A 57,671-nucleotide genomic window follows, 5' to 3' on the forward strand; every position below is an offset into this window, starting at 1 on the left:
GCATTAGACGTTGAAGGTAATTTAGCCACAAACGAAACCACCTTTACTAAAGACACCACCATTAATATTGATATTGATACTGGTGAAAACGGCATTAACAGTAGAGCCTTTAAAGCGGGTGAAGTAACCACGCTAAACGGTACAACCGATGCTGAACCAGGTTCTACCGTTACACTTACAATTTTTGATGGCACTACTAGTGAAGTAGTGACTGCAGCAGTCGCAAATGGTGGAACTTGGAACGTTAACGGTATAGATATATCTGAGCTTGATGATACACAGCAGTGGACTATTACGGCAACTGTTACTGATTCTGCAGGAAACGCAGCGCAAGATGTCGCACCAACACTCGATGCGCTTGATAGCCAAACATTAAATGAAAGTAATACAGCAAATGGCGGCACAAGCTCAGCGACTAGTTCAATAGAAATAGATAACGCTGACCTTACATTAAGTACAAACCAATCTGGTCTTGAAGGCTTAACGGTAGACGGCAGCCCTGTTTCGGTTACCTTAGCAAATGATGGTTTATCTTTAGAGGTAAAAGACTCGCAAGGTAACTTAGTGCTAAGTGTGTCGCTTGTAGGTGGAGAACTTACTACTACGCTACATGCACCTATTGATCACGAAAGTGAAAGCTTACTTACTGATATTTTTGTTGATGCACTACAAACAGATGCCGATGGCACAACCGAACTAGTCGTTGTACCAACAGCCGTTACTATTACCGACTCTGCCCCACAAAGTAGTGACGACAGCTTTACAGTTACAGAAGCCGACACCGATGCGGGTAGAGTATCAACAGGTAGCTTAGTCACAAACGACAGTGTAGTAGAGGGCGCACCAACTGTTACAAGTGTAACATTTAATGGCACTGATTATGATGTAACAACAAGTACACCAGCCACGATAGTAACCGATGAAGGTACATTAACGGTTAACAGCGATGGCACATGGAGCTTTAACGCGCTTGATAATCGAGACTCAACTCCTTCACCACAGTTTACGATTGAATACACAATAGAAGATCGCGACGGTGTTGGTAGTTCATCAAGTACAGCCACATTTACAGTACAAGATGGCAGTGCGGGCAGCTTTACAGATCAAGCTGCTACTTATACAGAAAGTGATTATGGCGTTACAACAACAAATAATAAATCCTTTGCTGTTGTGGCAGGCTCTGATGCACTAGTTGCTGATTCAATCACCTTTGATGACACTATCGCAAACTTAAATGCGTTAAACTTAACAAGTGCTGGTGTAGCTATTACCTTTGCATTAAGCGAAGACGGAAAAACAATTACGGGTTCTGCAAATGGTAACGAAGTTATCCGCTTTAGCGTAAGTGCAACGCAAGATGCCAATGGTAAAGATTTAGATGCTAGGGTTCAAACAACAGTAAGCTTACCGCTTGATAACCCTGATGGAGAAAATATAGACTTTGCGCTTTCTGTTAATGGTGAGGATAGTGATGGTACAGCAATCAGCGGTGCGGGTAATGTAACCATAACCGTTAAAGATGGCACAGGACCACAGCTTGCCAATATAGACTCTGCAAACCTTGATGAGTCAGGTTTAGCGTCCGGCTCAGATACATTTAACGGTACATTAGATACTGTTATTGGCAGTGATAGCTTTTCGTCGTTAACCTTTGCTGTAACTGGCTCGCAACCTGCACTAACCTCTGGTGGTGAGGATATTCAATATACTTTAAGTGAAGATGGCTTAACGCTTACAGCACATACAGGTGATATAAATAACCCTGTATTTATTGCAACTTTACCTGAGATCACAAACAGCACAAGCAGCCAAGAAAACTTACAATATACCATTGAGCTTATTCGCCCTATTGATAATAACGGCAATAGTAGCTTTAACCTGGCAATTGAATTGCAAGATCAAGATGGCGATATTGATGAGGAAAATATTACTGTAAACGTTACAGATAGTGCTAATGCAACGCAAACCTCACCTACGTTCAATGTCGCAGAAAGCCCAGAAACAGGCAGTACTGGTCAATCAGATACACAGAGCATTACTATTACGGCTGGCGGTGAGGCTGTTAAATCACTTAGTATGAATGTAGCTTCAGGTGACGCCGTACTTGATAGCAATGGCAATGCTCTTACCCAAAACGGTGAGCCGATTACATGGCGAGTTAATGAGGATGGTACCGCAAACGGTGTAGTTAATGGCGTTACTGTATTTACGGTAACTCTTCCAACTGATGTGGATGTAGCAGCAGGCACCTCTGAAAGTTACAACATTGCCTTTGAAATCGCAGGGGCTATTGATCATTTAGATTCACAAGAAGCAACGCTTGCTATTAACGTACCTCTTGTTTCAACCGATGCCGATGGCACTAGAGAACAAAGTGCATTAGCAGTAAACGTAGAAGATGGTCAGTCACCTAGTGTCACAACTTCAGGCGATAGCGCTCCAGCGGTTGACGAAGAAGGCTTACGTAATAACGACTCAATTAAAACTGAGGGCAATATTAGTGTTACATCAGGCTCAGATGAAGTTGTTGAAGTGAAGCTAGCTGACGGCTTTAGCTTTTCTGGTTACACCTCTTCAGGTGAAGACGTTACGCTGTCAAATACAGCTGACGATGATGGCTGGTATTTAGCAACAGCACCAACAGGCGAAAACGGGGCAGCTGAAACAATTTTCCGCGTTAAGTTTAATGCTGATGGAACCTTTGAATACGAGCAGTTCAAAGCCTTAGACCACGAAGCGGGTAATGGAGAAAACACACTTGATGTAACAATCGATTTAGTCGCGGTAGATGCAGATGGGGATATATCAAATTCACAAAGTGTTGTTATTGCCACAGTAACCGATGATATCCCTAGCTTGCCTGGTGCAAGTAAAGCATTGATTGAAGGTGAAACCGTTACAATCGATTTATTAGCTAACCTTGAAGGGGGAGCTGACGGAGCGACGGTAACAAGCATCACTTATAACAATGTGGTTAGAAATGTGGGCGATACATTCGCTTTAAATGATGGTGATGAAGATTACGGTACAGCCACAATTAATTCAGATGGTAGCGTAACAATTACTACCACTACATTTGGTTCATCAGCAAATGATTTTGTCGACACAATTACTTATGTTGTAACAGATGCTGACGGTGATACAGCGACAGCAGATTTATCATTGACTACAAGTGATGACATTGGTGAGATGACTACGACTGCAACAGATGCCAATGAAGACGGCTCTTCTACAATTACTGTTACCGTAAACCCAGGCGATATTGACCAAAATGAAACGGTTACTCAAATACGTATTGAAGAAAGCTCTTTACAAGGTGGAAAGTTATTATTAAATGGCAGTGAGCTAACAGCTACTGATGGTTATTATGTACTAAGTGGCAGCCAGTTAAGTATTGATGCTAATGGCGTAGCAACTATAAACGGCGCTTTAACATTTGAACCGCTTGGCGATAGCTCAAACCAAACTCAAACGGTAAACCTGACTATTGATGCAACAGTAACGACTGATAATGGCAATCGTGAATACAACGCCACTCAAGCAGTAAGTGTTATATCAGAGGCCGACACCCCTGATTGGGATAACACAAACGATTACAGTTACACAACTGCAGAAGATACCGAAGCTGCTATTAACATTGGCGCTACACTGCAAGATACAGATGGCTCAGAAACACTCACTTATATAATCAATAATATACAAGAGGGCTTAATCGTTACAGCCAATGGCCGTACGCTATCAAACGGTGATGAAATAACCGCAGCAGAGGCACAAAGCTTAACTGTAGTTGGCGAAGAGCATGTAGCGGGCACGTTTACTTTTGATATTACTGCTGTAGCAACAGAAGCTGAAAACAACGATAGTGCATCATCAAGTACGCAAACGGTAACGGTTGAAATAACCCCTGTTGCTGATGAGCCTCGCTTATTTGTGCGTAACCAAACCGTAGATGAAGATGCGCTCACCCCTGCTATAGACTTATTCAGTGGTTTACTGGTTGACCAAGACGGCTCCGAAACGCTTAGTTTTGAAGTTATATTGCCAGAAGGTTTTGAGCTGGTAGATGAAAATGGAGATGTGTTAACTCAAGATGCAGATGGCAATTGGCTTGTAAGTGATGTAGAGCTGCAAGCAGGGAACATATTCTTAAAACAAAAAGAAGATGCCAGCCGTGCAACCGACGCTACATTTGACATTACGGTTACAGCCATAGCAACAGAAACCAGCACCGGTGAAGAAGCACGTACAGAGCCAGATACTTTACAACTTACTGTTATAGGTAAAATAGATCCACCAGAGCTTGATGAAGAAAACAGCAATGATAACTGGACATTTACGACAGTAGATGAAAACAACTTTACGCTTAAAAATACCCAAGGTACGGAAGATACTAACCTACGTTTAGACTTTTTAATTGTGACCTCTGATGTGGATCAGTCAGAAGCAATTAGTTTAGTTATTTCTGACTTACCAGACTCGGTAATGCTAGTAGATGTAAACGGCGACCCTGCTAATTTATCAATTGTTGGTACTGATGCTAATGGCAAGCCAATGTACAGCTTAACGGCCGCAGAGATGGAAAATTACTATTTAGCGCCTGTTGATGACTTTAGTGGTGAAGTTAACTTTAATATTAAAGTAGTCCCGACAGAGGCTGATGGTGATACTGCTGATTACAACATTGCTGTAACTACAAACTTTAACCCAACAATTGACAATAATACGCAAAGCCTATCAACAACGTCTGAGGGCAATGAAGATACACGTATAGCACTTAATTTTAACCCAGATTTAATCGACAGTGATGGGTCAGAAACAATAACAGGTGCTGTAATTACAGCCATACCAGCAAACACTACTCTGTATGTTGATGGTGAGGTAGTGAACGTAGGTAGTGGGTATGATTTAGCTGATTTAATTAATGCCGAGTACCCAACGCTTGAGGATGTTTTAGCCAGTGATAGAGTGCGCTTGCTGCCTGATGAGGATTTCTCTGGCACGCTTACTGTTGATGTACTTTATACCGTAACCGATACGTCAAATGTAGGCAGTGTGAGCGAAGATATTAGTAGTCAAGTTACAGTCACTGTTAATGGACAGGTTGATACCCAAAGTAGTGCCGAGCGCGATAATAGTGGTGCTGTTACCCGCCTTGAAGCAACAGATGACACAATAACGAGCTCAAGCAGAACATTGAGCCTATCGGGGGCTGTTAGCTTTACAGAAGAAGATGTTGATGGTTCTGAGGTTATTACTCACATAGAAATAATACTCCCTGATGGCGTAAATATAGAGGTGCTTCATCCAAATGGTGCGTACCCAGATGGCTCTGGCCGGTGGATAATACCTATTGATGCAGGCACAAGTGACTCAGTAACAGACGTAATTAATGACTTACTTGCTGATGTGACCTTAGAAGCACAAAATTCTACAGGTGATATAGATGTTACTGTTAAAGCCCGTGTAGCTGATGGCAGCCATGCGGTATTACTAAGTGACAATTTTACCGTTAACTTTACTGTTGAAGGAGACGGAAGTACGTCAGAGGCTTCTGAAGTAGGGCAGTTACAAATTTCGGTGGTAGATGCAATAGAAGATGAAGCAGTTGATTTTACAGGGCATATTAATACCAGTTTAACTGACGATGAGAACGATACCGTTACTGTTTACATAAACGCTGATAGCCTACCTGAAGGCCTTATTATTGAGGGTGATGGGGTTATCGCAATTCCAGGTGATGACGGCGAAGTTGCTGAATATATTATTCCTGAAGAATCACTTGGCAATTTAAGCTTTACCAGTGCAGGTGATGACTATTCAGGGCAATTAATTATTCCGGTAACGATCATTGCGGTAGATGATGATAGTGGCGATGAATATATTGATGACACGCAATCTTTAGAAATAGATATAACTCCAGTCGCTGACGGTGGTGAGTTTAGCGCAGCTATTAACAAAATTAAGGAAGACAACCGCACCACAGCACTAGGCTTAACATTAGCTTTAACCGATTTAAACCAAGTAGATGATGAGGCTAACCCTGAGCAAAATGGCGGGGTTGAAGAAGTTGATTTTTCTCAGCCAATTATTATTACCTTACCGGATGGCGTTGGATTGTATGACCCTAATAATATGTTTACCGACAACGGTGATAACACATATACATATAACGGTACAGAGGCAGAGTTTGCTACTGCACTAGCAAGTATTGGGGTTGAGCCAATTGAAGACCAATCAGGTACTGACATAGATATTCAGATAACAGCAACCATTGTTGATACCGCACAATTAAGTACAGGTACTGCCACTGATACAACACAAGTTACTAATACAATTAGTATTGCTGTAGAGGCGGTAACTGACGAAGCAGTATTAACAGTAGCAGATGCACAAGGTAGCGAAGATGCCGATATAGCATTAACAGGCTTAAGTGCGCTGCTAAAAGATGATGACGGCTCTGAAACTATTTCAATTACTATCTCGGGCGTGCCAAAAGATGCCGTACTAAAAGATGCTGATGGTAATTTGCTTGTTAATAATGGTAAAGATGGTGGCACCTTTAATGGTGAAGACACCACAAGCTGGACTGTTACTGCAGAGCAATTAGCTGGTTTGATTATTGTACCGCCGCTTGATTTTAGTGGTGAGTTTGAATTAACCCTAAATGCGCTAACTCAGGATGAATCACCAGGTGAAATAGTACAGACCTCAGCCTCGTTTATGGTTGTTGTAAACCCAGAAGCCGATGCACTGGATTTTTCTAAAAAGCCATTTGAAAGCTACGATGGGCAAGAAGATGACACCTTGACTATTGACTTAGAGGCCTTTAGTGAAGAGGCGGATGGCACGGAGACAATTCAATTAACGGTTAATATAGCCGCCGACTCGGACAGTAGTGCACTTGAGTATATTGACGGCAAAGCGTCTATTACTGTCGGTACTGAAACTGTATTCTTTACTAGCGATGGTAATGGCGGCTTTAGTGCGACAATTACCAGTGACAGTAACTCAATTGAAAACTTTGACTTTAATGCCGGTGGCCTTGCGTTTGGCACATTAAACATGAGTGTTGATGTTGCAACTGTTGATAGCGCACAAATTAATGGTGAAACGGTAACAAGTGTGGGTGAGACACAATCATCAGAATTTATTATTGAGTTAGAACCTCAAGCTGATGCGCCTGTGTGGACTGCTGCAAATGATGTTACAAGTAATTCAACTAACAATATCGCCCTAAACCTTGATGTTGATTTACAAAATCCAGCAGCAGATGAAACGGGCTATATTGAAATTACAGGCTTACCAGATGGATACAACTTTAACGTTGGTGAAAAGGTCGGTGATACATGGACTGTTGATATTACTGATATTGAAGCCTTAGAAATTGTTGATGCCGACGCAGGTGATAGTTTCACGCTAACACTTAATGCGTTTTCTACACTTAACGGTGAGACTCAACAAGCACCTACCGAAGAGGTAGATGTGACTATTTCAGCTTCAGCAAGTAACACTTCAAGCTCAAGCGGCGCACAAGCTCAATCATTTAGTGAGGACTCAAGTGGTGGTGACACTGCTTTCGCTCAAAGTATGAATGAAAGCTTAGACGGCGATCAAAACGTATGAAGTTAAGTTTAAAACGAGAACAAATGCAGGCACTTGGCAAGCACATTGCTGATGCCCTGCATTTGCGCCATCAAAGCGATAACTTGTTACTTGGTTTGCCAAGTAATGAGTTTTCGGCTCATCATTTAGAACAAGCATTGAGTAATATTAATGTGAGTGCTCAGCAACAAACTGCGCCTAAACATTATGCTTACCCAGCCTTGGTACTCGATAAAGATGGCTATTTTTGGTTTTTTGAGAGTAAGGGAGAAAGTACATTTAGCTCGCAAGATGGAGCAGAACCAAAGCAGTTAACTGATATTGATAAAGAGTTGATTTGGTATTTGTCGCACGAAAATGTCACCGATGATCGCTCCGAAAAACTCCATACCCGTATTCCCAGTTGGTTAAGGCCTGCTTGGGAGCAGGTAAAACCCTTTTATAATTCACTATTATTGGCGTCACTAACGGTAAATTTACTCGCTTTAGTCGTTCCGCTATTTACTATGAATGTCTATGACCGTGTAGTGCCCAATGCAGCACTAGATACCTTATGGGTGTTGGCAACAGGTGCAACAATAGCCATTGTATTCGATTGGTTGTTAAAGCAATCTCGTGGGCATTTAACTGATGCCGCAGGCAGACAAATAGATTTACGTATAAGTAGTATGTTATACGCTAAAGTATTAGGTATGAGGCTTGAGCAGCGCCCAGCCTCTGCGGGGGCTTATGCAAAACAAGTTCAAGATTTTGATAGTGTTAGGGAATTTATTACCTCTGCAACACTGGTTTCAGTTATTGACTTGCCCTTTACCTTATTGTTTTTAGCGTTAATATTTTGGCTTGGGGGATTAATTGTACTTATTCCTGTTGCTGTGCTGAGTATTGTTATTATTACAAGTATTGTATTACAAGCTAAATTAAATGAAAGCGTAGAGCAGGCATCTAAGTTATCTACTCAACGTCAAGCGTACTTAATTGAAAACTTAAATCAGCTTGTTGAGTTAAAGCAGATGAATGGTCAAGCAAGTGCGCAGCAAAAGCTTGAGCAAACTCTCGCACAAATGGTTGACTGGCAAAATAAGTCACGCCACAGTGCAACAACACTTACACATACTGTGGCTAGCCTCAGTCAATTTACCAGTATTGGGTTAATCGTATTTGGCGTGTATTTAATAAGCAATGGTGACATTAGTATGGGCGCACTGATTGCTATTGTTATGTTAAGTGGTCGAGCATCGGGGTCTATATCTTCGTTGGCTGGGCTTGTTTTAAAGTACAAACAAACGCAAACAGCTATTGAGTCAGTTAAAAATATAATGGCATTAGAGCAAGAACAGCAAAGCGGCGAAAGTACAATTGATGCTTCTTTAAATGGCAATATTACGGCTCGTTATTTAAGCTTTCAGTACCATGAGCAAGAACTAGAAGCTATTCATAACATTAACTTTGATATCAAAAAAGGTGAAAAAATAGGGTTGTACGGCCGCGCAGGGTCGGGTAAATCAACACTACTAGCTATAATTGCAGGTCAATACAGAGCAACCTCTGGGCAGCTTTTAATAGACGACATAGATATAAAACATTGGTCTTTAAGTGCATTGCGCAGGCAAAGTGGCTGGGTCGCACAAAGCCCTAGCTTGTTTTATGGCTCAGTACTTGAAAATATCACCTTAGGTGCACAAAACATCAACCCTACCGATCTCACTAATGCGCTTGTGCAATCAGGCGTGAGCCGATTTATTGACCGTTTAGAGTCCGGGCTTGAAACACAAGTAGGCGAATTTGGCCGATTTTTATCGGGTGGCCAACGACAAGCTGTATGCATTGCACGCGCGCTATTGCAAAGTAATAATGCTTTACTTTTGTTAGATGAGCCTTCGTCAGCAATGGACGAAGGGCATGAAAAACTATTAATAAAATCCCTTAAAGAGCGTACCGAAACGGTAGTTATTTCTAGCCACCGCAAAGAAATGCTCTCAATTTGCGATAGAATATTTGTTATAGATCATGGCCGATTAAAAAGTATTGAAACCCCTAAATCATTATTTAGTGAAAAAGTATCGGGCGGTGTAAAACTGGTGAGTAAAAAAGTGACTCGAGTAAGTAATACCAATAGTGGGAGCGGGTCTAAATAATGGCTGATTTATATATGGGGCAGCTGCAAGCTGCAAAGCAAGCTAAGCGGTTGGTTATTATTGTTTTTATTTTGCTTTTTTCAGTCGTTTTATGGGCAAAATTTGCTAAGCTAGAAGAGGTAATTATAGGGCAAGGTACTGTTATTCCTGTTCAGCGTGTGCAAACTATTGAGAATCTTGACGGTGGCATATTAAAAGAGGTGCTCGTGCAAGAAGGTCAGTTAGTTGAAGTAGGCGATCCATTACTTTTAATCGATGAAACCCGCTTTGCAGCCGCTTTTGCTGAATCAAGCCAAGAGCGAGAGTCTTTACTTGCTAGACATAACCGCCTGTTAACAGAGCTTAAAAGTGTAAAACTTGACGAGCAAAGCAGTTTTGGTGCGACAATTCAGCGCTTAGAGATTCCACGTAAGGGCGTATCGCCAGAAGTATACAGGCAAGCATATAACACTTACACATCGCGTTTAACTCAGCTTGAGTCGCAATTACAACAACGAACCCAAAGTTTGTTGCAACAAGAGCAGGCAAGTAACGAGCAACTAGCAAATATTTCAGCGTTAAAGCAAAGCTTAAAACTAACCAGCAGAGAGGTCGAGTTAACACAAAGTGCGGTAGATGCTGGAGCTGTAGCTGAAATGGAGCTTGTTAAATTACAGCGCGATGAAATTGCAATGAAAGGTGAGCTAAACCAAGCCAGCGCATTACTACAGCAGCTTATTGCTGCCAAAAGCCAAGTGCTTGAAGAGCGTAAAGCGATTGTATTTGATTATTTAGCTGATACACAAAACCAGCTAGATGAAGTAAGTAATGAGCTCGCTAAAATCTCACAAAGTAGTAAAGCGCTTGAAGACAGATTATTAAAAGCACAGGTAAGAGCGCCAGTACGAGGGACTGTAAAAAATATTGTGTCTCGCTCAATTGGAAGCGTAATCGATCCTGGCGAAGTGATGATGGAAATAGTCCCGCAAAATGATCAGCTTTTAATAGATACTAAAGTACAACCAAAAGATATAGGTTTTATTAGAGTTGGTATGCCAGCCAAAGTAAAATTTACTGCATATGACTTTGTTATATATGGAGGATTGGAAGGGGAAGTAACTTACATTAGTGCAGATGCTCAATATTTAGAAGACGGCACTGCGTATTATCAAGCTTTTATAAAAACCACTGTAAGTCAGATTGCTCAGCAACCTATCATACCGGGTATGCAAACTCAGGTAGATATAATTACTGGAAAAAAAACTGTTTTAGATTACTGGTTAAAACCTTTGTTAAGAGCAAAGGCCAATGCCATGCGTGAACCATAATAGGAATATTAAATGCGAATTATAGGATTACTCTCTGTTTTAGCTTTAACACCGGGGTATGTAAGTGCTCTGACGTTGGAGCAGTCGGTAGCAGAAACATTAAATACAAACCCTCGCTTAATGCAAAAATATGCGAGCTTTGAAGCTAAGTATCGTGATAAGCGCAGTGCATTTAGTGAATATTTACCGCAAATACGTTTATATGCGGCCTATGGCTATGAGCATGTTAATTATAAATCGGGTAGTGAATTTGACACAGAATTAGATCGCCGTGAATTAGGTCTAAAAATAACGCAAATGCTGTTTGATGGTTTTAGTACTTCTTCAGAGGTGGCTCGATTAGATAATGAAGCGCGCGCCGATCAGCTTGGTTTAATCTCTGAGGCAGAAAATATCAGCCTTGAAGTCGTGCAAGTGTATTTAGATCTATTAAAAGCAATAGAACTGATTGAACTATCTGAAAAAAATATAGAAATACATAAAAATATTTTAAACGATATTGAGCAACGTCATCAACGAGGCTTGTCAAGTGATGCTGATGTAGCTCAAGTGCAATCGCGCTTAGCAACATCGCAGTCTGGCTATTTAGCGGCTAAAAATAATCTGCTAGACATACAAGCAAATTACTATGATTTAGTTGGTAAGTATCCTGAGGATCTTGTTATCCCTAAAGCAGATTCACATTTTTTGCCTGATTCGTTAGAAGAGGCAATGAGAATTGCAAAAAGTTCACATCCTGAAATAGCTGCTGCCATTTATGATATTCAAGCAGCAGATAAACAAATACAACGAGAAAAAAGTGGCTATTGGCCTAAAGTGAGCTTAGAACTCGATGTTGCAGATAATCGAGATATATCAGGATCACCAGGGCGAGATGATAATGGCCGTATAATGCTAACAATGAGTTACGATTTATACAGTGGGGGTAAAACAAATGCTGACACTGACGCTGCTAAATGGCGCTATCAAGAAGCTGTAGCGGTAAAAGATTCAACTCATAGGCAAGTTAAAGAGGCAACAAGCTTTGCTTGGAATGCTTATGTATTTTTAGATGAGCAGAAGAAGTTTTACCAAGAAAATGTAGGGTACGCAGAAGTTGCGCAAAAAGGCTACGAAAGACAGTTTGGGTTAGGGCGTCGCTCGTTATTAGATGTACTTGATTCACAAATTGAATTATTCACGGCAAGAAGAAACTATATTGAATCCGCATATGATCAACGCATTGCTAGTTACAGATTGATCAATGCAACGGGTCGTTTAGTGAGCGCCTTAAAAGTAGATAAGCCAGATGCTTGGCAGCTTGGAGATAGATAATAATGAAAAATATAGCTTTATTAAGTGCCGCTTTACTTTTAACCGCCTGTGCGACAGAGCCAGGCCCGTACGAGCAAAAGTTACAGTCTAATGATTTGCTTGATCAAGACCAAGATGGGGTTATTAACGAGCGCGATAAGTGTGCAGATACGCCCCTTAAAGCGGTAACAGATAACGATGGTTGCCCGTTTGAAAAAAACATAAGCACAACACGTGGTGTGGTGATTAACTTTGAATTTGATAAGCATGTACTTACTACTGATGCAAAGCAAAAAGTAGCTGAGTTTGCTCGCTCTATTGAAAACTCACCATTATTGAGTGTTATTTTGATTGGTGATACTAGTAAAAAGGGATCACTTGAATACAACCGAAAGTTAGCGTTAAAACGTATTGAAACAGTCAAGTCAGCACTGCTTGCGCTTAATGTGAGCGAAGATCAAATTTCACAACAAACGTTTATTGAAACTAAAAAAATCCCGACTGAGCTTCAAGGGCGAGAAACCCGTGTTATAGCATTAGTTGAGGGTGAACAGTCTAGTGTTATGCAAATGCAGTTTGACGTATACAACTCAACCATTTAAATAGCTTACTGCAATTTATAATAGCCCGTTATAAAACGGGCTTTTTTATGCTTAAGCGTACCTTAATACTTTTACTATACAATGATGCATACAATGGCAAATTATTAAGGGATTAACATGGCTATTCAAAAAAAACTAAAAGAAAAAACACGGCACTTTATTGACTCAAAACATATGTTAACGGGTATTACCGTGGCGTCGTTTTTAGAGTCTACGATTGTCCCCATTCCGCTTGAAGCCGTGCTTGTACCGCTTATGCAAGCACGCCGTGAAAAGCTTTGGCTAATCGCTCTAATGGCCACGGTAGGGTGTATAATTGGCGCTTTATTTGGCTATGCGCTGGGTTTTTACCTATTTGATGCGATTGGTGACTGGGTTATTGACATGTTCTCAAGCCAAGAGCAATTTGAAAATGTTAAGCAGCAAATGCAAAATCAAGGGTTTTGGTTTGTAATGACATTAGGAATAGTGCCTATTCCGTTTCAAATTGCGATGCTCGCAGCAGGCGCTACAAAGTACTCTATTGCTTTGTTTTTATTAGCCTCTGGTATTGCTCGTTCAATTCGCTACTTTGGTTTAGCTATTGTTGTGTATTACGCAGGTAATAAAGCTGAGCAAATAATCAGTAAACATAAAACTAAAGCAATGATTGCTATTACTATTTTAGTATTGGCATTGTGGGGTATAAGCACCCTAATATAGCGTTTAAATTCTAAAGTTAACTACGCCACGCCATAACAGCAGCTTGATACCAAAGCTGCATTTCTATAGTTGAGTTTTGTATTTTGTTTACATTGCTTGGCTTTAATCTCAGGTAATTTTTATGCTAAATGCACTAAAGCAAGCACTTTGTAAGGTATCGCTTTATAGCGTTTTTTTTCGTGTGCTATAGTTTGTTAATAACGCACTAAAAAGCGCCATCTTATGATTGAAACTGTAAAACTTACCGTTCGGCTGTCTAACTTTTATAAAATGAGTTGGGTAAATAAAACGGTAAGTATAGCGTTACTGCTCTACATAATTGTTTTCTCACTTTATGCTTTAAATGCTTTCCCACCTTTAAAGGTACAAAATAACGTATATGGTTTTACGACCGATTTTTGCAATCTTATTGTACTTGTATTCCTATTTTGGATAGTGCAATGCTCTGAGCTTTCAAAACAAGCATATGTGTACTCTACATTGGGTTTATTGCTATGGAGTATGGGCACAACGGCCGATGTAATAGATGAATTAGTTGTACAGCCCTATTGGATGAGTGTTTATTTTGAAGACTTATGCAGAACCATAGGGATGCTTTTTACCGCCTATGGTTTATTTAAAACTATGCGTTTTGTACAAAGCATCCATAACCGTTTAGCGCGTGAGTTAATTATTGATGACTTAACACAAGTACATAATAGGCGTTATTTTTATCGGCATATTAGAACAGCGCCAACCTCGCCTTATGTTATTTTAATTATCGATATTGATCATTTTAAGGCAATTAATGATGAATTTGGACATGATGAAGGAGACTCAATACTCAAGCAGTTAGCGACTAAGTATAATCAGGTGTTTATCAATGACGCTAAATTTGCTCGTCTTGGTGGTGAGGAGTTTGGCGGTTATTTGCCTAGTCGTAATATAAGCCAAGCAGCTGAATTTTGTCAGCAATTAATAAATATTGCGCACAGTATTCATGTTAAGCAGGCTAAGCACCTCACAGTAAGTATTGGCATGGCGCTGCAAACCCCCAACGAGCCCCTAGATAAAGTAATGAAGCGTGCCGATATGGCTTTATATCTTGCTAAAAATAATGGCCGAGACAGATTAGAAATTGCCCCACCTCCTACATCGTCTTTTTGAAAAACATCCTTATTATTTGCACATTTAAAACAGTTTTTAACGTTTTCGTAAAGAACTGTCAGCGAGGGTAATACTTTGTAAACTATGAAATTAAAATGCAGCAAAAGCGTCATAATAGTGATTTTAATAATAAGGAAACTTTAATGACCAACTCTCTGTTGAAAGCTGCTTTACCTCTAAGTTTAATGTCTATTTTAGTTGGTTGTGGCGGCAGCGACGGCTCAAGTGATACAGGCTACGTGCAATTATATAATGGCTCTTATAACAGCCCATATACGCGTTTATTTGTAGATGAAACTGAACGCTCAGGCACCGACTTTGCTGATGTAACCACGCGTCATAACTACAGCACCGGTACTTACGATTTAAGTTTTGAATACTTAGATGCAAACGACAGCTACATTACAATTAGCGAACAAGAAGTATCAATTAAAGGTGATAAGACCGAACTTATTGTAATGAGTGGCAACTTTGATGAGCCGACATTCACAGAACTAAGTGTGCCAATTTCAAGCGATACAGATGAGTTTAACTTAGGTTTTTATAATATTACCAGCGAAGAGACCAGCTACGATGTTTACCTAGCAACCGATGATGGTGTATTTGAAAGTGCTGAGCTATTTACATCAACACAGTACTTAAGTGAGCTAGATTTACAAACCCTTGATGAGGGCTACTACACAATTTATATCACTGAGGCAGGTAGTACAGATGTGATATATGAATCTGAGTCAGTTTATTTTTACGATGAAGAAAGCTATGTAGCAATGATCCGCCCAAGCTATGCAACAGAAGAAAACGGTATAACCCTTGATATAGTGACCGATAATAACTACGTTACAGCGCTAAAGCACCAATCAGCGTTAGGTCAATTGCGCTTCATAAATACCGTTGACGATTACTCGCCAGTTAGCTTTAGCGCTACGCGCGGTACTACCGTTAATGAAACAAATACAGTAGCAAGTGACACCTACACCGATTACGTAGAGCTTTCGCCAAATAGTTACAGCGTTGCAATGTACGACGAAGAGGGCACCAAGCTTGCCGATAACTTTTTAATGACCCTTGAACGTGAGCAAAGTGCCGTAGGTGTTTTTTACAACGATGTAGATAATGGTTTACGCATGATGAGTGTTGAGGAAAACCTAACACCGAGCAGCTACAGCCATACTATTTCGGTTGTTAACCTAATAGAAAGCTACGCCGGGCAAACAGTAAGCGAAGTTGACGTGTACTTTACCTTAAATGGTGAAACTGTTGATGACGCCACTAATGTAATCGATGGCTTAGATAGATACGATCAAGAAGAAATTGATGTAGATAATGAAGCTTACACTGTGTATGCCGTATTTGAGGATAACGGCCAACAAATAGTGCTAATTCAACAAAGCGATATAGATTTTACCGAAGAAGGTAATTACATCTTGATTTTAGAGCATGATGAAACAACTAGCTCCGGCTTTAAAATGAGTGTAACGCGCACAATTACAGACAGTGTAGACTAATTGATATATAACACGTTCTAGAAAGTAAAAGCCCTAAGCATTATTGTTTAGGGCTTTTTTTGCACAAAACTTACATAAACTTAATAAATTTTAGGTACACTCATTACAAAATAAATAAAAAGAGCGTGCCATGGATGAGTTTTTAGGAATAGTAGGTTTATTTGCATTTGCAATAATGGCTGGTGCACTTTGCGGTATTATAGCAATCGCACAACTTAGTAATTTAAAGCAAGAAATTGCTCAATTAAAAGCAAAAGTACTCAGTTTAGAATTAGCTAACAACGCACAAAGCCACAATGAAGGGGCCGATAAAAGCACCGATTGCTCTACAGCTCAACATTCGGACACGGCTCAAGCAAATAGCAATAAGGCGACTTTTAATCAAGTTAGTCTTAATCAGCCTAATCAACCTCATGGGCAGGAAAAAACGGCAACTTCAGCAATAAAGTCTTCCGCTAGTGTTTCTGTTAGTAAACATAAGCAAAGCAGTAAAAATCTCAAACCCACACTTGTTACTTCCCTTTTTAAAAAGCTGCGCAGTGACTTTGAACAAAACTGGATGACCTGGATAGGCGCAGTCGCATTGGCATTAGGCGGCATATTTTTAGCAAAGTACAGTTTAGAGGCGGGCTTGCTCTCTGTTGCGATGCGCTTAACCCTAGGCGGATTATTTGGTGGCGGCTTAATTGCAACCGCGGCTTACATGCATTACAAAAATAGTGTATTCGAAGGGTTTAATAACTATATACCTGCAGCGCTTGCCAGTGGCGGTTTTATTACGTGCTTTGCACTGACCTTATTAGCGTATAGCAGCTATAGCATGATCAGCCCCTTAACAGCCTTTGTTGTACTTGGCATTATTGCCATAAGTGCGAGCGCTATGGCAATAATGCTTGGCCCGGTATTAGCTGTACTAGGCATTATTGGTGCTTATTGTGTCCCCGTGTTGGTTAATACTGGCAGCAATAATTTATTTGCACTTTATATGTACATTGGTTTTATTAGCTTATCAGCTGCGTTGGTGGCGCATAAAGTACAGCGTGCATGGTTGTGGTATCTACTGTGGGCGGGGCATTTAGGCTGGTATATCGTTGGCTTTACCATAGCTAACAGCAGCACCATTTGGCTTATGGGCACATATGGGTTATTAAGTGTTATTGGTTTAATTGCCGTGCCACGCTTAGGGTTAAAGCTTGCGATGGTTGAAACGCGCCCACATAGTTTAAAGCGTTTGATAAACGTACTCCCCAGTCACCCTTTAATGCTTGCCTGTATTACCCCTTTGTTACTGGCTATGCTTTTTGATAGTGATAACTATCTACAATGGAAAATAATAAATGCATTAAGCATATTAACCTTACTGTTTTTAGTGCTTAAAAATAGCCGTTGGGATTTATGGCAGGGGGCAGCGTTAATTACTGCTGCACTAATACTACTAAGCACGCCGTCCTATTACATTGATTTTTCAGACTCACTATTTATATTTAAACACCCATATGGTGGCGCTCTATTCTTAGGTTTAGCGCTCAGTGCTTATGGGCTTTATTTTGGTATTAAGTGGGCACCTAAACGCTTGGCTTTTCATATTACGGCCTCGTTTAGCATATTTATAATCATTGCTACTTTGTACGCTATCATCCCAAACCATGCTTTGACCACGGCCTATCCATTGTGGGCAGTAATATTACTTATAAGTAGCGCCATTTTAATTAAGTGCGCAATGAGCGGTGTCACTCTTTTTCAACGCTTTACTTATTGGGTGGGGGCAAATGCTAACATTACGCTTGCTATCACTATGCTATTGAATGACAGCGGGCTGACCATTGCATTGGCTATACAAGTTTTACTTATTAGTGTGTTAATAAAGCGCTATCGAGTGCCAATGCCACATTGGCCAATTAAAGCGTTAGTGGCTGCTTTATTACTGCGCTTAACACTTGCACCATGGACACCAAGTTACGACGCCCTAACTATATTTAATCTTCATTGGAGTATTATTGTTTATCCATTGTGTACTGCATTGTTTTTAGCTGCTGCTAAATGCTTTCAAACATCACAATTAAAAATATGGTTAGAAGGTGCCGCACTGCATTGCTTGGCGCTATTTATTACCACCGAAACCAGTTATCAACTGGTAGGGCATTATCCAAAATTTGGCTCATTGAGCTTTTACGAACAAGCTTTACTAACGTGTAATTGGCTTGCGCTTGGCTGTGTATATTTACACCGTGCTCGTATTGCCGGTAGCTTAGCCAAGTTATACCAAGTTGCGGGCATAGCATTAGCTAGTGCTGCGGGTATTACTACACTGAGCACCTTACTCAATGCCAACCCATTTTTAAACTCTATTTATATTGGTGAATATAGCGTCTTTAATTGGCTATTCTTGCTTTGGTTAGTCCCTGCAGGTCTAGTACTTTGGCTTTATACTTTAATTAAACCGCTGTATACAAAAGCAGCGCCATTTATACTCACCGTAGCGGGTGTGTTGAGTGTGTTTGCAATTAATGGCTTTATTCGTCAATTTTGGCTGGGGCCTTATATTTACTTATCAAAAGGGGTAAGTAATGCAGAGCTTTATAGTTATTCAATTATTTGGCTTCTACTCGGTGCAGGGACAGTTATATTGGGGCACCTTAAAAAGCAGTTACTCATTCAAAAAATAGGTTTAGGGATACTCGCAGCTGTTATTGTTAAAGTATTTTTAGTGGATATGGCAAATTTAACAGGGCTTTTAAAAGCGCTCTCGTTTATTGGTTTAGGGCTTTCGTTAGTGGGGCTGAGCTGGTTATTTCAAAAGCTCAGAAGCCACGCAAACCAAGCTTAAAGTAGCGTTTAGTTATAAACAAAAGCCCAGTAATTTACTGGGCTTTGTTTTAGCTAAACTTAAGTACTGTGATTAAGCAGTGCTTTTAATTTACCAGGCTTAATAGGTTTACTTAAGTAATGAATATTAGCGGCTTTGGTTTCTTGTTTTAGCTCTGTGTCGCGCACAGCAGTAATTAATATGGCAGGTACTTCGCATTGCCATGTATCACGCAGTGTTTTTATCAGCGTAATACCATCGTAATCATTGCCTAATTGGTAATCCATTAAAATAACATCGGGTGCTGCATGCTGCTTGGCATGCTCAAGTACGTTATCAACATTGTCAAACAAGGTGTAATTTGCTTGCCATTTTTTAAGTAAACTGGCCATTGCGGCTAAGTTTTCAGGGTCATCATCTACCGCTACTATATTAATTGTAGCGCGGTTTTCTACTAAGCTGTTGGCTTTTACTTTTTGTTGTACAAACTGCGTATCACCATAAGGTACTTCAATACTAAAGCGGCTCCCTTTCCCAGGCTCTGAGTGCACATCAAGCTCTAAGCTTAGTAAATCAGCCATGCGCTTTACAACGCCAAGTCCTAAACCTACGCCTTTGTTATCGCCGGCCTCAATTCGGTAAAAATCGTTAAATATTTTAGCTTGTTCTATTTCGCTAATACCTGGGCCTGTGTCCCATACTTCTATGCGTAAATTATGTTTACGGTTTCTGCACGCTATTAATACTCGTCCTGTTTCGGTGTATTTAACCGCATTAGACACCAAGTTTTGTATAATTCGGCGCAAATAGGTAATGTCGCTATGAACAATTTGCGCCTTTGAGCGAACCGTGAGTTTTAAACCTTTATCGCTTGATAAAATAGCGTACTCGCTTTGCAGCGGCATAAGTATATCGTTTATGCAAAAATGCCGCGGGGTTGGGGTCATTGCGCCTTGCTCTAACTTAGCAATTTCTAGTAAAGCTGACATTAAATGTACGGTTGAATCTAAACTGTGACCAAGCTTATTAAAGCTATTTTGGTTAGTTGTATCGAGCTGCTTTTCATCTATGGCTGCAAGGTACAAACGCGCTGCGTTAAGGGGTTGTAAAATATCGTGGCTTGCCAGTGCTAAAAATCGCGTTTTACTATCGTTGGCTTGTTCTGCTTCGCGTTTGGCTAAAGTAAGTGCTTGCTCTGTTTTTACTCGGCTATCTATTTGTGCTTGTAAGTCTTTATTAATAGTTTGTACTTCTTGGGTGCGCGCTTCAATGCGGTTTTCAAGATCCATATTGATCTCTTCAAGCGCATTTTGTGTGCTTATATGGTTTGTAATATCTGAAAAACTCGTTACAAAGCCGCCATCGGGTAGGGGGTTACCTATCATTTCGTACACTTGGCCATTACGACGGTGGCGAATAAAGTGATGCGAGCTGCCATTTTTTAAATGCTGAACGCGCTTTTCTACTTGGCGCTCTATTTCGCCGGGGCCACATTCACCGCGTACGGCGTTGTACCTTATAATATCTTCTATTGGTTGGCCCACTTCTAAAAAGCCGTCAGGGTAGCCAAACATTTGGCTGTAGCGCTTATTCCATGCCACTAACTTTAAATCTTTATCGACCACCGAAATACCATGGCTTAAATTTTCGAGCGAGGTATACAACAGGTTTTGGTTAAACTGCAGCGCTTGTGTGGTTTCGTCAAAAAAGTTAACTACCTCCTCAAACGCCATACGCTTACCCGATGAAACCGTACGTATTAGCGCCTGCGCCGACGACGCCCCTAACACCCCAGTTAACGCACGTTCGCAATAGGCTATAAATTCGGGTTCGGGGTGGGCATTATTGTCACTTAGCTGATGCGAAAGTGAAAAGTGCGCCAGTACTTGTTGGCTGCGCTGAATACCTAAAAAGGTTTGCAGTAAAATTTTAAAGTCGTAAACCGTGGCTTTAACATTTTTGTTTAAGCGGCGCGATAAAATAGCCTGGTCTTTAGGGTTAACAAATGCAGCGGCCTGAATTTTATCTATCAAGCGCTCTTCTGCCCCTAACGAAAAGCTAATATAACAACCAATGTTAGCAAATAAGGCAATGAGCGTGCCGCGTGTAATAAGTGTTTGCTGAAGCTCGCTATCAAGTGCGCTGCCAGCATCTAAAATTGGCATCATTAAAAATAATACCCAACAAATAAAACCCGCCAATAGCCCTGCATATACACCATAAGCATGGCCTTTACGCCAGTAAAGTCCGCCTACAATAGCGGGGAGCAACTGCGTTACTAACGAAAAAGCCACCAGCCCCATACTGGCCAGCGCACTACCATGGCCAAACCATTGCTGATAAAAATAAGCCAATATAAGTATGCCAGCAATGGTAAAGCGCCTGACTAATAATATTTGCGACTTATAACTGCTGGTAATTAAGTTGCGCTTAAATTTACGGCGTAGCATAAGCGGCAGTACTACATCGTTAGAGATCATGGTGCTCAGCGTAAGTGTAGCCACCACTATCATGGCGGTTGCAGCAGAAAGCCCACCAATAAATACAAAGGTACTTAAAAAAGCTTGGTCATGAATAAGCGGTAGCGCTAGTACAAAGCTGTCGGGTGAAAAACTGCTACCTATACTTGGGTGAATGGCGGCAGTCGCAATAGGGATTATCATTGCGGCGGTGAGTAATAAATACAGCGGAAAAGCCCAGCGAGCAGTAAATAAATGGCGTTTGTCTTGGTTATCTACCACGGTGACATGAAATTGTCGTGGTAGACAAATTATTGCAGCGGCAGCCATAAGTGACTGACCAATAAAATTAAAACTAAAAAAGTTAAAGTTGCCCCAGTGTTGCCAAATCGACTCTGTGATTTTATTGCCGCTAAGGGTGGGTAAATTAAATAAGGTGTATAACGCTAGGCCAGCTACGGCAATAAGCGCAATAAGCTTAATCATAGACTCAAAGGCAACTGCTAGCATAAGCCCTGAGCGATATTCAGTAACATCTACCTTACGGGTACCAAAAAATATAGCAAATAGCGCCATTATTAATGTGGCGGTTAGAGTGAGCATTTCGCCAGATATTTGATTGCTGTTTTGCAAAAGCAAAAAGCTGGTACTCAGTGCTTTTAACTGCAGTGCAATGTAGGGAATTGTCGCAAGCAGTGCAATAACGGTGACTAATATGGCACTGGTTTGGCGCTTACCGTAACGGGCAGAAATAAAATCGGCAATGGTGGTAATGTTTTGTTTTTTGCTGACCAATACCAGTTTGCGTAAAAAGCCTTGGCCAAACAAAAATAACAATGAAGGCCCGAGCAAAATGGGTAAATAGCTCCAACTACTGGTGGCTGCGGTACCAACCGACCCATAGTACGTCCACGAGGTACAATAAATCCCTAACGATAGCGAATACACAAAAGGATGATGGCTAATCCGTTTAGCAAGAGGTGTTGTTTTATCGCCCCAATTAGCAAGCCAAAACAGCACCCCAATATAGCCCAGTGCTACAAAAATCAGTACAGCAGTCATGTTGTTATTAAACCTTATTATTTACACCCACACACAATACCAGAGATAACTTTAAGTGTGCGTGCACAATTTTATGCAAACTTTTAACGTTATTTTTAAAGTGCTGATTTTAATAGGTTATTTTTATTATTGGTGGTTTGTTAGACTAATGTCGCATTTTTGCACAAATATACTTAAGCTTTGTCGTTATTGGCCTTTGTTAAAATCTAAGTAATTGAAAAGAAAGTGTTATTTGTGTTTTCGGTGGTGCTGCATCTGCAGTTTACGTAAACGTTAACAGGCTGTTACGACTATGGTCTCACTTCACTCTTCCCGCCGCGTTGCTAAATTAATAACCGACTATAAAAAAACCACTCATTGCAATTATGCAATGCTTAAAGGGGAAAATAAAAATGGCTTTTAAAGATGAAGAACAAGCAAAAGCTTATTGGGCAGAAAACATTTCACTACTGTTTAAGTTACTAGCAGTGTGGTTTGTGGTCTCGTTTGGCTTTGGCATATTACTGGTAGATGTACTGAATGAAGTACGTTTTTTTGGGTTTAAACTTGGCTTCTGGTTTTCACAACAGGGCGCTATTTACACCTTTGTAGCTTTGATTTTTGTTTACGTTTTCAAAATGAACACGTTAGATAAAAAATACGGCGTAGACGAATAGGAGCTAGGTAATGGATGTTCAAACACTCACATTTATAATTGTTGGTTTAAGTTTTGCGCTTTATATCGGCATTGCAATTTGGGCACGTGCAGGCTCAACAAATGAGTTTTACGTGGCAGGTGGCGGCGTACCTCCGCTGGCCAATGGTATGGCGACCGCAGCCGATTGGATGAGCGCAGCGTCGTTTATTTCAATGGCGGGTATTATTTCGTTTGCAGGTTACGATGGCGGTGTTTACTTAATGGGGTGGACTGGCGGCTATGTATTACTCGCTATGTGTTTAGCGCCTTATTTACGTAAATTTGGCAAATTCACTGTACCTGACTTTATAGGTGATCGTTATTACTCACAAACAGCACGCGTTGTGGCTATTTTGTGTGCCATTTTTATTTGCTTTACTTACATTGCTGGACAAATGCGTGGCGTAGGTGTGGTATTTTCGCGCTTTTTAGAAGTAGAAATTGAAACTGGTGTTTACATTGGAATGGTGATTGTATTCTTTTATGCGGTACTTGGCGGCATGAAAGGCATTACCTATACGCAAGTAGCGCAGTACTGTGTGCTTGTATTTGCCTACCTTGTGCCCGCTATCTTTATTTCAATGATGATGACCGGCCACTTCTTTCCGCAAACCGGTTTTGGTGCCACATTAAGTGATGGCTCGGGCATGTATGTACTTGATAAGCTAGACGGTTTAAGCGCAGAGCTAGGCTTTGCACAATACACCGAAGGCTCTAAAAGCATGATTGATGTATTTGCTATTACCGGCGCTTTAATGGTCGGTACTGCGGGTTTACCGCATGTAATTGTTCGCTTTTTCACTGTACCTCGCGTTAAAGATACTCGTATTTCAGCAGCGTGGACACTGGTATTTATTGCCATTGTTTACACCACAGCCCCAGCGGTTGCCTCGTTTGCTCGCGTAAATATGATCGACACCATTAACGGTAAAGACGGTAGCGGTACAGAATACGCACAAGCTCCAGCGTGGATCAAAAACTGGGAACGTACAGGCCTAATTACCTTTAATGATAAAAATGGCGACGGCAAAATGTTTTATACGGCCGGTAAAGTAGAAGATCCAAATAGCGCAAACGAAGTAAAAGTAGACCGCGATATTATGGTACTGGCTAACCCTGAAATTGCCGACTTACCAGCATGGGTAATTGCATTAGTTGCAGCGGGCGGTATTGCAGCTGCGCTTTCGACTACTGCAGGTTTATTGCTGGTTATTTCAACCTCTGTATCGCACGATTTACTCAAGCGAACACTTAAGCCTGATATAAGCGATAAACAAGAGCTATTGGCTGCAAGGTTAGCCGCCATGATAGCTATTGTTATATCGGCTTACTTTGGAATTAACCCGCCTGGGTTTGTTGCATCGGTGGTTGCCTTTGCCTTTGGTTTAGCGGCAGCGAGTTTCTTCCCAGCAATTATTATGGGGATATTCTCTAAAACAATGAATAAAGAAGGTGCAATTGCTGGCATGGTAACGGGTATTGGTTTTACCGCCGCGTATATTATCTTCTTTAAGTTTGTAAGCCCTGAGCTCAATAGCCCAGAAAATTGGTTCTTAGGTATTTCACCAGAGGGAATTGGTTTAGTAGGTATGGTCATCAACTTTGTGGTTGCAGCACTTGTACTTAAATTAACAAAATCGACTCCGCTTGAAATACAACAAATGGTAGAAGGTATTCGTAATCCTAAAGGGTCAGGTGAAGCCCACGCTCACTAATGCGCTAAGCCTACCTAAAAATAAAGTAACAAAAGCCCGACTTTAGTCGGGCTTTTTATTTGTTCAAATAATGAGTACATTAGATTTCGTGTATACTTTTTAAGAGTACAGCAATGAATGTAGAGCAGCAGGAAGTTGCCCAGTTTGTGTGTATGCAGGCACCATTTAGCATGCTACACGACAGTGCATGTGAGTATTTTGTAAGTCATATTGATAGTGTTTATTTAACCCGAGAAAACCAAACGCAATGGCTGCAAACGCAATCCCCTAAGCTATTTTTAATTCGCTCAGGTTTATATGACCTAGTGGATGCAAAAGGTGACGTAGTAAAACGTTTAGCCCAAGGTGATTACTTTGGTTACCCTTCTTTGTTAACAGGAGAGGCGATTCAAAACAGGCTGCAGGTACAAAAAGAGGGCATAGTGTATATGCTCTCCCAAGAGCACTTTGACTTTTTACGCCGCGAATATAAACCGTTTGAGCAATATTTTGTACGCGCGCACGCCAATCGTTTACTTTCATCGCACTATAAAAGTAAAAACGATAGCTGGTCTGAGCGCAGAATATCAGAGCTCATGACCCGCACTGCAATTACCCTTGCGCCCGATGCAAGCATTAGACAAACCGCTAAAAAAATGAAAAAACACGGTGTATCATCAATTATGATCACCGAACACGCCATTTTGGTTGGTGTTGTGACCGACCGAGATTTGCGTAACCGCGTACTGGCTGATGAAGTAAACCCACAAAATGCGGTTAGCACTATAATGAGTGTAAAGCCTAAGTTTATATTCGAAAACAATCGGGTATTTTCTGCTTTGCATTTAATGCTTAAATACAATATTCATCATTTACCCGTGCTCGACGAAAACCATAAACCACTGGGTATGCTTACCAGTACCGATTTACTGCGCCAGCAAAAAAGCGACCCCGTGCAGCTTATTGGCCGTATTTATAAAGCCCACAGCATTGCCGATTTAAAACGTTATGCAGGCGAAATCCCTGAGTTACTGCGTAGTTTTTCGTACAACATAGAAGACATATCGCTAATTGGTAAATTGCTCAGCGGCTTAACCGATGCGCTCACCTCGCGCCTTATTCATTTATTTCAAGAAGAAAATGGCGCAGCACCGACCAGCTTTTGCTTTATATGTTTTGGCTCGCAAGCACGGGAGGAGCAAACCCTACATTCAGATCAAGACAACGGGTTATTACTCCCAGATGATTTAAGCGAGCAGCACCAAGCTTACTTTAAACACATGGGGGAGTTTGTATGCGAGCAGCTAGTAGAGTGTGGCATTAGGCGTTGCCCCGGTAATATTATGGCCAGCAGTGATGAGTGCAGAATGAGCGTAAGTAAGTGGTGCGAGCGCTTTTTTAAGTGGATAAAAAGTCCAACGCCTAACGCCATGCTTAACTGCAAAATATTTTTTGATTTGCGCTTTATAGAAGGCTCCAATGCGTTATACAGCGGCTTTTGCGAGCAGTTAAACAGAATATCGCGCGATGAATTATTTTATGCTGCTATGGCAACCGACATAAGAGCCAGTTCAGTGCCTATTGGCTTATTTAATAAACTTAAAACGCAAAAAAGCGACAACAACCATAAGTACATTGATTTAAAAAAACATGGTGTGGTGATCATTAACGACATAGTCCGTTTATATGCGTTAAAAGCTGGCATAAAACGCGCCAATACCCAAGAGCGTTTAGATGCTTTACTTAAGCATACACTACTAAATAAAGACGATATTTATAATTTAAAAGATTGTTGGCGATTTTTAACTCAATTGCGTTTTAGTACACAAATAAACGAAGAAGGTTTACCAAGTAACTGCATAAACCCCGATAAATTAAGTTCATTAGAGCGTCATCAGCTTAAAGAGGCTTTTTATTTAGTCAAACAAGCCCAGCAAGCCGCCGCATTTAAATTTGCCCGCGGCAGCTTGTAATTAGGGGGAAGATGTATGGTAAAAAAACTACTTAGCCAATACTTAAAAAGGCGAAATTTATTAAGCCAAAATGCACTAACACAGCGCTATTTAGTGATTGATTTAGAGCTTACCGGCCTTGATGTTAATCAGCATGAAATTGTCTCGATAGCTTGGGTAAAAATAGATAACCAATGTATAAAAATAAGTGAGTCGCAGCATTTAATAAATAAAGAGGTAAAAAGCCTAGAGCAAAGCCCTGTTTTTCATGGCATTGTTGAAGATACCGTTGCTAAAGGGCAAAGCTTGCACTCTATATTAACGCAGCTAAGCCGTGATTTTAGTGACCATATTTTGGTTTTTCATAACGCCATTCTGGATTGGGGCTTTTTAAAAGCTGCCCTTAAAAACGCCAATATAAGTGCGCAACCAAAGCTAATACTCGACACCCTCCACATAGAAAAAAAGCGCCTTACTTGCCAAGGCGCAGAAATAAAACAAGATGATTTAACCCTAAGTGCGTGTCGCACACGTTATGAGTTACCAAGTTATCATTGCCATAACGCACTAACAGACGCACAAGCCACCGCCGAATTACTACTCGCGCAATGCCATCAAATAAATCGTGGTAAAGAGGTCAAAGTAGGTGAGTTAACCTAGGTTGGCTGTAGGCGCGACTTTATGACGCGCGAGGTAAACTCCCGCCTAAAATAATGGGTATTTTACTTTTATTTTACGTGTATATTTATAGGTACGATTATAAGGTCATTATTAAACTAATCACCTCAAGGAACGACATGAAACTCACTACCGCTATTGTTTTATTCTTTGCGCCACTTATCACTTTTGCTAATTCGAGCTTACCAGCCAATCGTCATATCTCAGTGCAAGGCACTGCTGAGGTATTAGTTGAGCCTGATATGGCTAAAATACTATTTAAAGTTAACAGTGTTAAAAATGAGCCGAAAGCCGCCAATAACGCGCTTGAGAATAAAGTGAAGTTATTAATAGATGGGCTCAATCAATTTGAAATAACCGCCGATGACGTAGTTGCCTCAAACGTTAAAATTGAAAAAACAGGGATGGATTATATTGAAACAGGGGATCAGGCCCTTAGCGAATACTCAGCGATAAGAACGTTTGAAGTAACGCTAAATAGTATTGCGCGTGTGAGCGATTTAACAGATTTTTTATTGAACCAAGAAGTAAATGCCATTCAAAATATTGAATTTTTATCTTCAAAATTTGAGCAATTACAAGCGCAAGCCATACAGCTAGCAATTGAAGATGCAAAAATAAAAGCGAATGTACTTGCTGATTCATTCAACGCAAAAGTAGGTGAAGTACGCACTATTAGCTCAACTAAAAACAGCTATGACAGTGGTTTTAGTACAGCCATAACCAAAATGCACAGGTCGCAGCAAGATAATAACTCTTTTCCTCAAATACGTAGTAATGATTTACATGCAACAATAAGCTTTAAATCATCCATAAACGTAGTGTTTGATTTAGAAATAACTGATTAAGTTAAAATTTTCATTCCAAATACATTGTCGTACTGTAAGCTGGCTTTATGTTTTTGATTAATTTGAAGGTAGCCATACTATGAGCGATGAAAGCAACACATTAAAAGCACAAACCGAGGCAAAAGTAGCAGCAGGGCGAAAAGGTAATCCTGATTTTATGAAAGGTGTTGATGAGAGTATTGCTCAAGCAAAATCTTTTCAAGAGGGTGCTAATGCACTTGCTCTAAACCAAAATGCGCCAAACTTTGAGTTACCAAATCAACAAGGTCAATCGGTGCAGTTAGCCGAGTTACTTGCTAAAGGCCCCGTTGTTATTACTTTTTATCGTGGTAGTTGGTGTCCATACTGTAATCTACAGCTAAAAGCGCTTCAAGCACGCTTACCTGAAATTCATGCATTAGGCGCGCAGCTGGTGGCTATTAGCCCACAAGTGCCCGATGGCTCAATGAGCGAAAGCGAAATAAGTAACATGGACTTTGTAGTACTGAGTGACCAAAATGCGGATGTTGCAGCAAGTTATGGCGTAGCGTGGAAAGTTCCTGAATTTTTACTAGAGCATATGCGTGTAGACCGCGGCCTTGATTTAGAGTCACTTAATAACGGCAATGGCAGCATTTTACCTATCCCTGCAACCTTTGTTTTAAATAGTGAAGGTAAGGTAACGTGGCGTTATGTTGATGTTGATTACCGTACACGCTCAGAGCCACAAGATATAGTTAATGCTTTAAAAGCACTGTAGTAAGCAATAGAGTAAGCTTGCTTTATACCCAAAAGTAGCCAAGGTAATTAGCTACTTTTGGGTTAATTTAAAGTTTCTAATCGCTCCCTCTTATAAAAATGTTCAAGGTCGATTACAATACAGCCATCTAAAAGGCATTGATGCCTTTGTCTGCACGTAAAGAGAGTGGATTTTATATTTCATGGCAATCAAACTTGCAATTAATGGTTTTGGTCGTATTGGTCGAAATATTGTCCGCGCGTTGTACGAGTCAGGTTTGAGCGACGAGATAAAAATTGTTGCGATTAACGAACTTGCTGACCCTGAAGCTATTGCTCATTTATTAAAATACGACACATCCCACGGTCGTTTTTCTTTTCCTGTAAAACTTGGTGAAGACACCATTAGTGTTGCAGGCGATACTATTGCACTATTTTGTGAAGAAAACCCAGTAGAATTACCTTGGCAAACCCTTGATGTAGATGTGGTACTTGAATGTACCGGTGTTTATCACTCGCGTGAGCATGCACAACTACACATTACCGCGGGCGCTAAAAAGGTGTTGTTTTCGCACCCAGCTGATAACGACGTAGATGCCACCATTGTGTATGGCATTAACGACGATGAGCTAAAAAGTGAGCACTCAATTGTATCTAACGGCTCGTGTACTACAAACTGTGTGGTGCCTGTTATTAAAGTACTAGATGATGCGTTTGGCATTGAATCGGGTGCTATTACTACTATTCACGCGTCGATGAACGATCAACAAGTGATTGATGCGTATCATCATGATTTACGTCGTACCCGTGCTGCGAGTCAGTCTATTATTCCGGTAGATACAAAATTAGCACGAGGAATAGACCGCATTTTACCAAAATTTGAAGGGCGCTTTGAAGCCATTGCGGTTCGCGTGCCGACAATTAACGTAACGGCAATGGACTTAAGTGTTACAGTAAATGACGATGTAGATTTAAACGCGGTAAATACAGCACTTAAAGCACAAGCAAAAGATCGCTTAGAAGGCATTTTAAGTTACACCGAAGAGCCACTGGTATCGGTTGATTTTAATCACGACCCACATTCTTGTATTATTGATGGCACGCAGACACGTGTTAGTCACAAACGCCTGATAAAGTTACTTGTTTGGTGTGATAACGAATGGGGTTTTGCCAATCGTATGCTAGATACGGCACGTGCGATGATGGCTAAGTAAGCGTTTTATAATAATTTTAAAATTTATTTTTCAGGTTCAAGTATCGTTAACTAAGGAGATGTTATGTCGGTCATAAAAATGGCAGATTTAGATTTAAACGGCAAGCGCGTATTAATTCGTGAAGATTTAAATGTGCCAGTAAAAGCAGGTAAAGTGACGTCAGACGCACGTATTCGTGCTGCGCTGCCTACTATTAAATTAGCGCTTGAAAAAGGCGCTAAGGTAATGGTTATGTCGCATCTTGGCCGCCCAACAGAAGGTGAGTACGACGACGAGTTTTCACTTGCTCCTGTTGCCGATTACTTAAACGATGCACTTGAGCAAAATGTACGCCTTGAGAAAGACTACTTAAACGGCGTTGAAGTTGCCGATAATGAAGTGGTTGTGTTTGAAAACGTACGCTTTAACAAAGGCGAAAAGAAAAACGACGAAGCGTTATCAAAACAACTTGCAGCACTGTGTGATGTGTATGTAATGGATGCATTTGGCACCGCTCACCGCGCACAAGCGTCTACTCATGGTGTTGGCTTATTTGCAGATGTTGCCTGTGCTGGCCCGTTATTATCAGCAGAGCTTGAAGCATTAGGTAAAGCATTAGATAACCCAGCTCGCCCATTAGTTGCTATTGTAGGTGGCTCTAAAGTATCAACTAAATTAACTGTTTTAGACTCGCTTTCAACGATTGTTGATCAACTAGTAACTGGCGGCGGTATTGCTAATACCTTTATTGCAGCTGCGGGTCATCCGGTTGGTAAATCACTTTACGAAGCTGATTTAATGGATGAAGCAAATCGTTTATGTGCTGCAGCTAAACAAAACAATGGTGAAATTCCGGTACCGACTGATGTTGTAGTAGGTAATGAATTTTCAGACTCAGCAGTTGCTACGCTTAAAGATGTAAGCGAAGTAACAAGCGATGACATGATTTTTGATATTGGCCCTGATACAGCCAGCCAACTTGCTAAAATTATAGCAAATGCAGGTACTGTAGTGTGGAATGGCCCTGTTGGCGTATTTGAGTTTGATCAGTTTGGTAATGGCACGCGTGCTATTGCCCAAGCAATTGCTAACTCTAATGCGTTTTCAATTGCTGGTGGCGGTGATACCTTAGCTGCAATTGATAAATACGGCATTGCCGATAAAGTATCTTACATTTCAACCGGTGGTGGTGCGTTCTTAGAGTTTTTAGAAGGCAAAAAACTTCCAGCAGTAGAAATGCTAGAGTCGCGCGCTTAATAATAAATTTTAGCCGCATTAGGTGAGGGGGAACCCTCACCAACGATTAATTATTAAATACCTCTCACCCTTATTTAATAGTTAATCAAGACGAAACTTTGCAGTTTTAGTTGCGATGGTTCGTGACGCAGTGATTGCGTCAAATTAACACATCCGTTCAAACTAGATGGCAGGAGACTGCTGTCGATAAATTGGAGAATACCCAATGGCTTTAATCAGTATGCGACAACTTTTAGATCATGCAGCTGAACACGGTTACGGCGTTCCAGCCTTTAACGTGAATAACCAAGAGCAAATGCGCGCAATAATGGAAGCGGCTGATAAAACAAACAGCCCAGTAATTGTTCAAGGATCAGCAGGCGCACGTGCTTATGCTGGTGCTCCATTTATCCGCCACATGATTTTAGCAGCCGTTGAAGAATGGCCGCACATTCCAGTAGTAATGCACCAAGATCACGGCACCTCACCCGGTGTTTGCCAACGCTCAATTCAACTTGGCTTTTCATCAGTTATGATGGATGGCTCATTAATGACTGACGGAAAAACCCCATCAAGTTACGAATATAATGTAGAAGTAACACGCGAAACCGTGGCTATGGCGCACGCCTGTGGCGTGTCGGTTGAAGGCGAGCTAGGTGTACTTGGCTCACTTGAAACCGGAGAAGCGGGCGAAGAAGATGGTGTAGGCGCAGAAGGAAAGCTTACAACCGATCAAATGCTTACCGATCCAGAAGAAGCCGCCGATTTTGTAAATAAAACTCACGTTGATGCCTTGGCAATAGCGTGTGGTACATCGCACGGGGCTTACAAATTTACGCGCCCACCCACAGATGATATTTTAGCGATTGATCGTATTAAAGAAATTCACGCCCGTATCCCGAACACACACTTAGTAATGCACGGATCATCATCTGTACCCCAAGAGTGGTTAGAGATCATAAATCAATACGGTGGCGAAATTCCTGAAACATACGGCGTACCTGTTGAGCAAATTGTAGAAGGGATCAAATACGGTGTACGTAAAGTAAATATTGATACCGATTTACGCTTGGCCTCTACTGGTGCTATTCGCCGTCATATGGCGCTTAACCCATCTAACTTCGATCCGCGTAAATACCTAGCAGAAGCAACTAAAGCAATGACAGAGATTTGTGTTGCCCGCTACAACGCGTTTGGTACAGCAGGACAAGCTGGGAAAATTAAGCCAATTTCACTTGATGATATGCACCTTAAGTATTTAAGTGGTGAGTTAGACCCACAAATTAAATAATGATCTTTAATTAAAAAATACCGTTATAAAAACCAGCTGGCGTAATCCAGCTGGTTTTTTTATACCGCAAAGTACTGGGATCACTGTTATACCAACTTACTAAAGTGGGATCACTGATTTACTAACCGCGCCGCGTTTGGATCATTTATTTACCAACTAGCGCATAGTTTTACGCTAAGTTAGGCACTCAATTAATCAGATCGTTTTTTATTTGTACAATAGATCAGGAGCTTAGTTGTTTGACTAAGTATAAGTGTGATCCCAAACCCGATCAGCTTAGTAAAAACCTGATCTTTTAATAGGCTGCTTAGTAAAAAACAGATCTATTTTTAGCCACATAATGACATCTAGCAGTGCAAAATCAGTTTCGTATCTGGTTTTTTTACTGTGTTAGTAAAGTAATGATCCCGCTATGAGTGTCTACTCAGAAATAGAACTGTCATCTTTTTGTAAATATGTTTTGATTAACCTTAATTTGCAAAATAGTTTTAAAAATATGACGTTAATGATGTTTTTTGTCACTATTTTGTGTTTTTTTTACCAGGATTTTAATTTACACGTTACACTTTCATAAAAATGTCATACTTAGTCATAATAATGAAAACTAATTCGATAGCGTAAGAGATAATTTGGAATGTCACGTAAAGTACTAGTCGTAGATGATGAAGCTCCTATCAGAGAGATGTTAGTTTTTGTTTTAGAACAAAATGGATTTCAAGCAATTGAAGCAGAAGATTACGATTCTGCCATTGCAGCTATGGTTGAACCATACCCAGATATGGTTTTACTCGATTGGATGTTACCAGGCGGTAGCGGTATTCAAATTGCTAAGCAATTTAAGCAAAGTGAATACACACGTCAAATTCCAATTATTATGCTTACAGCCCGCGGCGAAGAAGAAGATAAAGTACGCGGCCTAGAAGTAGGGGCAGATGACTACGTTACTAAACCTTTTTCTCCTAAAGAGTTAATGGCTCGTATTAAAGCGGTTATTCGCCGTGTATCGCCTACCTCATTAGAAGAAGCCATTGAAGTACATGGCTTACGTTTAGACCCAATATCGCACCGTGTTACCTCTGAGGGAAGCGAGCTTGATATGGGCCCAACCGAATTTAGATTATTACATTTTTTTATGACTCACCCAGAACGTGTTTATAGCCGTGAGCAACTGCTTGACCATGTTTGGGGAACTAATGTGTACGTAGAAGACCGTACAGTTGATGTGCACATACGTCGTTTACGCAAAGCGATTGCACCGCTGGGGCATGATCGCTTAGTACAAACAGTACGTGGTGCAGGTTATCGTTTTTCTAGTAAATTATAAGGTACCGCAGCTAGGGTGTGAGTACGCATAAATTACTACTCAAAGGTAAAGTGAGTGTATGTATCGAGTTATTAATAAACAGGCGTTAGTAAAACGTCTGTTTATCTATTTTTTACCCCTGTTATTAGTTGGTGTGCTTATTGGTGCACCTTTTTTGCTTTTATTTTTAGGCACTTCTTCTCTTTTAGTCTGGCATTATCATCAACTTTATCGCTTAAGCGATTGGCTTTTAAATCAACGTAGCTTTAACCCACCAGAGGGCGAGGGTGCGTGGGAACAAGTATTTGAAGGCATTTATCATTTACAGCACCGTAATCGTAAAAAACGCAATGAACTGGCCGATTTAATTCGTCGCTTTCGCGATGGAGCTGAAGCCGTACCCGATGCCGTAGTGGTGTTGCAAAGTGATTTAAGCATTGTTTGGTGTAACCAACTTGCACTTAAAGTATTGGGGCTACAATGGCCGACCGATCATGGCCAGCGCCTAGATAACCTAATACGCGAACCTAAATTTGCCAAGTACATGCTGCGCGGTGAATTTGAAGAGCCATTAGAGCTTGATAACGGGCATATTGTTGACCAAGTACTTGAATTTAGGGTAATGCCGTATGCCAGCACGCAGCTTATGGTGGTAGTGCGTGATGTAACACGCCTAAAGCAGCTAGAGCAAATGCGCAAAGATTTTGTTGCCAATGTATCGCATGAGCTACGCACACCGCTTACGGTCGTTACTGGTTACCTTGAGATGATGGATGGCGATATGATGCCACCGCCTGCAATGTGGAATAAAGCGCAAAATACTATGCTTGAGCAATGTAAGCGTATGGATAGCTTAGTTAATCAGCTTTTATCTCTTTCGCGTATAGAGGGGTCGCGCAGGCAAGATAACGACAAAGCCATTAATGTGCCACAAATGCTCAACTACATTAAAACCGAAGCGCAGTCTATAAACCAAGATAAAGGCCATGAGCTTATTTTTGATATAGATAATGAGCTTGATATTAAAGGCTCTGAAGATGAGCTACGCAGTGCGTTTTCTAATTTAGTGTTTAACGCTATACATTACACTAAGGCGGGCGGAAAAATTATTGTTACCTGGCAGCGTAAAGAGGGGCTTGCGCACTTTAGTGTAAATGATAATGGCGATGGTATTGCACCAGAGCATATAAATCGTTTAACTGAGCGCTTTTACCGCGTAGATAAAGCAAGGAGCCGCACAACCGGTGGCTCAGGTTTAGGTTTAGCAATTACTAAACATGTGCTTACACGTCACGATAGTAAATTAAATATAACCAGTGAACTTGGTAAAGGCTCGTGTTTTTCTTTCGACTTTTCAAAGGATAAGCTTGTTAACTTAGCAAGTTAAAGGCAATAAAAAGCAAAGTCATAAAAGTGTCATTTAAGAGTAATGTAACTGTCATCTACTCACTTTACAGTAGACGACAGTTAGGAAATGGGACGAACAAATCGGAGAACCCCGCATGAAATTTAAAAACTTAGTTGCCGCAATGGGTGTGGCTGTTACAACATTAGTATCTGCACAGGCTGTTGCTCTTGACGACGCAATTCCTGAATATCAAAAAATTAACGGCGTTTCAGGTAACTTTTCATCTGTAGGCTCTGATACTTTAGCTAACATGATGACTTTTTGGGCTGAAGAGTACAAACGTATTTACCCAAATGTAAATATTCAAATTCAAGCGGCAGGTTCGTCTACTGCTCCACCAGCGCTTACTGAAGGCACCTCTAACATGGGTCCTATGAGCCGTAAAATGAAATCAAAAGAAATCGAAGCGTTCGAAAAACGTTACGGTTACAAGCCTACAGAAGTGCGTGTAGCGATTGATGCATTAGCGGTATTTGTACACAAAGATAACCCAATAGAAGGCTTACGTATTGACCAAGTAGATGCTATTTTTTCATCTACTCGTAAGTGTGGTGCGTCTGAGCAAGTTAACCGCTGGAGCGATGTTGGCCTAACGGGCGACTGGGCTGCAAAAGACATTCAATTATACGGACGTAACTCTGTATCAGGTACTTACGGTTACTTTAAAAAGAAAGCGCTGTGTAAAGGTGACTTCCGTAACAACGTAAATGAACAACCAGGTTCTGCGTCTGTTGTACAGTCAATCTCATCTTCATTAAACGCGATTGGTTACTCAGGCATTGGTTACAAAACGTCGGGTGTACGTACGGTTCCTTTATCTAAAAAAGGCACTAACTACGTAGATGCAACGCTTGATAATGTTGCTAAAGGTAAATACCCACTTTCTCGTTTTTTATACGTTTACGTGAACAAGCACCCTAATAAGCCGCTTTCTCCAATTGAAGCCGAGTTCTTAAAAATGGTACTTTCTAAAGACGGTCAAAAAATCGTTGAAAAAGATGGTTACGTACCACTATCTGCTAAGTTAGTAGAAGCAGAGCTTAAAAAGTTAGGTTTATAATTTAAACCCAACCAATAAAAAAACCGCTCAATGAGCGGTTTTTTTGTGTGTAAAATTTTAAAGCGTAAAACAGACTAAGTTACTAAAAGCGATTACAGATCAGTCAGCTTTTGCGCTTGTGCTTTACACTGATTATAGCTCTCTATACATTTGGCAGAGCACACTTGCTGTTTTAAACCTTTGTCAATTGATTGCTGATCGCAACTATTTTCGCACTGATAGTTTTGTTGTGCGCATTGGTTTAACTCAGGGTTTTTCACTTGATTTTGGCAAGCTGCTAACAATGAAAATGAAAGGGCTAGGGCACTCGTTTTAATAAATGTTTGCATGCTTATCCTTAACGTTGAGCTGCGCTTTTGTTAAATCTCAACTTGTAAATTGTCGATTAATCTAACATTACCTAAAAAGGCGGCAGCTAAAATAACAAGTTGTGTATCATCAAGTGTAGCAGCTTTTAATGTATCTCGTTGAGCTATCTCAAAATAGTCAGGCTTTAAGCCGGCTTGTTCTAAACTACTTTTTGCTATTTGCTCAAGTGCTTTGTAATCGGTATTACCTGTTTTGAGCTGCTCAGCGCAACTGTTTAGGGTTTTAAATAATGCGGTCGCGGTGGCTTTTTGCTCTGCAGATAAATAGCCATTACGCGAGCTCATAGCAAGCCCTGATACTTCACGCATGGTCGGTACGCCGATAATTTCAACCGGAATTGATAAATCGCGTACCATGGTTTTTATCACTTGTAGTTGCTGAAAGTCTTTTTCGCCAAAGCATGCATAATCTGGCTGTACTAAATTAAATAACTTAGTTACTACCGTGGCAACGCCTCTAAAGTGCCCAGGGCGCGTGCCGCCGCAATACCCCATAGAAACACCCGGTACATCTACAAAGCTTTGCTCACCCAGCCCGTTTGGGTAAATAGTATCTACGCTTGGGGTAAATACAATATCGGTGTTTAAGTCGGCTAAGCCTTGTTTGTCTTCATTTAATGTACGTGGGTAGCTATCTAAATCTTCGTTGGCACCAAATTGCATTGGGTTGACAAAAATGCTCACAACCACTTTGTCTGCCATTGTTTTAGCCTTTTCGACTAACGAAAAATGGCCTTGGTGCAAGTTGCCCATGGTTGGCACTAAAGCCACGCTTAAGCCTGCTTGGCGCCACGCTTTAACTTGACTACGTAACGATTTAATTTCAGTAATTGACTGCATTATTTAAACTCATGTTCGGCGCTTGGAAATGCGCCACTTTTAACGTCTGTACAATATTTTTTAACTGCATCTGGCATGTTGCCAGTTTCTAGTAAAAAGTTTTTAGAAAATTTAGGAATATATCCTGCAGAAATACCCACTAAGTCGTGCATTACCAGTATTTGGCCATCTGTTACATTGCCTGCGCCAATACCTATAGTAGGAATAGTCACGGCATCGGTAATGCGTTTAGCAAGCGCACTTGGGATACACTCAAGCACTAATAATTGGGCGCCTGCATCTTCAAGTGCTTTTGCATCGTCAATCATTTTTTGCGCTTTGTCGTCTTCGCGTCCTTGAATTTTAAAGCCACCAAATACGTGTACCGATTGCGGCGTTAATCCTAAATGGCCACACACAGGAATACCTTGCTGCGTTAAGCTTTTAATGCTGTCGTAAAGCCATTCACCGCCTTCAAGTTTTACCATATTAGCGCCGGCACGCATTAATTCTGCTGCATTTTTACAGGTGTCGCTAACGTTTGAATAGCTCATAAAGGGCATATCGGCTATTACAAAAAGCTCACGGCTGCCACCACGTACACAGCGGGTATGATAGGCTATATCTTGGTTTGTAACTGCTAAGGTATCGTCGCCGCCTTGTAGCACCATGCCTAAAGAGTCGCCAACTAAAATAACATCCACGCCGTTATCATGAAATAACTTAGCAAAACTGGCATCATATGCGGTTAATGCGGTGATCTTGTTATTTTCTGCTTTCATTTTATTTAAAGTAGAAACGGTTATTTTAGACATAATATCCTCGCAGGCATAAGCCTTGGTTAATTACAGAGGTAATTGTTGTAAGTCGTTGAGCGGTAAGTCTTGCGCAATGGTTTTTAATGCAATGCCGCTTGGTAAAATCAGTTCTGGGGCAAGCTCAAGTAAAGGGTAAACTACAAACTCACGTTCGCACAGGCCATAATGTGGCACAGTTAAACGTTCGTTATTAATAACTTGCTGCCCAAACAGTAAGGTATCTATATCGAGGGTACGCGGCCCCCAGCGCTCGGCTTTTCTTACTCGCCCATGCTCAAGCTCTATGGCTTGCGTTAAATCAAGTAATTGCTCAGGTTCAAGCGCGGTGTTAATACACGCAACGGCATTGACGTAGTCGGGTTGATCTTGTGGCCCCATGGGCTTGCTTGCATAGTAATGCGATACACTTATAAATTCGCTATGCGGCAGCTTTTTAAGCGCATAAACTGCGTTATCAAGCTGCTCTTTGGGTGAGTTTAGGTTGGCACCTAAACCCAAATATACACACTGCATACAATTACTCAGTCGGCTTTTTAGTGGTGCGGCGGCGTGAGCGCTTACGTGGTTTAGGCCCACCTTGATGGCCTAGATTTTTTACCATGTCTTTTTGGCCGTTTATATCTTGGCTTAAGTACTGAGTCCACCACTGAGCAAGTTCACTATGTTGTTGCTCACCGGCATCAACGCGTAATAATAAAAAGTCGTAAGCGGCTTTAAAGCGTGGTTGCTGGGTAAGTCTGTAAGCACGTTGCCCGGCACGTTTATCTAAACGTTGCTGTATATGCCAAATATCGCGAGCGCCTAGGGTAAAGCGTTTTGGTACGGCTATATGCTGGGCGTTTTCACTTAATACTTTATTCATTGCTTGTGCAAATGCATCAAAGTAAGAGAGTTGTTCTTGTTGTTTAATTTTATCTGCACGTTCAAGCAGCGGGAACCAGAGTAAAGCGGCAAATATAAATGCAGGCGTGACTTTTTTATCAGCATTAATGCGTTTATCGGTGTTTTGAAACATTTGTTGAATAAACGCCGCTTCTAAGCCGTCAGGGTTTTTATCTAAAATTTTATCAAGCACCGGAAATAACGATTTAAATAAGCCGTATTGTCGTAGCATTAAATAGTTTGCTTCGGCTTTACCGTTTAAAAACAGCTTTAACACTTCTTCAAATAAACGCGCTGGCGGAATGTTATCGAGTAGGCTGGCAAGCGCAGTAATAGGCTTTTCGCTTTTAGGCGCAATGCTCATATCAAGCTTGGTTGCAAAGCGTACCGCACGCAGCATACGCACAGGGTCTTCACGGTAGCGCGTTTCTGGGTCGCCAATTAACTCAATTTGCTTTGCTTTTATAGCCGCTAAGCCATTGGCGTAATCGTATATACAAAAATCGTTAATCGAGTAGTACAGCGCATTGATAGAAAAGTCACGGCGCTCGGCATCTTCTTCAATGCTACCATACACGTTATCGCGCAGTAATTGCCCGTGTTCGCTTGATTGGCTAATTTGGTTTTTGTCTTCTTGCGCTTCATGGTGCCCGCGCATGGTGGCTACTTCTATGATTTCGCGACCAAAAACAATATGCGCTAAGCGAAAGCGGCGACCAATAAGGCGGCAATTTCTAAATAGTTTTTTAACTTGCTCTGGAGTGGCATTGGTCACTACGTCAAAGTCTTTTGGCTGTTGACCTAACAATATATCGCGAATACAACCACCTACTAGGTAAGCGTCGTAACCACCGTCTTTTAAACGGTAAAGTACTTTGATTGCATTTGGGCTAAATTGTTTACGTGAAATACCATGTTCGCCGCGTGTTACAACAACCGGTTCATCACTTGTTTGAGTGCTTTGCACATCGGCATTTGGGCCGATTATTTGCCTGCAAAATTGAAAAAGCTTGGAAATAATAATCTGTCTCCTACAGAAATGATGATTGGCTGGTCATCGCAATCAAAAAGCACCTAAATTAGGTATTATAGTGCGGTGCTTTGAATTTATTGTAAATAGCCTCTATTTAGGCGGCTATCATATACCAGCGCGGTATAAAAATTAAGTTGATGGACTGAAATTAAGCCGTTTTTAAGTTTTTTATTTGCTTAAATGCGTAAATTTAGTGCTGTTTGGATGCTGACCTTGCGAAATTTGAATTTCAGGTATGCTTGGCACCGCTGTTAAGCTAAATTCGTTAATGGCCCACGCAATTAATTGCTCTACAGATAAATCATTTAATTGACTATGTACAGGTAAGTTTAAAAATTCAAATGCATCAATAAGTGCAGGTTTTGGGTTATCTGTGCTAATAGCGGGCGCGTAATTTTGTTTAGAAAGTTTAAAGCCAGGCTCTGCAACCGCAAGGGGTAAATGTGCGTATTGGGGAATGGCCGCATTAAGTTGTTTAAATAAACTGATTTGCCGTGCTGTGGGCTCGATTAAATCGGCGCCGCGTACTACACGATTAATGCCTTGCTCAATGTCATCAATAACCACCACCAGCTGGTAGGCAAATAATCCGTCACTTCGCTTTATTATGTAATCTTCATGGGCTAATGCACTATTTACGGTAATGCTCCCTTGAATCAAATCGTTAAAATGGCAGGTTGGGTGCTGTTGGCTAAGACGAAGTGCACCTTGCTCTGTTGATAAGTTAAGCGCTTTGCAGTGGCCTTGGTAAATGCCACCCATGGCTTTTATTTGTTTGCGAGAGCAGCGACAACCATACACACAGTGTTGTTGGATCAGGGAGTTTGTTATTTCCTGATAAAGGGGTAGTCGCTGAGTTTGATAAACAACGGGTTCGTCCCAATAAAGGCCGTAGGCTTGTAAGGTATTTAGAATATCGGAGTCGGCATTTTTGACTACACGGGTGGTGTCAATATCTTCAATGCGCACTAACCATTTACCCTGATTTACTTTAGCATCAAGGTAGCTGCCCACAGCCGCCACAAGTGAGCCAAAATGAAGTGGCCCAGAAGGAGACGGTGCAAATCGACCGCGATAGTCACGCTTTGGCGTGGTAACGGCTGTAGGAGACATAGTTAACTAATTTTAATTAACCGCGCCCAGCTTGTTTTTCTTTAATTTCTGCAAGGGTTTTACAGTCTACGCATAAATCTGCTGTTGGACGCGCTTCTAAACGACGAATACCAATTTCGATTCCGCATGACTCACAAAAGCCAAAATCATCTTCTTTAATTAAATTGATTGTTTTTTCAATTTTTTTGATCAGTTTACGTTCGCGGTCACGAGTACGAAGTTCTAAAGAGAACTCTTCTTCTTGTGCAGCGCGGTCAACTGGATCAGGAAAGTTGGCAGCTTCGTCTTGCATATGCGATTTTGTGCGGTCAACTTCATTACGTAAGTCGTTACGCCACGCTTCTAAAATCGCTTTAAAATGAGCACGTTGTGCTTCATTCATATACTCTTCGCCCGGCTTTTCTTGGTATGGTTCTAAACCGGCTTGAGCCAATAAACCATGTCTTTGTTGGTCTGGCATAACTCTCTCCTAAATCCTTAATTTAATGCCTCAGCATTAGCCGGCGGTATAAATAGCAGAATCTTATACCCTAGGCAAATTTATTTTTTAATTAATCGAATTAGCTTCAACCAGTGTGTTGACTAAAAAGGCTCATATTTTAATTTTGATGCTTTATTAATCGTTATTTCGGTATTTAAACTTGCCTAGTTATATGGGCATAAAGTTTAAAAGCAAGTTAATTTTTTTATTTAAAGGCCACTTTTTCACTCAGTGTTACTTCGCTTGGCGAAATAGTTGCTTTGTAAGCGTATACCTCCACGCCTTTTTTAATCGCCTGGTTTAACAAATCGCTGTATTTTTTATCTATGTGGCTTGCTGCACTCACGGTATTAATACCTTGGTGTAAAACAGCGAACAGTAATACTGCGCGGTGGCCTTGTTCGATCATTTCTATTAATTCGCGAATGTGTTTTTGCCCCCGCACGGTTTGAGCATCAGGGAAGTAGCCTTGCCCACTTTGAGGTGCAGTTTCGCTTAACAAGGTGACTGACTTGACCTCTACATAGCAAGCGGGTTTGTTGTCACTGGTGAGTAAAAAATCGATACGGCTGTTTTCGCTGCCATATTTTACTTCACTTTGAAGTTGCTCATAGCCGTTAAGCTCTGTAATAAGCTGGTTGTTGATAGCCTCTTCGATTACTTTATTTGCCACGGCGGTATTTACACATATCAGCTGCGAGAGGCTGTTTTGGGTGAGCTCTAACGAATGAGGGTATTTTCGTTTACTGTTATCGCTTGTTGAATAAAATGCGCTAAACCCAGGCTCTGCGCAACCAGTCATTTTACCTGTGTTAGCACAGTGTGCGGTAAATTCAGTGCCATCGTTAAGTTGGAGGTCGGCTAAAAAGCGTTTATAGCGTTTTAATAATGTAGCGGGCTGTAAAGCTGGGGTGTATTTCATTTAAATTCCAATGCTAAACGCGGCTGATGCGTTGGTTTATGTTATTTATCTCAAGCTGTTGGGAACTTGTACTCACTATAGTAAACTCGGTGGCACATTTAAGTGTAAGGGTATTCTAACATGAGTGAAAAATTTGTTGTTCAACTAAGCGAGCAAGCAGCACCAAGCCATTGGGGCGAAAACGCGGCGTTGTCTTTTAACGAGCAAGGCGCCACGGTGCATTTATCTGAGCAAGAAACATTAAAAAATGTTCAAAAAGCGGCGCGAACAATTGCAAGCCAAGGTGTTAAACAGGTTGAGCTTGCGGGCGATACATGGTGCACAGAAAGCCAATGGGCTTTTTATCAAGGATTTGTAACACCTAAATCATTACATGGTGTTGAATTTGTTGATAACGCACAATCAGATCTAAACGAGCTTGCGCATTTAAAAGCCTCAGCTACGTGGGCACGAGAAATGGTAAACGGCACAGCCGATGACATTTACCCGGAGAGCCTTGCTGAAAAAGCGGCTGAATTTATTCAATCATTAGCGCCTGAACACGTGAGCTATCAAATTATTAAAGGCGATGCATTATTAGAGCAACAATGGATTGGCATTCATGCTGTGGGCCGTGGCTCTGAGCGCCCACCTGTTTTACTTGAGCTAGATTACAACCCAACAGGCGATGAAAATGCGCCGGTAAGTGCAGCACTTGTAGGTAAAGGTATTACGTTTGACTCAGGCGGTTACTCAATTAAATCTAGCGAAGGTATGCTAGGAATGAAGTGCGACATGGGTGGCGCGGCAACGGTAACAGCGGGTTTAGCATTGGCTATTAACCGCGGTATAGAAAAACGCATTAAGCTGTTTTTATGCTGTGCAGAGAACTTAATCTCGGGTCATGCCTATAAGTTAGGTGACATTTTAACGTACAAAAATGGTACTACGGTAGAGATTGTAAATACCGATGCTGAAGGGCGTTTAGTGCTTGCCGATGGCCTAATGGCTGCAGGTGAGACTGGCGCTCCACTTATTATTGATGCGGCAACACTTACCGGAGCTGCACTAGTGGCTGTTGGTCAAGAGTACAATGCCTTATTTGCCCTTGATAAAGAGTTGGTTCGTGAAGTAGAAGACTTTGCATCGCAAGAAATGGAAGCTGCATGGCCTCTGCCTCTTGAAAAATGGCACCAGCAAAACTGCCCATCACCATACGCTGACACTGCTAACAGCCGTGCTCAAAAAGGCGGTGGTTACGGCGGCGCTTCAAATGCGGCTGGCTTTTTATCTCGCTTTGTACCAAACGATGGTAAAGGTTGGGTACACATAGATTTAGCCGCAGCATTTAATATGGGCAGCACGAGCCAATGGGCTGCTGGTGCAACTACACAAGGTATGCGCACAGTGGCTCGTACATTGTTAGAAAAAGCTTAATAGTACGTAACTAAGCGTTTAATACATAAAATAGGCACCCATTGGTGCCTATTTTGCTATTTGCAGGCAAGCAATTTATTTTTATTTACGGTAAAATCCTTCGCCAATACCTGTTTGGGTGTTTAATTATTGGCTAAAGCGCCTACACTCAAATGTTATACTCACCACTGGGGTTCTAAACTATGTCAGATAAGTGCTACATCACAGCTCAACAGCTACTTGAAGATTCATTCCGCGTAGCGGCACAAGTTTATAAAGATGGCTTTCGTCCAGACTTTATAATTGGTATTTGGCGAGGTGGTGCACCTATTGGTATTGCTGTGCAAGAATACTACGATTACAAAGGCATTGAGACTGATCACATTGCGGTGCGTACGTCGTCTTATTACGGTATTGGCAAGCAATCTAAAGAAATAAAAGTACACGGCCTACACTACATTGTAGAAAACGCCAACGCGGGCGATTCACTACTTATTGTTGATGATGTGTTTGATTCTGGTCGCAGTATATTTGCACTAAAAGAAAAGCTTTCTGAGCTTATGCGTTTAAACTTACCACGCGATATTCGTGTGGCATGCCCATACTATAAGCCTAAAAACTCAAAAGTAGAGATGGTGCCAGATTACTTTATTCATGAGTCAGAAGAGTGGTTAGTGTTCCCGCATGAGTTATCGGGTTTAACGCCAGATGAAATTATTGAAGGTAAATCTGATTTAGTAAATATCCAAGATATTTTATTAGACAAGTAATTGCCAAAGCGTTAAGTAGGAGTTTATTTGTACGGGGGCTTGTTAGTCTGCTCGGTTTAAATACATTGCTGCTGTAGCGCAATGCAAATAAAGACCATAAAAACTAAAAAAGGCCATAACGGCCTTTTTTTGTGTGCGCTTTTAGCTTCTTTAAAGCTGTGCAAAGCTATCTACATAGTCACTTAAACTTTGCGTATCGACGGCTTTTAATCCGTGAGAGCTGCGCTGCACTAAGCCTTTTTCAACAAGCTCAGTTACCACACGACGATATGCTCGCTCAGTGGTTGCAAAGCGCTCAGCCTCGGCGTTAACCGTTGGATATGCACGCAGTAGCGTTGGGTTATTGTTCTCGGCCCTTAATAGGCAGTCTTTAGCAATGTTGTAGCTTAAAGGCAACAGTAACTTATCTAAATTAATTTTTTGGTTTTCTTGAAATTTAGCCGCAATGGTTTGTGCGGTGTATAAGCTCAGCTCTGGCTTTTCTAAAAGCAATGCTCGCCAGTGACGAAGCTCTATTAAGTTGTAGGTTACATCACTAAAACAAGTGACCGTATAAATACATGGGTTATTGTTAAGCGCTTCTATTTCACCAATTAGGGTGTTGTTGCAATCTAACTGGCCTAATAATAGGCGACGTCCGTTACCTACATCATAACTAAACGAAATAGTCCCGCTGCGCACCAGCACAAGTTTACTAAGTGGTTGATCTTGGTGGATCAGCACTTCTTTTTTTGATTGTTGATAACTACTTCCTGCAAAGGTGAGTAACTGTTCAACAAGATAACTAGAAAAATGGTATTGAAACATCAATATGCTCTTCGGACAATTGTCCTATTTATTACACCTTAATGACGATATTATTAAGGTTCTAAGAATTTATACTAACTTGCTACTGTAATTAGCCTTGCTAAGTACGCAATACCTTCATTTCCCGTGTAATGATTTAGGAAGTAATTGGCTACAACCAATATACTTTTTAAGGTTTTTTAAGCAAGTTAGTTTTTTTATTTTATACTTTGCAACACTGACAAGTGCCACAGCTTAGCATTAGCGTAATGCTAACCTAAAGGGTAGGAGAGAACAATTGAGTTGGGAATATTTAGGTTATATTGCATCAGCTTTATTGGTTGCATCGTTAACTATGACCGATGTTGTAAAACTGCGTTGGTATAATATGTTTGGCTGTATAGTATTTACTGTATATGGCGTGGCTATTGGCGCTGTGCCTGTTGCGTTTACTAATGGCTTGTTGGCGCTGGTAAATATGTACCATATTATAAAGCTATACCGACAGCCAAAAGTCAAAGAAGCGTGAAGCTAAAAATTCAAAAAAAGGGTTAACATTTAAGTTAACCCTTTTTTGTTTTAAAGCACCGCGTCTAAAACAATGCCATCAGTTCTGCGAGTTGGGTAAAGTGACTCAACAACAAAGCTTGGTATAAACCCTTTTGCAGATGAGACCACCACTTTAGATTTTGCACCAATAATTCGAGCGTTAACAATAACACCGCGATTTGTATAAGTTAGCGTGCCTGATAAAGTGTATTCGATATGCGGATAACCTTTAATTTCTTTACCATTACGACTAAACGAGAAGTCACCTAACGGGGTTACATGCACAGCACCTGTGTGCTTGTAATCAACGACCGATAAACCAAATTCCTGCATTTCAGTAATAAAGCTTTCAGCTAAGTGATTACCAAATATATTAGTGGTTTGTAAATTGTCATCTAAATTCACAAACGAAGTAATTGCCACAGGGGTTCCACTGTTGATGTAGTTCATATTTTCAATCAGCTTCATTGCTAATTGCTCTGTATAGTTACTTAACAACTTACTACTGTTAATAGGACGGTAGTTATTTTCAGGAAATTGCCAATTATTTACACGAGGTTGGTGAATGTCTGAGTAGCGGCTATGAGCGTTATGATGACCAATATTATTATGGGGAGCATGACCATTATAAACTGGGTGAGTAGAGCATGCAGAAAGCGATAAAGTAAAAAGAGTCGATAAAGTAAGAGATATTTTTTTAGATAACATGTTTTCTTCCTGAAACATAAGAGGTTTTTAAAATACCCCCACTTATCGACATACTTTTTAATTACTTTAATAAATATTCATAATAAATTCATTTATTTTTAAGTTTGTCTGTTTTGTAACCTATTCTTTTTCAAAGCGTAATTCTCCAGCAATCCAAGTCTGTAAAACCTGTGTTTTATAAATCTCATCCACAGGGACTTTAAAGTAGTCTTTGTCTATTAAAATAAAGTCTGCCCACTTTGAGTTTTCTAAGCTGCCGATTTTAAACTCTTGGTGCGCTGCATACGCGCCGCCCAGTGTAAATGCTCTGAGGGCTTGTTCGCGGCTTAGTACTTCGCTTGCGCGCCAACCGTTTTCAGGCAACTTATTATGATCCATACGGGTAATGGCTGAATACAAGCCATCAAATGGATTTGCCAGCTCTACCGGGTAGTCAGAGCCTGCAGCAATCACAGAGCCTTGCTGTAAAAATGTTTGCCATGCATATGCACCTTGTAATTGGTTATCACTTAAGCGCTGCTCAGCCATATGCATATCGGAGGTGGCATGCACTGGCTGCATAGACGGAATGATTTTAAGTGCTTTAAAACGTGGAATGTCATCAGGGGTAACAATTTGTGCGTGTTCTATGCGGTTACGCAGTAACATACCGCCTGTTTGCTTAAACACGTTTTGATACGCATCAAGTACCACTTTATTTGCCTTATCGCCAATTGCATGGGTGTTGGCGCTAAAGCCATTTTTGAAGCTTAAAGTAAATAACTCTTCAAGCTTAGCTTGAGTTTCTAGCATTAGGCCATGGTGGTTTTTTCTATCTGCGTAGTCATCAATTAGTGCAGCCCCGCGCGAGCCTAATGCACCATCAGCGTACACTTTTACACTGCGGATAGACATAAACGATGCTGCATCTTGGTAGCGCCCAGCTTTAAGCATGTACTCTAAATCGGGGCTAGCGGCACTTAGCATGGCGACTATTCTTAGCGGCAAATCACCTTGCTCGCTGCGCGCTTTATAAACTTCCCAAGTGGTTTTATCAATACCAGCATCGTGAGTTGAGGTGATCCCTAAGCTTAATAAATGCGCGCCTGCGGCATCTAATGAGTCGCTTATAGCTTGTTTTGAAGGGGCGCTCATATGCTGGGTAATTAACGACTCGGCCTTATCAACAAAAATACCGGTTGGATTACCAAATTCATCTTTTATTATTTCGCCGCCCTCAGGGGCTTGAGTGGCCGCGGTAATGCCGGCCAGCTCTAATGCTTTGCTGTTAACCCAAATTGCATGACTATCAACGCGCGAAAGTACCACTGGGCGGTCATTGACTACGTTGTCTAAGTCTTTGGCGGTTGGAAAGCGTGTATTGCTCCAAAGCTCTTGGTTCCAGCCTCGGCCTAAAATCCAGCCTTGTTTATTTTCAGCAAAGCTTTTTAATTTTGTGGTTATTTCGTCAACCGACTTGGCACCGCGTACATCAAGTTGCGATAAGTTATCGCCAAGGCCAATCACATGCCCGTGAGCGTCAATTAACCCTGGCAGTAACGTATTACCTTTGGCATCAATGAGTTTAGCATCAGGGAAAGTGCTTTTAAGCGTATCGTCTCCAGTTTTTACAACTTTACCGTTTTTAATCACTAAAGTAGAAAACGTTTGTATACCGCCTTGGTATAAGGGGGTGTAACCATTAGCGTTATAAATGACCTGCGTTTGCGCAATCACAGTACTGCTTACAAATAAGCCGGCAAGCAGTAGTGGGTTAAATAGTTTTTTGAGTTGCATAAGTTGGTTATTTTTTATTGTTAGTAAAATAACCCTAGCAAACTCACTTTTAGAATACCAATATGTTGAGGTAGATAGCTTAAAAGCGTAAGGGCTGTTAAAAATTTAGCACTTACGCTTATAAAAAAAGAGTTACTTACTGGCGTATATGCCATATTCCGAAAGGGTAAGTCTACCGTCTTTATCTTTATCATAACTTGAAAAGCGTGACCAAAGGGCGGGGTCAATAGCGGTTTCTGAACGGGTTAAAAAACCATCGTGGTTACGGTCAAACTTTTCAAATTTATCGGCAATTTCTGTACTTTGGGCAAGGGTTGCATCGCTAAAAAGGCCCAGCGCAATAAGCGCTAAATAGCTTACAGTCTTCATACTTATACTCAGTAAAGGTTATTGGTTAAATAGTCTTTAAATTCAAGAAGCGAGATTTGTTTGTCTTGGTTTTTATCCCAGCGAGTAAAGGTGCTGAGTAGCTGAGGTTGTGGCTCTAGTTCGTCTTCTGTTAAGAAGCCGTTTTTATTGGCATCAAGGTGATCAAAACGTTGTTTAACATCTAACGCAACAGCATTAAAGCTGATCATGGTAATAGCGATAACACTAAAAAAAACACACTTCATGGTTTTCCTTCCAACATACAGTGTTTGTAGATTAATAAAAAAAGCACTTGCCATAATTTAACTTCCCAACATTAAATCCGTTTACACATTCCCTCAGGGATTATGGCAAATGCTTTTGATACCTAGCTTACTAGGTAAAAGCTTAAGTAAAACTTAATTAAGGTTTAAAGTTTTGAAACTCTTCTTTTGAGATTTCTTTATCTTCGTTTTCATCTAAATCGGCAAATTGTCTCATGACTTCTTTGTCTTGCTTTGCTTCTGCAAGCGACACAGCGCCATCCATATCTTTGTCTAAATGAGCAAAGCGAATGTTGACAGAAGAGGCTAAAGCCGTGGCGCTAATTGCTAAAAACATTAATGCAAATGCTGCGATAAGTTGTTTCATAATTATGTTCCTTATTAAATGAATTTACTGAATAAACTTTTTGAATTCACTTAGCGATAACTGACCATCTTGGTTAGTGTCTATTTGTGAAAAGTTTTCGTGTAACACGGCATCTTCACCCGCTTCTGATTCGCTAAGTGTGCCATTACTGTCTTTATCTAGCTCATTAAATGTAGCTTGAACGTCCATAGCTATTGCATCTGTGCCCATAAACCCAAAAGCCAGCATGGGTAAAATTACTAAAAAGCGGTTGTTCATTTAATTTCCTTATTGATTAAAGTTGCACTCACTATTACAAAAATAGTGCCAATATATATAATTAATTAAAATCAATGACTTACGTGTATTGTTTGGCGCTAATCGGAAATATTTACTTATATATGTGTTAATTTTGCAACAGGCAGTACGCAGTATTAATACTTAGCATAGTTATCAATAACTTAGCGTGTTGCTAAATAGCAACAAGTGGATATGTTGGGTTAAATATAGAAGTTGATTCAGCGAGAGTATAAGGTAAGTAACTAAAATAGAGCGCTTAAAACAATAAAAGGAAATGATAATGCCTGTAACGCTTGCTAACAAGTATCGTGCAATGCTTAATTGGCGGCCTAACTTAATAGGTCAGTTTATAATAAGTATGCTGCTGTCGTTACTGCCGCTTAGTTTAGTGGTTATTGTTTTTTTAAATGCATTAAATAAGCAGCTCGCTGTTACTCAGCTTATTGTCAGTAATAATTACCAAGTTACTAAGTCGTTTAACTTTTTAAAGCAAGAGCTTAATAGTCTTGAGCGGGCAACGCGTCAAAACTGGGTTTTAAAAAGCGAGTCGCTCGACACGTTAATAAACGAAAAATGGCAATCCTCATTACAAACAATCGACACTCTTAGCCAAGCCAGTGCCTCACAGCAATACACTATGCAGTGGCGTCGCTTAGCAACAACATTACGTAGCACTCATCAAGCTTTGATTGAAAATAACCAACAAGATGCAGCATTGTTTGTGCCTATTAGCGATTTAGTGGCTGAGCTTACGGTGTGGTTGCGCGATACAAATGCAGCGCAAATTCAAAACAACCAAAATGAGTTAAGTACTTTGCAAAGCTCGTTTATTAACTGGTTAGTGGCGCTTATACCGCTTACTTTACTTGTTGGTGGAGGGTTTTTATGGCGCATAAGTAAACGTTTAAAAGGGCTTACGTCGGTAATAGATAAACTAGGGCAAGGGCACTGGCAGCAAAAAATAGCAGTGCAAGGTTCAAGTGAGCTGGTGGAATTGGGCGAAAAACTACAATGGGTGCAAGAGCAGCTACATATGCTCGAGCAACAAAAAGATACCTTTTTACGCCATGTAACCCATGAGCTTAAAACGCCGTTGGCTTCAATGGTTGAGGGCACCGACTTACTTAGCGATGAAATCGTCGGGCCTATTACAAAAGAGCAGCAAGCTGTGCTTGAGCTTATTAGCCAATCTATGGTGCGTTTGCGCACTATGATTGACAGCCTGCTTAGTTATAACGCTATCAGAACCAGTAAAGACAGCGTTAGCGAAGTCGAATTTGATAATTTAATAAATAAAATAAACAGCCACTTTGAGCACCGTTTAACGGCTAAGCAGCAAAGTTTAAATTGGCATAACAGCACAACAAAACAGCCACTTGCATTACCCGCAGAGCTGATAGAAATGACCCTTATTCAGCTCATTTCTAATGCGTTAAAGTTTTCAAATACAGGGCAAAGCGTAGATGTAACCTTAGCGCTTGAGCAAAAGCGACTAACAATTCAAGTGCGCGATGAAGGCTGTGGCATTAAAGAGCAAGAAAAAAACCAGATATTCAGCGCATTTTACCAAGGTAAGCATAATAAAGATGTTACGCTGCAAGGCAGTGGCCTAGGTTTAACCATAGTAAAAGAGTCGGTTGAGCAGTTACAAGGTCAGCTCAGTGTTGAGCATAACCAGCCTCAAGGCTGCTTATTTACAATAAAAATACCTTTAATTAATCAAGGAGTTTAATAGCATGCGTACGCGTTTAATAGCTATTTTATGTGTGCTCAGTAGTGCGGTTATTTTAGCTGGCTGTGAAATAAATAACACACAAACAGCAGCTGTGTCACAGGAGGCTGCACCTGCAAAAAATGCGGTGCCAAATCCTAAAAAGCGTCCTAAAAGTGATCCCGTTTATCCCAGCGCAGCACGTGTTGTTGCATGGCATGCTAATCAATGTGGTGGTTTTAAAGTAAAACCAAGCCTACACACTTATCTAGGTGAAAAAGAGCTAAAACGCTTTTTTAAATACATGTGTATTAATACTTCAAGCGCACCCGAAGAGGTAATGGCGCGCTTGCAAAAACTCGATTTAGCCTACTTTTGGCCAGACCCTATTAAACAATATTTATGGCTTCAAAAGCAGCATGTTACTCGGCAAATCAATGCGCTAAAAGAGCAGCAGGCGTTAAATGACAAAATGCAGCAAACGTTATCGTCTTTAGCCACAATAGAGCAACAGTTATTACTACGCGAAGACACTAAGGAGCAGTAATCATGGCAACACACACAGCACAAGGTGCAAAAGTATTACTTGTTGATGATGATGCAAGTTTACTTAAATTACTCGCGCTAAGAATCGAGTCTAAAGGGTACGAAGTAACTACCTGTGAAAGCGGCATACTTGCATTGCAAGTTCTTAAAAGCCACGTGTTTGATGCAGTTATAACAGACCTGCGTATGGACGAAATGGACGGCATGGCCTTACATCGCCAATTACAAAGCCGCTACCCAGCATTGCCGGTAATAATGATGACAGCGCATGGCTCTATTCCCGATGCGGTTGAGGCGACAAAACAAGGTATTTTTGCGTTTATAACAAAACCGGTAGATAAAGATGAGCTATTTGACAGCCTAGCCAAAGCCATTGAAATACATGGCGTTAACGCAGAAGAATCGCCTCAAAAAAGTAATATAGTCACGCGCAGTGGCGCTATGTTACACCTACTTGAACAAGTAAAATTATTAGGGCCAACCCAAGTAAATGTGCTTATTTCAGGCGCCAGTGGTACAGGTAAAGAGTTATTGGCGCAAGCGATTCATCAACACAGCCATGTAAGTGAAGGGCCTTTTGTGGCCATTAACTGTGGCGCAGTGCCAGGGGAGCTTTTAGAGTCAGAATTATTTGGCCATAAAAAGGGGGCATTTACTGGGGCTGTAAAAGATCACCAAGGTTTGTTTCAGCAAGCGCAGGGCGGCACCTTATTTTTAGATGAAATTGGCGATATGCCGCTTAATTTACAAGTTAAGTTGCTGCGTGTACTACAAGAAAAAACCATACGCCCGGTGGGCTTTCAAGAAGAAATTCCTATTGATGTGCGCATTGTATCGGCCACGCATAAAAATTTACCCGATGCGATTAGCAATCAACAATTTAGGGAAGATTTATACTACCGCCTAAACGTTGTTAATTTAAAATTACCGCCGCTGTGTGAGCGCCGAGAAGATATAAGTCTGCTTGCTCAGCACTTTAGCGCCAGTATTGCAAAGCGAATGAACCAAAAAGAAAAACGTTTTGCAAACGATGCCATGCATGCACTGGTACGTTACGACTGGCCAGGGAATATTCGCCAGTTACAAAATGTTGTAGAGCAAGTGGTTGCATTAAGTGCCAGTGAGGTTATTTCTGCGCATTTAGTGCTAAATGCACTTAACTCAAACCAAGCCAGTGCCGAGCCGCTTTCTTTAAATGATGCCAAAAAAGAGTTTGAGCGCGATTATGTAATAAATACCCTCAAAATGGCAGGCGGTAATGTAGCCGAAGGCGCAAAGCTTGCTAAACGAAACCGTTCAGACTTTTATAAGCTAATAAAAAAACACAATATTGATGTCGATAAATTAGTGTAATTTACGATCAAGGTAATTAAATGCAGTTATTTATGGTGTATCTAGGTGGGCGGATTCAAGGCTGCCACATAGAAATGCACGATATTCGCTTTGTAGTAGGGCAAAGTATTGAGCAAACTTATTCAAAGCTAAAAAGCCAATGGGTAGGCGATAAAAACAATGTGCATATGGATAGCTACATGGCAATTAACCATATCGACGGTTATAAAGTAGAGGTCGTTGATAGTTATGTTGAGCAAAATAAGCAGCTGTACTTTGTTAATTTAGGCGCTTACAGGAATGACTCTATGGCAGAGCAACACGACTTTGCCTTATATGTTGCCAGTAGCGCAACAGAGGCCAAGCAGCGCGCTAAAAACGACTTACTTGCAGGCCTTAGCCATATTCATAAAGATGATTTACATGATGTAGATGACTGCTTTGCAATAGATTTACTCGACAGCCAACTAAATATTAAGCTTACGCCTAGTGGGCACACTCAGCCAATTAAGCCCGATTGGTTTGGATATTATATTCTTTGATTAAGAGTCTTGCTCGTTTTGCTCATTGGCTTCGCTTTTAGCCGCCATTTTAAATGCCAAAATAACTAGGCCAAACATTGCAAAGGGCAGCGCTGCCAACATGTATTCAACCATGTTGCTATCTTGAAAGTTTGCCTGTAGTAAAAAGTGTCCCGCCACGCACATTACAATAACCACAAGTAATATAGGCAGTAGCATAAGTTCTTTTTTTGATGAATGATTTTTCATTGAGAGTGAGGCTGCGGCTAAAATAAAGCGCTATTGTAATGAGCTTACTTAAGCTTGGCAAACAATGGCTATTTTAATGGTATGATCTATATCAAATAACCACCCAGTGTGATTAGGATAAACAGTGAAACACAACCTTAAGCAAGTTTACCTTGTTGGTGGCGCGGTACGCGACCAGCTTCTTAATATAGCATCAAAAGATAACGATTATGTTGTTATAGGCGAAACACCCAAAACGATGGAATCGCTTGGTTTTGTGCCTATAGGAAGTGATTTTCCGGTTTATTTACACCCAAAAACAAAAGAAGAATACGCCTTGGGACGCACTGAGCGAAAAAGCGGTAAAGGCTATACCGGCTTTGTGGTAGACGCCAGTCCTAATGTCACACTCGAAGAAGACCTTGCAAGGCGCGATTTAACTATAAACTCAATGGCACTTGATGAAAACGGCACCGTTATTGACCCTTTTGATGGCCAAAGTGATTTACACAATAAAATATTGCGCCACACCACAGAGGCCTTTGTAGAAGACCCTGTAAGGGTATTACGCATAGCGCGTTTTTTGGCACGCTACGGAAGTGAGTGGCGTATTCACCCAAGTACGTATGCATTAATGCGTGAGCTTAAAAATAAAGGTGAGCTTGATCATTTAGTGCCTGAACGCGTATGGCTTGAAACCGAAAAAGCACTGGGTGAAAAACACCCTGAACTTTATTTTAAAGCACTCCATGGTTTAGGTATTTTCCCTGAAATAGAGCAAATGGACGGTGTGCCGCAACCTGCCAATCACCACCCCGAAGGCGATGTGTTGGTTCATACTATGTTGGTACTTAGGCGCGCCGCCGATTTAAACTTTAATTTAGAAACACGGTTTGCGGCATTAACTCATGATTTTGGTAAGGCACTGAGCTTTAAAAAACGCGGTAATTTACGCGGTCATGAGCGCGAAGGGGTAGCCGTAGTAGAAAAGTTTTGTGAGCGCTTAAAAGTGCCTAATCGCTTTCGTGATATTGGCGTACTCACCAGCGATAATCACACCTTATGCCATACGCTGGAGCAATTAAGACCACAAACGATTCATAAATTAATTGTCAATAATTTAAATGCTTTAGTGCACCCAGAGCGATTTATTGCTTTTACCCAAGCATGCCAATGTGATGCGCAAGGGCGAGGAGACACGCTCGTAGATAAGCCCTATCCGCAAGGAGCTAAGCTGCGTGCAATTTTTTATGAATTACAAAAATTAGATAAAAAGCAGGTAGTGCAAGCTGCACTTAAAAATGGCAAAAAAGGCCCAGAAATAGGCGAAGAGGTTAAGCTGGCAGAAATAAACTGTATTAAAGCGTTCTTACAAAATGAGCAGGCAACGCAATAGGTAATACCCTAGCTGAGGTATTCAGACACGCCTTCGTTTTTAACTTGCTCTGGCTGTCGTAAGTTTTTATATGTAGAGTTGGCAGGCTCTGAAGGTAAGCTAGGCGCTTGCTCTTGGGGCCTGTATAGATCAAAAATAAATTCGATCTCTTCACGCTCAAGTGGACTGTTCATGATCTATTCTCCTTAATTAGCGTTCAGGGTATGGCCGTTCGACTGAATTAAAAGTGAATAGTTACATTTTAAGTTGTAGTAAATTGTAATCACTGTGCAAAAAAAGTATCACTTGTAGCACAGCCTAGCTTTGCAAAGGCAGGGTTACTTTAAACACCACGCCATTACCGCGCTCGTTGTTTTGCGCAGTGACACTGCCTTTATGGTAATCACATACTAGCCTTACAATATAAAGCCCTAACCCTAAGTGCGGTTGTTGCTGCATTTGCTGGCTACGCACCGACACCATAGAATCAAAAATATGCTCAGTTAGCCCTTCAGGCAGGGCGGGGCCAGTATTACTCACTGTTAATATTGCTTTATTTTCGCTCTGCTTAAGACCTACATTAATAGCCGTATTTGCTTCACTAAATTCCAGCGCATTATTAATAAGTTTATCAAGTAGCTGAGCTATAAATTCGGGGGCTCCTTGCATAGGTAAAGGGTTTTGGCATACATCAAGCTCAAATAACTGTTCAGGGTAAGTAAGCTGGTAGCCTTGCATGCAGCCATTAATAACCTTTTGTAAGTCAAACGGCTCGCTCTCGTTGCTTTGAATACTTTGTTCAAGGCGTGTGGCCTCGCTCATGGTGGTAATTATTTTACCTAAACGTTCAACCCCTTCACTGGCGCGCTCTAAGTATTTTTGGCTTAGCTCGTTTTGTGGCAGGCTTTGTAAGTTTTCAAGTGATGAGCGCACCACAGCCACCGGCGTGCGCAGTTCGTGCGATAACCGCGATGACATATTTTCTAAATAGTTAGTGTATCCACCCAATCGGCCAACAATATTAGCAAAGCTTCGTGAAAGGTCGCCAATTTCATCGTTTGAGTCGCTGTAATTAATACTGCCAGTAATGCGCCCTTGGGCATCAATGGCTTGCTCTGCGGTGTCGCGTAATCGCCTAATACGGCTCGAAATACGCGAAGCAAAAAAGAACAACGTAACGGTACCAATTAGCATCACCGCTAAAATAACGTTAAAGAGCTTTTCGAGCGATTTATTACGCAGTGTGCGTACACCATTAGTGGTTTCCTCGGCGATGACTGCGCCAATGACTTTGTCGTCAATCCAAATAGGATAAGCCGCCGATAAAATAACGGCTTTACTATCGGGGGTTAACCGCCAAGACGACGCTGGTTGCCCTTTGAGTGCTTTAGCTAAATGCGCACCTTGCATTGAGGCAACATCGTGTAGGGTATCTAAAAATTCGTTTTCGGGGCGAGTTAAAATTTTATAATAAAGCGGGTGCAAATATGTTTGTTCAAAGCGCTGCCAGGCATTTTTAGGCGGCTGGTTTTTAAGCCCGTCGGCCCATACGCCATCGGCATTTTGAATTGTGCCCGACTGT

General features: G+C 41.0%; 48 protein-coding genes (1 of these 48 running past the window's edge). 29 read left to right on the forward strand and 19 right to left on the reverse strand.

From position 1 onward, the window contains the following. From WDB87_RS06355 to WDB87_RS06395, 9 genes are all read left to right on the forward strand, one after another. A partial coding sequence (locus tag WDB87_RS06355) for a beta strand repeat-containing protein (RefSeq protein ID WP_337849385.1) occupies window positions 1-7,623 on the forward strand: 7,623 nt, incomplete at its 5' end. After that, on the forward strand, window positions 7,620-9,740 hold the full coding sequence (locus WDB87_RS06360; protein WP_286245153.1) for an ATP-binding cassette domain-containing protein: 2,121 nt from the start codon (window positions 7,620-7,622) through the stop codon (window positions 9,738-9,740). The genes WDB87_RS06355 and WDB87_RS06360, both read left to right, overlap by 4 nt. Next, window positions 9,740-11,047, forward strand: coding sequence for an HlyD family type I secretion periplasmic adaptor subunit (locus tag WDB87_RS06365; protein WP_286245152.1), 1,308 nt, complete (start codon window positions 9,740-9,742; stop codon window positions 11,045-11,047). Before WDB87_RS06360 ends, WDB87_RS06365 begins: the two co-directional genes overlap by 1 nt. A gap of 12 nt (window positions 11,048-11,059) precedes the next feature. Beyond that, complete coding sequence (locus tag WDB87_RS06370; RefSeq protein ID WP_337849386.1) at window positions 11,060-12,361, forward strand: TolC family outer membrane protein; 1,302 nt, start codon at window positions 11,060-11,062, stop codon at window positions 12,359-12,361. Window positions 12,362-12,363: 2 nt separating this feature from the next. Then, window positions 12,364-12,942, forward strand: a complete 579-nt coding sequence (locus WDB87_RS06375; RefSeq protein WP_286245150.1) for an OmpA family protein — start codon at window positions 12,364-12,366, stop codon at window positions 12,940-12,942. A gap of 117 nt (window positions 12,943-13,059) precedes the next feature. After that, entirely contained in the window at window positions 13,060-13,644 is a 585-nt protein-coding gene (locus WDB87_RS06380) for a YqaA family protein (RefSeq protein WP_337849387.1), read from the forward strand. A gap of 222 nt (window positions 13,645-13,866) precedes the next feature. Beyond that, window positions 13,867-14,790 carry a GGDEF domain-containing protein gene (locus WDB87_RS06385; RefSeq protein ID WP_337849388.1) on the forward strand — a complete coding sequence of 308 codons (924 nt, stop codon included), beginning with the start codon at window positions 13,867-13,869 and terminating at the stop codon, window positions 14,788-14,790. A 143-nt stretch (window positions 14,791-14,933) separates the two neighbouring features. Further along, window positions 14,934-16,295 (forward strand): hypothetical protein, encoded by a 1,362-nt coding sequence (locus WDB87_RS06390; protein WP_286245147.1) that lies wholly within the window; start codon window positions 14,934-14,936, stop codon window positions 16,293-16,295. A gap of 130 nt (window positions 16,296-16,425) precedes the next feature. Beyond that, window positions 16,426-19,122 (forward strand): DUF2339 domain-containing protein, encoded by a 2,697-nt coding sequence (locus WDB87_RS06395; RefSeq protein WP_337849389.1) that lies wholly within the window; start codon window positions 16,426-16,428, stop codon window positions 19,120-19,122. Window positions 19,123-19,181: 59 nt separating this feature from the next. On the opposite strand, the gene WDB87_RS06400 is transcribed toward WDB87_RS06395, so the two are convergent. Further along, window positions 19,182-22,622: a PAS domain-containing hybrid sensor histidine kinase/response regulator gene (locus WDB87_RS06400; protein WP_337849390.1), complete on the reverse strand. Its 3,441-nt coding sequence runs from the start codon at window positions 22,620-22,622 to the stop codon at window positions 19,182-19,184. Window positions 22,623-23,014: 392 nt separating this feature from the next. Between WDB87_RS06400 and WDB87_RS06405 the strand changes: the two genes are divergently transcribed. The 12 genes from WDB87_RS06405 (at window position 23,015) to WDB87_RS06460 (ending at window position 36,678) form a co-directional block, all read left to right on the forward strand. Further along, window positions 23,015-23,278 carry a DUF4212 domain-containing protein gene (locus WDB87_RS06405; RefSeq protein ID WP_004586074.1) on the forward strand — a complete coding sequence of 88 codons (264 nt, stop codon included), beginning with the start codon at window positions 23,015-23,017 and terminating at the stop codon, window positions 23,276-23,278. Between the two features lie 10 nt (window positions 23,279-23,288). Beyond that, the gene (locus WDB87_RS06410) at window positions 23,289-25,013 is read left to right on the forward strand and encodes a sodium:solute symporter family protein (RefSeq protein ID WP_286245144.1); all 1,725 of its coding nucleotides are present in this window, start codon (window positions 23,289-23,291) and stop codon (window positions 25,011-25,013) included. Window positions 25,014-25,126: 113 nt separating this feature from the next. Further along, the gene (locus WDB87_RS06415) at window positions 25,127-26,965 is read left to right on the forward strand and encodes a DUF294 nucleotidyltransferase-like domain-containing protein (RefSeq protein ID WP_337849391.1); all 1,839 of its coding nucleotides are present in this window, start codon (window positions 25,127-25,129) and stop codon (window positions 26,963-26,965) included. Between the two features lie 15 nt (window positions 26,966-26,980). Continuing rightward, complete coding sequence (locus tag WDB87_RS06420; protein WP_337849392.1) at window positions 26,981-27,604, forward strand: 3'-5' exonuclease; 624 nt, start codon at window positions 26,981-26,983, stop codon at window positions 27,602-27,604. Window positions 27,605-27,741: 137 nt separating this feature from the next. Next, a complete protein-coding gene (locus tag WDB87_RS06425; protein ID WP_337849393.1) occupies window positions 27,742-28,470 on the forward strand; it encodes an SIMPL domain-containing protein in 729 nt (242 codons plus the stop codon). Between the two features lie 79 nt (window positions 28,471-28,549). Beyond that, window positions 28,550-29,209, forward strand: a complete 660-nt coding sequence (locus WDB87_RS06430; protein WP_337849394.1) for a peroxiredoxin-like family protein — start codon at window positions 28,550-28,552, stop codon at window positions 29,207-29,209. Window positions 29,210-29,390: 181 nt separating this feature from the next. Further along, the gene (gene epd, locus WDB87_RS06435; RefSeq protein WP_337849395.1) at window positions 29,391-30,401 is read left to right on the forward strand and encodes an erythrose-4-phosphate dehydrogenase; all 1,011 of its coding nucleotides are present in this window, start codon (window positions 29,391-29,393) and stop codon (window positions 30,399-30,401) included. Window positions 30,402-30,464: 63 nt separating this feature from the next. Continuing rightward, window positions 30,465-31,637 (forward strand): phosphoglycerate kinase, encoded by a 1,173-nt coding sequence (locus tag WDB87_RS06440; protein WP_337849396.1) that lies wholly within the window; start codon window positions 30,465-30,467, stop codon window positions 31,635-31,637. A 205-nt stretch (window positions 31,638-31,842) separates the two neighbouring features. Then, window positions 31,843-32,907: a class II fructose-bisphosphate aldolase gene (gene fba, locus WDB87_RS06445; RefSeq protein WP_004586082.1), complete on the forward strand. Its 1,065-nt coding sequence runs from the start codon at window positions 31,843-31,845 to the stop codon at window positions 32,905-32,907. Window positions 32,908-33,541: 634 nt separating this feature from the next. After that, window positions 33,542-34,231 carry a phosphate regulon transcriptional regulator PhoB gene (gene phoB / locus WDB87_RS06450; protein ID WP_004586083.1) on the forward strand — a complete coding sequence of 230 codons (690 nt, stop codon included), beginning with the start codon at window positions 33,542-33,544 and terminating at the stop codon, window positions 34,229-34,231. A 58-nt stretch (window positions 34,232-34,289) separates the two neighbouring features. Beyond that, complete coding sequence (gene phoR, locus WDB87_RS06455; protein WP_337849397.1) at window positions 34,290-35,597, forward strand: phosphate regulon sensor histidine kinase PhoR; 1,308 nt, start codon at window positions 34,290-34,292, stop codon at window positions 35,595-35,597. Window positions 35,598-35,712: 115 nt separating this feature from the next. Further along, window positions 35,713-36,678, forward strand: a complete 966-nt coding sequence (locus WDB87_RS06460; RefSeq protein WP_004586085.1) for a PstS family phosphate ABC transporter substrate-binding protein — start codon at window positions 35,713-35,715, stop codon at window positions 36,676-36,678. 92 nt (window positions 36,679-36,770) lie between these two features. On the opposite strand, the gene WDB87_RS06465 is transcribed toward WDB87_RS06460, so the two are convergent. The 8 genes from WDB87_RS06465 to sfsA all read right to left on the reverse strand — a co-directional run bounded on the left by WDB87_RS06465 (window position 36,771) and on the right by sfsA (window position 43,114). After that, window positions 36,771-37,007, reverse strand: a complete 237-nt coding sequence (locus tag WDB87_RS06465; protein ID WP_337849398.1) for a hypothetical protein — start codon at window positions 37,005-37,007, stop codon at window positions 36,771-36,773. Between the two features lie 30 nt (window positions 37,008-37,037). Further along, complete coding sequence (gene panC, locus WDB87_RS06470; protein ID WP_286245127.1) at window positions 37,038-37,886, reverse strand: pantoate--beta-alanine ligase; 849 nt, start codon at window positions 37,884-37,886, stop codon at window positions 37,038-37,040. Further along, window positions 37,886-38,680 (reverse strand): 3-methyl-2-oxobutanoate hydroxymethyltransferase, encoded by a 795-nt coding sequence (gene panB / locus WDB87_RS06475; protein ID WP_286245126.1) that lies wholly within the window; start codon window positions 38,678-38,680, stop codon window positions 37,886-37,888. The genes panC and panB overlap by 1 nt, the downstream gene beginning before the upstream one ends. 30 nt (window positions 38,681-38,710) lie before the next feature. Then, window positions 38,711-39,196 (reverse strand): 2-amino-4-hydroxy-6-hydroxymethyldihydropteridine diphosphokinase, encoded by a 486-nt coding sequence (gene folK / locus WDB87_RS06480; protein ID WP_337849399.1) that lies wholly within the window; start codon window positions 39,194-39,196, stop codon window positions 38,711-38,713. Window positions 39,197-39,200: 4 nt separating this feature from the next. Further along, a complete protein-coding gene (gene pcnB / locus WDB87_RS06485) occupies window positions 39,201-40,532 on the reverse strand; it encodes a polynucleotide adenylyltransferase PcnB (RefSeq protein WP_286245124.1) in 1,332 nt (443 codons plus the stop codon). 234 nt (window positions 40,533-40,766) lie between these two features. Then, the gene (gene gluQRS / locus WDB87_RS06490; protein ID WP_337849400.1) at window positions 40,767-41,711 is read right to left on the reverse strand and encodes a tRNA glutamyl-Q(34) synthetase GluQRS; all 945 of its coding nucleotides are present in this window, start codon (window positions 41,709-41,711) and stop codon (window positions 40,767-40,769) included. A 16-nt stretch (window positions 41,712-41,727) separates the two neighbouring features. After that, window positions 41,728-42,171: an RNA polymerase-binding protein DksA gene (gene dksA / locus WDB87_RS06495; RefSeq protein WP_286245122.1), complete on the reverse strand. Its 444-nt coding sequence runs from the start codon at window positions 42,169-42,171 to the stop codon at window positions 41,728-41,730. A gap of 226 nt (window positions 42,172-42,397) precedes the next feature. After that, complete coding sequence (gene sfsA / locus WDB87_RS06500; protein ID WP_286245121.1) at window positions 42,398-43,114, reverse strand: DNA/RNA nuclease SfsA; 717 nt, start codon at window positions 43,112-43,114, stop codon at window positions 42,398-42,400. 120 nt (window positions 43,115-43,234) lie between these two features. Here sfsA and pepB point away from each other — a divergent pair, with 120 nt between their 5' ends. Together pepB and WDB87_RS06510 are read left to right on the forward strand one after the other, a co-directional pair. Next, window positions 43,235-44,530: an aminopeptidase PepB gene (gene pepB / locus WDB87_RS06505; RefSeq protein WP_286245120.1), complete on the forward strand. Its 1,296-nt coding sequence runs from the start codon at window positions 43,235-43,237 to the stop codon at window positions 44,528-44,530. A 182-nt stretch (window positions 44,531-44,712) separates the two neighbouring features. Continuing rightward, window positions 44,713-45,279, forward strand: a complete 567-nt coding sequence (locus WDB87_RS06510) for a phosphoribosyltransferase (RefSeq protein ID WP_004586095.1) — start codon at window positions 44,713-44,715, stop codon at window positions 45,277-45,279. A 150-nt stretch (window positions 45,280-45,429) separates the two neighbouring features. Here the strand turns inward: WDB87_RS06510 and WDB87_RS06515 are convergent, their stop codons facing one another. Beyond that, complete coding sequence (locus WDB87_RS06515) at window positions 45,430-46,086, reverse strand: Crp/Fnr family transcriptional regulator (RefSeq protein ID WP_004586096.1); 657 nt, start codon at window positions 46,084-46,086, stop codon at window positions 45,430-45,432. Between the two features lie 277 nt (window positions 46,087-46,363). On the opposite strand from WDB87_RS06515, the gene WDB87_RS06520 reads away from it, so the two are divergent. Beyond that, entirely contained in the window at window positions 46,364-46,594 is a 231-nt protein-coding gene (locus tag WDB87_RS06520; protein ID WP_286245119.1) for a uroporphyrinogen decarboxylase, read from the forward strand. A gap of 50 nt (window positions 46,595-46,644) precedes the next feature. On the opposite strand, the gene WDB87_RS06525 is transcribed toward WDB87_RS06520, so the two are convergent. The 6 genes from WDB87_RS06525 to WDB87_RS06550 form a co-directional block, all read right to left on the reverse strand. Further along, entirely contained in the window at window positions 46,645-47,322 is a 678-nt protein-coding gene (locus tag WDB87_RS06525; protein WP_286245118.1) for a FlgO family outer membrane protein, read from the reverse strand. Window positions 47,323-47,442: 120 nt separating this feature from the next. After that, the gene (locus WDB87_RS06530) at window positions 47,443-49,098 is read right to left on the reverse strand and encodes an amidohydrolase (protein ID WP_337849401.1); all 1,656 of its coding nucleotides are present in this window, start codon (window positions 49,096-49,098) and stop codon (window positions 47,443-47,445) included. Between the two features lie 132 nt (window positions 49,099-49,230). Next, window positions 49,231-49,467, reverse strand: a complete 237-nt coding sequence (locus WDB87_RS06535; RefSeq protein WP_337849402.1) for an EF-hand domain-containing protein — start codon at window positions 49,465-49,467, stop codon at window positions 49,231-49,233. An 8-nt stretch (window positions 49,468-49,475) separates the two neighbouring features. Then, entirely contained in the window at window positions 49,476-49,712 is a 237-nt protein-coding gene (locus WDB87_RS06540) for an EF-hand domain-containing protein (protein ID WP_286245115.1), read from the reverse strand. A 157-nt stretch (window positions 49,713-49,869) separates the two neighbouring features. After that, window positions 49,870-50,097: a hypothetical protein gene (locus tag WDB87_RS06545; RefSeq protein WP_286245114.1), complete on the reverse strand. Its 228-nt coding sequence runs from the start codon at window positions 50,095-50,097 to the stop codon at window positions 49,870-49,872. A gap of 24 nt (window positions 50,098-50,121) precedes the next feature. Next, window positions 50,122-50,355: a calcium dependent protein gene (locus tag WDB87_RS06550; protein WP_004586103.1), complete on the reverse strand. Its 234-nt coding sequence runs from the start codon at window positions 50,353-50,355 to the stop codon at window positions 50,122-50,124. A gap of 301 nt (window positions 50,356-50,656) precedes the next feature. On the opposite strand from WDB87_RS06550, the gene WDB87_RS06555 reads away from it, so the two are divergent. The 4 genes from WDB87_RS06555 to WDB87_RS06570 are packed head-to-tail and all read left to right on the forward strand — an operon-like array spanning window position 50,657 to window position 54,507. Further along, entirely contained in the window at window positions 50,657-52,108 is a 1,452-nt protein-coding gene (locus tag WDB87_RS06555; protein ID WP_337849403.1) for a HAMP domain-containing sensor histidine kinase, read from the forward strand. Window positions 52,109-52,112: 4 nt separating this feature from the next. Beyond that, complete coding sequence (locus tag WDB87_RS06560) at window positions 52,113-52,634, forward strand: hypothetical protein (RefSeq protein WP_337849404.1); 522 nt, start codon at window positions 52,113-52,115, stop codon at window positions 52,632-52,634. Window positions 52,635-52,636: 2 nt separating this feature from the next. After that, window positions 52,637-53,986, forward strand: a complete 1,350-nt coding sequence (locus tag WDB87_RS06565) for a sigma 54-interacting transcriptional regulator (RefSeq protein WP_337849405.1) — start codon at window positions 52,637-52,639, stop codon at window positions 53,984-53,986. A 20-nt stretch (window positions 53,987-54,006) separates the two neighbouring features. After that, the gene (locus WDB87_RS06570; RefSeq protein WP_337849406.1) at window positions 54,007-54,507 is read left to right on the forward strand and encodes a DUF1543 domain-containing protein; all 501 of its coding nucleotides are present in this window, start codon (window positions 54,007-54,009) and stop codon (window positions 54,505-54,507) included. Here the strand turns inward: WDB87_RS06570 and WDB87_RS06575 are convergent, their stop codons facing one another. Next, window positions 54,508-54,735: a hypothetical protein gene (locus tag WDB87_RS06575; protein WP_337849407.1), complete on the reverse strand. Its 228-nt coding sequence runs from the start codon at window positions 54,733-54,735 to the stop codon at window positions 54,508-54,510. It lies immediately after the preceding gene. Between the two features lie 124 nt (window positions 54,736-54,859). Between WDB87_RS06575 and WDB87_RS06580 the strand changes: the two genes are divergently transcribed. Next, entirely contained in the window at window positions 54,860-56,110 is a 1,251-nt protein-coding gene (locus WDB87_RS06580; RefSeq protein ID WP_286245108.1) for a multifunctional CCA addition/repair protein, read from the forward strand. A gap of 8 nt (window positions 56,111-56,118) precedes the next feature. Here the strand turns inward: WDB87_RS06580 and WDB87_RS06585 are convergent, their stop codons facing one another. Continuing rightward, window positions 56,119-56,283, reverse strand: coding sequence for a hypothetical protein (locus WDB87_RS06585; protein ID WP_286245107.1), 165 nt, complete (start codon window positions 56,281-56,283; stop codon window positions 56,119-56,121). A gap of 124 nt (window positions 56,284-56,407) precedes the next feature. Next, a protein-coding gene (gene pdsS / locus WDB87_RS06590; RefSeq protein ID WP_286245106.1) for a proteobacterial dedicated sortase system histidine kinase crosses the window boundary here: on the reverse strand, window positions 56,408-57,671 show its 3' portion. It continues 872 nt past the right edge of the window; only the last 1,264 of its 2,136 coding nucleotides appear in the window; its start codon lies beyond the right edge, outside the window; it ends in the stop codon at window positions 56,408-56,410.

It is taken from the genome of Pseudoalteromonas sp. C12FD-1 (assembly GCF_037414265.1).
Lineage (GTDB): Bacteria > Pseudomonadota > Gammaproteobacteria > Enterobacterales > Alteromonadaceae > Pseudoalteromonas.

Excerpts from the sequence above, each read along its gene's own strand:
- WDB87_RS06405 (WP_004586074.1), top strand. The coding sequence starts at position 23,015 with ATGGCTTTTAAAGATGAAGAACAAGCAAAAGCTTATTGGGCAGAAAAC.
- WDB87_RS06415 (WP_337849391.1), top strand. The coding sequence starts at position 25,127 with ATGAATGTAGAGCAGCAGGAAGTTGCCCAGTTTGTGTGTATGCAGGCA.
- WDB87_RS06400 (WP_337849390.1), bottom strand. The coding sequence starts at position 22,622 with ATGACTGCTGTACTGATTTTTGTAGCACTGGGCTATATTGGGGTGCTG.
- folK (WP_337849399.1), bottom strand. The coding sequence starts at position 39,196 with ATGCAGTGTGTATATTTGGGTTTAGGTGCCAACCTAAACTCACCCAAA.
- WDB87_RS06545 (WP_286245114.1), bottom strand. The coding sequence starts at position 50,097 with ATGAAACAACTTATCGCAGCATTTGCATTAATGTTTTTAGCAATTAGC.
- WDB87_RS06440 (WP_337849396.1), top strand. The coding sequence starts at position 30,465 with ATGTCGGTCATAAAAATGGCAGATTTAGATTTAAACGGCAAGCGCGTA.
- fba (WP_004586082.1), top strand. The coding sequence starts at position 31,843 with ATGGCTTTAATCAGTATGCGACAACTTTTAGATCATGCAGCTGAACAC.
- WDB87_RS06380 (WP_337849387.1), top strand. The coding sequence starts at position 13,060 with ATGGCTATTCAAAAAAAACTAAAAGAAAAAACACGGCACTTTATTGAC.
- panB (WP_286245126.1), bottom strand. The coding sequence starts at position 38,680 with ATGTCTAAAATAACCGTTTCTACTTTAAATAAAATGAAAGCAGAAAAT.
- WDB87_RS06540 (WP_286245115.1), bottom strand. The coding sequence starts at position 49,712 with ATGAAGTGTGTTTTTTTTAGTGTTATCGCTATTACCATGATCAGCTTT.
- WDB87_RS06535 (WP_337849402.1), bottom strand. The coding sequence starts at position 49,467 with ATGAAGACTGTAAGCTATTTAGCGCTTATTGCGCTGGGCCTTTTTAGC.
- WDB87_RS06430 (WP_337849394.1), top strand. The coding sequence starts at position 28,550 with ATGAGCGATGAAAGCAACACATTAAAAGCACAAACCGAGGCAAAAGTA.
- WDB87_RS06560 (WP_337849404.1), top strand. The coding sequence starts at position 52,113 with ATGCGTACGCGTTTAATAGCTATTTTATGTGTGCTCAGTAGTGCGGTT.
- sfsA (WP_286245121.1), bottom strand. The coding sequence starts at position 43,114 with ATGAAATACACCCCAGCTTTACAGCCCGCTACATTATTAAAACGCTAT.
- WDB87_RS06515 (WP_004586096.1), bottom strand. The coding sequence starts at position 46,086 with ATGTTTCAATACCATTTTTCTAGTTATCTTGTTGAACAGTTACTCACC.
- WDB87_RS06370 (WP_337849386.1), top strand. The coding sequence starts at position 11,060 with ATGCGAATTATAGGATTACTCTCTGTTTTAGCTTTAACACCGGGGTAT.
- WDB87_RS06420 (WP_337849392.1), top strand. The coding sequence starts at position 26,981 with ATGGTAAAAAAACTACTTAGCCAATACTTAAAAAGGCGAAATTTATTA.
- dksA (WP_286245122.1), bottom strand. The coding sequence starts at position 42,171 with ATGCCAGACCAACAAAGACATGGTTTATTGGCTCAAGCCGGTTTAGAA.
- WDB87_RS06575 (WP_337849407.1), bottom strand. The coding sequence starts at position 54,735 with ATGAAAAATCATTCATCAAAAAAAGAACTTATGCTACTGCCTATATTA.
- WDB87_RS06530 (WP_337849401.1), bottom strand. The coding sequence starts at position 49,098 with ATGCAACTCAAAAAACTATTTAACCCACTACTGCTTGCCGGCTTATTT.
- WDB87_RS06565 (WP_337849405.1), top strand. The coding sequence starts at position 52,637 with ATGGCAACACACACAGCACAAGGTGCAAAAGTATTACTTGTTGATGAT.
- WDB87_RS06550 (WP_004586103.1), bottom strand. The coding sequence starts at position 50,355 with ATGAACAACCGCTTTTTAGTAATTTTACCCATGCTGGCTTTTGGGTTT.
- WDB87_RS06570 (WP_337849406.1), top strand. The coding sequence starts at position 54,007 with ATGCAGTTATTTATGGTGTATCTAGGTGGGCGGATTCAAGGCTGCCAC.
- WDB87_RS06585 (WP_286245107.1), bottom strand. The coding sequence starts at position 56,283 with ATGAACAGTCCACTTGAGCGTGAAGAGATCGAATTTATTTTTGATCTA.
- pepB (WP_286245120.1), top strand. The coding sequence starts at position 43,235 with ATGAGTGAAAAATTTGTTGTTCAACTAAGCGAGCAAGCAGCACCAAGC.
- WDB87_RS06390 (WP_286245147.1), top strand. The coding sequence starts at position 14,934 with ATGACCAACTCTCTGTTGAAAGCTGCTTTACCTCTAAGTTTAATGTCT.
- WDB87_RS06365 (WP_286245152.1), top strand. The coding sequence starts at position 9,740 with ATGGCTGATTTATATATGGGGCAGCTGCAAGCTGCAAAGCAAGCTAAG.
- gluQRS (WP_337849400.1), bottom strand. The coding sequence starts at position 41,711 with ATGTCTCCTACAGCCGTTACCACGCCAAAGCGTGACTATCGCGGTCGA.
- WDB87_RS06425 (WP_337849393.1), top strand. The coding sequence starts at position 27,742 with ATGAAACTCACTACCGCTATTGTTTTATTCTTTGCGCCACTTATCACT.
- WDB87_RS06410 (WP_286245144.1), top strand. The coding sequence starts at position 23,289 with ATGGATGTTCAAACACTCACATTTATAATTGTTGGTTTAAGTTTTGCG.
- epd (WP_337849395.1), top strand. The coding sequence starts at position 29,391 with ATGGCAATCAAACTTGCAATTAATGGTTTTGGTCGTATTGGTCGAAAT.
- WDB87_RS06385 (WP_337849388.1), top strand. The coding sequence starts at position 13,867 with ATGATTGAAACTGTAAAACTTACCGTTCGGCTGTCTAACTTTTATAAA.
- WDB87_RS06525 (WP_286245118.1), bottom strand. The coding sequence starts at position 47,322 with ATGTTATCTAAAAAAATATCTCTTACTTTATCGACTCTTTTTACTTTA.
- phoB (WP_004586083.1), top strand. The coding sequence starts at position 33,542 with ATGTCACGTAAAGTACTAGTCGTAGATGATGAAGCTCCTATCAGAGAG.
- panC (WP_286245127.1), bottom strand. The coding sequence starts at position 37,886 with ATGCAGTCAATTACTGAAATTAAATCGTTACGTAGTCAAGTTAAAGCG.
- phoR (WP_337849397.1), top strand. The coding sequence starts at position 34,290 with ATGTATCGAGTTATTAATAAACAGGCGTTAGTAAAACGTCTGTTTATC.
- WDB87_RS06375 (WP_286245150.1), top strand. The coding sequence starts at position 12,364 with ATGAAAAATATAGCTTTATTAAGTGCCGCTTTACTTTTAACCGCCTGT.
- WDB87_RS06395 (WP_337849389.1), top strand. The coding sequence starts at position 16,426 with ATGGATGAGTTTTTAGGAATAGTAGGTTTATTTGCATTTGCAATAATG.
- WDB87_RS06510 (WP_004586095.1), top strand. The coding sequence starts at position 44,713 with ATGTCAGATAAGTGCTACATCACAGCTCAACAGCTACTTGAAGATTCA.
- WDB87_RS06360 (WP_286245153.1), top strand. The coding sequence starts at position 7,620 with ATGAAGTTAAGTTTAAAACGAGAACAAATGCAGGCACTTGGCAAGCAC.
- WDB87_RS06555 (WP_337849403.1), top strand. The coding sequence starts at position 50,657 with ATGCCTGTAACGCTTGCTAACAAGTATCGTGCAATGCTTAATTGGCGG.
- WDB87_RS06465 (WP_337849398.1), bottom strand. The coding sequence starts at position 37,007 with ATGCAAACATTTATTAAAACGAGTGCCCTAGCCCTTTCATTTTCATTG.
- WDB87_RS06460 (WP_004586085.1), top strand. The coding sequence starts at position 35,713 with ATGAAATTTAAAAACTTAGTTGCCGCAATGGGTGTGGCTGTTACAACA.